Source organism: Rathayibacter sp. AY1D9, from assembly GCF_002932395.1.
Classification (GTDB): domain Bacteria; phylum Actinomycetota; class Actinomycetes; order Actinomycetales; family Microbacteriaceae; genus Rathayibacter.
Map to the genome: position 1 here is coordinate 111987 of NZ_PSVQ01000003.1, position 56453 is coordinate 168439.

Sequence of the window (56453 nt, forward strand, 5' to 3'; positions counted from 1 at the left end):
GCGTCCCGCCTCGTCTCGAGGGGCTCAGCTGCGGAGGTCCTCGTACAGGACGGTCGAGATGTACCGCTCGCCGAAGTCGCAGACGATGGCGACGATGGTCTTCCCCGCGTTCTCGGGGCGCTTCGCGACCTCGAGGGCGGCCCACATGATCGAGCCGGAGGAGATGCCGCCGAGGATCCCCTCCTGCGCGGCCATCTCGCGGGCCACCCGCACGGAGTCGTCGAGCGTCACGTCGATGATCTCGTCGTAGACCTCGCGGTCGAGGATCGCGGGGACGAAGTTGGCGCCGATGCCCTGGATCTTGTGCGGACCGGCGGTGCCCTGGGTGAGGAGCGGGGAGTCGATCGGCTCCACTCCGATGATCTGCACACCGGGCTTGCGCTCCTTGAGCACCTGGCCGACTCCGGTGATGGTGCCGCCGGTGCCGATGCCGGCCACGAAGACGTCGACCTCGCCGTCGGTGTCCTCCCAGACCTCCTCCGCGGTGGTGCGGCGGTGCACCTCGGGGTTGGCGGCGTTCTCGAACTGGCGGGCGAGGATCGCGCCGGGGGTCTCGTCGACGATCGCGCGGGCGCGCTCGACCGCTCCGCGCATGCCCTCGCTGCCGGGGGTGAGCACGATCTCGGCTCCGTAGGCGCGGAGGAGGACCCGGCGCTCGACGGACATCGTCTCGGGCATCGTGAGGACGACCTTGTAGCCGCGGGCGGCGCCCACCATCGCGAGCGCGATGCCGGTGTTGCCGCTCGTGCCCTCGACGATCGTCCCGCCGGGGTGCAGCTCGCCGGAGGCCTCGGCCGCGTCGATGATGGCGACGCCGATGCGGTCCTTCACGCTGTTCGCGGGGTTGTAGAACTCGAGCTTGGCGAGGACCGTCGCCTGGTCGGCGCCCTCCAGCCGGTTGATGCGGACGAGAGGGGTCCTGCCGACGAGCTGGGTCACGTCGTCGTGGATGCGTGCCATGGTGTGCGCTTTCTGCCGGGGCCGGCCGCCCGGGGCCCCGGAGCGGTGGGTGGAACGGGTGCTGCAGCGCCCCTCGGAGCGGCGCTCCCCCCACGATACGGATGCATCGACCCGAGGTCAGCACTCCGGACGCGCCCGCTCCTGCGCATCACCCGCCAGCTCCTCATCTCCACCGGGAGGAGGACGCCCCGCGGGCGCACCCGTCACGTACCATGAACCCGGGGGATCGCGCGACTGCTCGCGAGGCTTCTCGCCACCCTCCCTCACATCTCCGCGGCCCGGCGCCGCGTCGAAAGGACGACCGCTCCATGGCACTTCCCACTGCATCCCGCCGCTCCGTCCGGCCGCTCGGGATGTCGCTGCGGGCGGTCATGGGGTTCATCGGGATGAGCGCCGTGGCGGGCGTCCTGATCACCGTCGGCGTCACGCCGGCCCTCGCGCTGACGGGCCTGGCGACGAGCAACACGATCGGCATGTTCCAGAACCTGCCGGGCTACCTCGACGTGGGCCAGCTGATGCAGCGCACCAACGTCTACGCGAGCGACGGGACGACCCTCCTCGCCTCCGTCTACGACCAGAACCGCGTCGAGGTCGGCTGGGACGACGTCGCGCAGTCCGCGAAGGACGCGGCCGTCGCCGGCGAGGACCCGCGCTTCTACGAGCACGGCGGCATCGACCTCCAGGGCACGCTCCGGGCCATCGCCGTCACGCTCACGGGCGACGACCTGCAGGGCGGGTCGTCGATCACGCAGCAGTACGTGAAGAACGTCCTGGTGCAGAAGGCGGAGTCGATCACCGACGAGGCCGCGCGCGACAAGGCCTACCAGGAGGCGACGGACCCGACCCCCGAGCGCAAGCTCAAGGAGATGCGCCTCGCGATCGGCCTCGAGAAGGAGGCGTCGAAAGACGACATCCTGCTCGGCTACCTCAACATCGCCCTCTTCGGGGGCACCGTCTACGGCATCGAGGCCGCGGCGAACTACTACTACGGCATCCCCGCGAGCCAGCTCTCGACCTCGCAGGCGGCCGCGCTGCTGGCGATCGTGAACAACCCGGCGAAGTTCCGCTTCGACAACCCGGGCGACGAGGCGAACGGCGCCGCCAACGGCTACGCCGCCACCAAGGAGCGCCGCGACTACATCCTCTCGGAGGAGCTCAAGCACGGCCGGATCGACCAGGCCGCGCACGACGCCGCCGTCGCCGAGCCGATCACCCCGAACATCACGGAGCCCTCGACCGGCTGCACCACCGCCGGCAACGCCGCGTACTTCTGCGACTACGTGCTGAACGTCCTCCGCAACGACTCCGTCTTCGGGGCGACCGACGACGAGCGCTATCAGCGCATCCGCCAGGGCGGCTTCGACGTCGTGACGACCCTCGACCTCGACATCCAGCAGGTCTCGCAGGCGGCGCTCAACGCCTACATCCCCTCCGTCGACCCGCGCTTCCAGGTCGGCGCGACGGCCGCCTCCGTCGAGGCGAAGACGGGCCGCGTGCTCTCCATGGTGCAGAACACGCAGTACAGCCAGGACGAGCAGTTCCTCGCCGCGAACCCCGGCTACAGCGCGATCAACCTCAACGTCGACCTCAGCATGGGCGGCGGCTCCGGCGTGCAGACCGGATCGACCTACAAGGTGTTCACGCTGGCGCAGTGGCTGAAGGCGGGGCACACCGTCAACGAGTCGTTCGCCTCCCCCACCTCCGGCTTCAGCTCCTACCCCCAGAAGTGCAACGTCGAGGGCGACGGCGGCTACTACGGCAAGTTCTCGCCTCGCAACGACGACCCGTCGGAGGACGCGAGCTCGATGAGCGCGCTCGGCGCGACCACGAACTCGATCAACACCGGCTTCATGGGAATGGCGCAGCAGCTCGACCTCTGCGACATCCGCACCACCGCCGAGTCGTTCGGGATGCACCGCGCCGACGGCCGCGAGCTCGCCAACGGGCCGGCCTCGGTCCTCGGGACGAACGAGATCGCGCCCCTGACGGTGGCCAACGCCTACGCGGGGATCGCGAACGACGGCACGACCTGCTCGGCGATCGTCATCGACCGGATCACCGACAGCGAGGGCAACGCCGTCGCCGCCCCGGCATCGGCGTGCACGCCCTCCGTGTCGCCCGAGGTCGCCCGAGGGATGCAGTACGCGATGCAGCGGGTGATGACCTCCGGAACGGCCTACGCCTCGAACCCCTTCGACGGGATCGAGCACATCGGCAAGACGGGCACCACCGACGAGGCCGCCGACGTATGGACGGCGGGCGCCAGCAAGGCCGCCTCCCTGGCGGTCTGGGTCGGCAGCATCAACGGCTTCGCCGACAACACCAAGCAGAACCTTCGCTTCATCAGCCTGACGGGCGAGAAGGGCACCATCCGCGCCTCCAACGCCCGGCACGCCATCTGGAAGCCGATCATGACGGCGCTCGACGAGAAGTACGGCGGCGACGACTTCACGGCACCGCCGGCCTCGATGCTTGCGTACTCGCCGCGATCGGCGGCGAACTCCGAGGTCCCCGACGTCACGGGCGAGACGGTCGAGAGCGCCACGGCGATCCTCACCGCCGCCGGTTTCGTCGTCGGGATGCACGAGTCGGTCGACTCCGCGACGATCCCTGAGGGCTCCGTCGTGTCGACGACGCCGAGCGCGGAGGAGACGGCGGTCGCCGGCGGGGTGATCCCCCTCCAGGTGAGCACGGGCAAGGCTCCGGCCAATCCGAACGACATCTCGGACCTGAACGGCGACCTGATCGAGTAGAGGCGTCGCCCGTCCCGTGAAGGGGCCGATCCCTCCGGGGTCGGCCCCTTCTGCTGTCGCAGGCGCCGGGCCTGCGCGGGCGCCGTCGCGCCGACTCCGGGCGGACGGGCGTCCGGCGCGGCCGTGGCGCGCCTCGTCGGGGATGTCGCAGGCCTCGCCTAGGGTGCTGGTGCAGCGAGAGGATCCATCCTGAAGCGACCGAACGTCCCCGTCTTCCAGCCCCGTCGAACCGTCCACGGGGTTCTCGGCGCGCTGTTCGGATTCGTGATCGTCAGCGTCCTGGCGGGTCTGCTCGCCTCGCTCGTGGTCGCCCCCGCCGCCGCGCTCACCGGCGCGGCGACCTCCGGCACCATCTCGGCGTTCCAGTCCCTCCCGAGCTACCTCGAGGTCGGGCGCCTGATGCAGAAGAGCGACGTCTACGCGGGCGACCCGGACGATCCGACGCTGCTGGCCTCCTTCTACGACCAGAACCGGATCGAGGTGCCGGCCGACCGGATCGCCGACTCCGTGAAGGACGCGCTCGTCGCGAGCGAGGACCCGCGCTTCTACGACCACGGCGGGATCGACCTGCAGGGCACCCTCCGCGCCATCGCCAGCACCTACCTCCTCGACGGCGACACCCAGGGCGGCTCGTCGATCACGCAGCAGTACGTGAAGAACGTGCTGGTGCAGAAGGCCGAGTCGATCCCGGACGAGGCGGACCGCGACCGCGCGTACGCGGAGGCGACGGCGACCACGGCCGAGCGCAAGCTCAAGGAGATGCGGCTCGCGATCGGGCTCGAGAAGGTGTCCTCGAAGGACGACATCGTCCTCGGCTACCTCAACATCGCGCTGTTCGGAGGCACCGTCTACGGCATCGAGGCCGCGGCGGAGTACTACTACGGCATCCCGGCGGCCGACCTCTCCCTCGCGCAGTCCGCATCGCTCCTGGCCATCGTGAACAACCCCGAGAAGTTCCGCTTCGACCGTCCGGACGACACGGCCAACGGCGAAGCGAACGGCTACGCGCAGACCCGGGATCGGCGCGACTACATCCTCGACCGGATGCTCGAGACGGGGAGCATCGACCAGGCCGCGCACGACGCCGCGGCCGCCGAGGCGATCACCCCCGACATCACCCCGCCGTCCACCGGCTGCCAGACGGCCGACAGCGCGGCCTACTTCTGCGACTACGTGACCCACGTCCTCCGAGACGACCCGGCGCTCGGAGCGACCGACGACGAGCGCTACGCGGCGATCAAGCAGGGCGGGATCAAGGTCTACACGACGATCGATCTCGATCTGCAGAGGACCGCGCAGGAGCTGATGGACGAGCAGGTCCCCTCCTCCGATCCGCGCTTCGACGTCGGGGCGACGGCGGTCGCCGTCCAGAACGGCACCGGGCGCATCCTCACGATGGTGCAGAACAAGCGCTACAGCCAGGACCCGGACGTGATCGCGAGCGGGCCGGAGTTCTCGGCGATCAACCTCAACGTCGACGCGTCCGCGGGCGGCGGCAACGGCTTCCAGACCGGCTCCGCCTACAAGGTGTTCACGCTCGCCGAGTGGCTCGACCGCGGGCACACCCTGCTCGAGCAGTTCGACTCGAAGCAGAAGAACTGGACCGGCTTCGCCGACAGCTGCGAGGGCACCTGGGACTACGACTCCTACAACCCCAAGAACGCCGGCGACGGCGGCTACACCGACACCCAGACGGCGCTGTACTCGACGATCTACTCGCTGAACACGGGCTTCACCGGGATGTCGCACCTGCTCGACCAGTGCGAGATCCGCAAGCAGGCCGAGGCCTTCGGAGTGCACCGCGCGGACGGGACCGCGCTCGTGCAGTCGCCGGGAGCGGTCCTCGGCACCAACGAGATCGCACCGCTCACCATGGCGACCGCATACTCCGGCATCGCCGCGAACGGCACGACCTGCACCCCCGTCGCGATCACGGCGATCGTCGGAGCGGACGGCCGCGAGATCGAGCCGGTGGAGACGACCTGCAGCCGGGCGGTGTCGTCGAGGGTCGCCTCGGCGATGCAGTACACGATGCTCAAGGTGACCGCCGAGGGCACGGGTGTCGAGGACGATCCGAAGAACGGCATCCAGCACATCACCAAGACGGGCACCACCGACAACTCCGCCGACACCTGGGCCATCGGCGCCTCGACCGAGACCTCCCTCGCGGTCTGGGTCGGCAGCATCTCGGCACGCGCGGACGGCTCGAGGGTGAACCTCGACTCGATCGACTTCGACAGCGGCTGGGCGCCCTCGGCACGCCACCGGATCTGGAAGCCGTTGATGACGGCGATCGACTCCCGCTACGGCGGCTCGGACTTCCCGCAGGCCGACCAGTCGCTCATCGCGGCGCCGCAGGTCACCGTGCCGGACCTGTCGGGCCGGACCAGCGACTCCGCCGCACAGGCGCTGACCGCAGCAGGGCTCACTCCCGGAGCGACGTCGCAGGTCGACTCGACGCAGCCGATGAACACCGTGGCCGGCACCGGTCCGGCCGCGGGCACCCGCGTGGACAAGGGATCGGTGGTGGGCGTGCAGCTGAGCACGGGGAAGGCGCCGCCCGCTCCTGCTCCGGGCGGCTGACACCGCTGGACCGGGATGTCGCCGGTCGGCGAGGATCTGCGGCGGGAACGGGTCAGGGGGAACGGGTCAGGGAAGCCGGCTCAGGGCCCGACGGCTCCGGCGGGGAGGAGCCCGAACTCGACGAGCTCGTCGTCGGTGAGCAGTCGGCTGCGGATCATGAAGCGCTTGCCCTCGGGGGCTTCGACGCTGAATCCGCTGCCCCGCCCGTCGACGAGGTCGACGGTGAGGTGGGTGTGCTTCCAGTACTCGAACTGGGAGCGGGACATCCAGAAGTCGATCGGGTCCAGGCCGTCAAGCCGGAGCGACTCGACGAGCACGTCCGAGGCGCCGGTGCGGAACATCCCGGCGGGGAAGCACATCGGGGAGCTGCCGTCGCAGCATCCGCCCGACTGGTGGAACATGAGCGGCCCGTGCAGCGCCGTCATCCGGCGGAGCATGCTTGCCGCCTCCGCAGTGACGTCGACCCTCGTGGAGGTCATGGGTGGTGCTCCTTCGCTCGTTGTGCGGAATGTCTATATGCGCCCGACCGCTGACGGCGGACGCTCCTCCGGGCGGCATCTCGATACGCCGCAGCGCGGACTACTCGATCAACATGAGGGGGCGCCCCCTCGTCCGATGCCTCGCCCGAAGAGCCGAGCACCGTTCTCCCGCGCGCCGCCAGGTGCCTCACCCGCAGGGCCGAGCACCGTTCTCCCGCGCGTCGCCAGATGCCTCGCCCGAAGGGCCGAGCACCGTTCTCCCGCGCGCCGCCAGGTGCCTCGCCCGCAGGGCCGAGCACCGTCCTTCCGCGCGCCGCCAGGTGCCTCGCCCGAAGGGCCGAGCACCGAACGACGGATCCGCGTGCCAGCGGATCCGTCTCGGTGCGAACGCTCCCCGTTCCTCCCCACCCGGCCACGTCGGCGAGCCGACCGCGGCACGGGCGACGAGGAACGAGGAGCCCGTGCGAACCAGCTCAGAAGAAGCCCATCGGTCCTTCCGCGTAGGAGACGAGGAGGTTCTTCGTCTGCTGGTAGTGGTCGAGCATCACCTTGTGGTTCTCGCGTCCGATGCCCGACTGCTTGTAGCCGCCGAATGCCGCGTGCGCGGGGTACTGGTGGTAGGTGTTCGACCAGACGCGGCCGGCTTCGATGGCCCGGCCGGCGCGGTAGAGCTGGGCGCCGTTGCGGCTCCACACGCCGGCGCCGAGGCCGTAGAGGGTGTCGTTGGCGATGCCGATCGCGTCGTCGAAGTCGTCGAAGGAGGTGAGGGCGAGGACGGGTCCGAAGATCTCCTCCTGGAAGATGCGCATCGAGTTGCGGCCCTCGAACACGGTCGGGTTGACGTAGTAGCCGCCGCTGAGCTCGCCGCCGAGGTCGGCGCGGTCGCCGCCGATGAGCAGCTTCGCTCCCTCCTGCTTGCCGATGTCCATGTAGGAGAGGATCTTCTCGAGCTGGTCGTTCGAGGCCTGGGCGCCGATCATCGTCGCGGTGTCGAGCGGGTTGCCCTGCTTGATCCGCTTGACCCGCTCGAGGCCGTCACCGACGAAGTCGTCGTAGATCGAGCGCTGCACGAGCGCCCGCGACGGGCAGGTGCAGACCTCGCCCTGGTTGAGGGCGAAGAACGAGAAGCCCTCGAGCGCCTTGTCGTAGAAGGAGTCGCGTTCCGCGGCGACGTCGGCGAAGAACACGTTGGGGCTCTTGCCGCCCAGCTCCAGCGTCACCGGGATGAGGTTCTCGCTGGCGTACTGCATGATCAGGCGGCCGGTGGTCGTCTCGCCGGTGAAGGCGATCTTGCGGATGCGCGGGTGGGAGGCGAGCGGGGCGCCCGCTTCGAACCCGAATCCGTTGACGACGTTGAGCACACCGGCGGGGATGAGGTCGCCGATCAGGTCCAGCAGCACGTGGATGGACGCCGGCGTCTGCTCGGCCGGCTTCAGCACCACGCAGTTGCCCGCGGCGAGCGCCGGCGCGAGCTTCCACACGGCCATCAGGATCGGGAAGTTCCAGGGGATGATCTGCCCGACCACGCCCAGCGGCTCGTGGAAGTGGTACGCGATCGTGTCGTGGTCGATCTCGGAGACGCCTCCCTCCTGCGCGCGGATCGCTCCGGCGAAGTAGCGGAAGTGGTCGATGGCGAGGGGGATGTCGGCGGCGAGGGTCTCGCGCACGGGCTTGCCGTTCTCCCACGTCTCGGCGACGGCGAGCAGCTCGAGGTTCGCCTCCATGCGGTCGGCGATCTTCAGGAGCATGTTCGAGCGCTCGGCGGGGCTGGTCTTCCCCCAGCTCGCGAACGCCTTCCAGCCCGCCTCGACGGCACGGTCGACGTCGGCGGCGGTGCCGCGGGCGATCTCGCAGAAGGGCTTCCCGGTGATCGGGGTGATGTTCTCGAAGTACTGGCCGCTCGCGGGGGCGACGTACTCGCCTCCGATGTAGTGGTCGTAGCGCGAGCGGAAGGAGGCGACGGATCCCTCCGTACCTGGATTCGCGTAGACCGTGGAACCCGGCTCCTGCGGTGCCTGCTCGGCGACCTGGTCGGCGTACAGCGTCATGTGGACCTCCATCGACGTCGTTGTCGTGGGCGCGGGGTGGGCGCCCGGTCCTGACGCTACGTCGCGGGGGGTTGCACGACGTTGCACGGGTCGACGCACCGGCGGGAGCGGCGAGGACGGAGACCGGACCGGCCGGGCGGAGACGCGGCCGCCCGAGGAGGAGGGCCCCGCGGCCCGGACCTCAGACGCTCGCGAGCAGGTGCTGGGCGATCCGGCTCATGTAGACGCCGTAGGTCACCGTGGCCGCTGCGGCCCCCGCGCCGACCCAGGACCACACCTGCGGCCAGGCGGAGCCGTCGACGAGGACCACGACGACTCCGATCGCTCCGACCAGCGTCGTCCAGGTGGCGAGCCAGAGGTCGAGGGTCCGGCCGAAGATCCTCGCCATCGGGTAGAAGTGCAGGCCCACGATCACGGCGATGGCCGGCACGAGGAACCGCTCGAGCCCGGTGCCGGTGAGGACGCCCACCGCGACACCGATCAGCACGCCCTCCGCGGCGAAGACCGCCCCGAACAGCAGACCGTTCGGCTTCGCCGCGCGGTCGGCGTCGGTGAGCTCCACCGCCATCCTCCGCCGGGCGACGAGGAGGCGGACGGCCTGCACGGCGAAGACCACGGCCGCGAGCGCGCAGACGGTCACGGCGGTCGTCGCCGCCGGAGCCGGCCAGCCGACCGTGGTGTCGCTCGCCCACCACATCGTGAAGACCGCCATCAGGAGCAGGCCCCCCGCGACTCCGCTCGCGAGGGCCCGGGGAGGTGGTGCGAGGGTGCTCATGCGTCGAGGCTAGCGAGACGGTTCCGCGGCCGGACGGCTCCGGCGGGACTCCCGGGAGCGGACGGGACGGCTCAGCGCTGCTCCGCCTCGATCGTCTCGAGGTGCGCGGCGACACCGGCACGCCGCGGCGAGCGGGGCGGGAGGACGCGCAGGAGCTCCCGCCACACCTCCGCGTCGTCGCGGCCGTCAGGGCCCTCCGCCCAGGCGAGGAGGGTCGCGGGCGCCGCATCGGCGAGGACGCTCGCCCGCACCCGCAGGCGCAGCTCGCCGGCGATCGCCCGGATCCCCGGCGCCTCGGACGAGGGCAGCGGCGCGCCCCGGTACGCGTCCAGGGCGAGGCGGTGGGAGCCGCGGTCGAGCAGGCCCAGCACCTGGCGGGCGTCGAGGTCGACCGGGCTCGCCAGGCGGTAGGGGCGCGAGAGGGGCACCAGGCGCGGGAGGGTCGGCTCGAGCGCGCGGCGCAGCCGCACCATCTCGGCGCGGACGGTGACCACCGCGTCGTCCCGGCCGTGGAGCAGGAGGGCGAGCTGCTCGGCCGAGAGCCCGGCCCGGTGCCAGGCGAGCAGGGTCAGGATCTCGGCGTGCCGGGTGCTCAGCTCGAGCGTCGCTCCGGCGGCCGTCACCAGGCCCGTCTCGCGCCCGAGGACCCGCAGGCTCGGCGCCCGGGCCGCCGCTGTGCTCCGTGCAGCGGGCCGCCGCGGGCGGAGGAGCCGCTGCACCATCAGCTCGCTCTCGACGGCGGCGGCGGTCGCCTCCATCAGCGGGAGGGTCTGCGGGGCGACGACGTCGGCGCCTCCGGTGATGTCGATCACTCCGAGGATCTCGTGCGTCTCGGGGTCGTGCACGGGGACTGCGGTGCAGCTCCACGGGTGCACGAGCGAGGCGAAGTGCTCGGCGCCGTGGATCTGCACGCCGTGATCGAGCACGAGGGCCGTCCCCGGCGCGGACGTCCCGACGTCGGGCTCGGCCCACGCGGCGCCCTCGACGAACGACATCCCCTCGGCGAGGCTCTTGAGGTGCTGGTCCCCGTCGATCCAGAGCAGCCGCCCGAGCGCGTCGCCCACCGCGACCAGCACGCCGCTGTCCTCGTCGGCGTCGCGTACCAGCAGGCGGCGGATGACCGGGAGGACCGAGGCGAGCGGATGCCCGGTGCGGTACTCGCGGAGGTCGTCTCCCGAGAACGAGAGCGGTGCCGTCAGCCGGTCCGGATCGAGGCGCCGCCGCCGTGCGCGCTCCCACGACTCCTCGACCAGCGCGCGCCGCCGACCGCTGCCAGGGCGGGCCAGCCACGGGTTGGTCATGCGCTCCGCCTCGTCGTCGGGTCGGTGGGACTCGACGCTACTCCGCGGAGCGCGCCGGCGCCTCTCTCCGCGCACCGGAACGGCCGCGCCCCCGCACCGCCAGCAGCAGCACCGCCGCCACCAGCACCGCGACGCCCAGGACGGCTCCCGCGGTCAGCCGCTCGCCCAGCACCGCCACGCCGAGGAGGGTCGCGGTCGCCGGCTCCAGGAGGGTGAGCGTCGAGACGGTCGCCGCGGGAAGCGCTCGCAGGCCGCGCGCGAAGAAGGTGTAGGCCACGGCGACCGTCACCACTCCGAGCCAGAGCACGGCCGGGATCGAGCCGGAGAGCCGCGACGGATCGCCCAGCAGCAGGAACGGGAGCGCCAGCAGCGCCGCGGCCCCGAACTGGGCTCCCATGGCGGCGACGGGGCTGAGCCCGCGCTCGAGCAGCAGCTTGCCGCAGACGGCGTAGAGCGCGTAGGAGGCGCCGGCGCCGGCCGAGGCGGCGAGGCCGGGGAGCGTCACGCCGCCGGATCCGCCGCCGCTGAGGAGCACCACGCCGACCGCGGCGAGCGCGGTCGAGGCGAACCAGCGCGGGCCCGGGGTCGTCCGCAGGACGAGCCACTCCAGCAGGCCGGTGAAGGCGGGAGCGGAGCCGAGGGCGACGATCGTACCGACCGCGACGCCGTTCTGCGCGGTGCCGGTGAAGAAGGCGGGCTGGTACGCGGCGACGCCGACCGCTCCGAGCACGACGAGCAGCACGACGGCGCGGGTCGGGCGGGAGCGGCTCCGCCGGCGCAGAGCCTCCACGCCGAGGAGAGCGGCCAGCAGGGCGCCGCCGAGGACGATGCGCGCCGCCCCGAGGAGGAGCGGATCCACGCCCGCCGCTCCGAGGGCCTGGGCGGTCCCCGTCGTGCCGAAGCAGACGGCGGCGAGGAGGACGGCGCCGATCGCCGAGGTCCGGGCCCCGCTCATCCCGCCCTGCTCCCCCGGCCGCCTGATGACCGGCTCCCAGTGTCCCAGGGATGGGCGCGTGCTCTTCCGCCTCTCGCACCGGGGGCCCAGGATGGAGGGACCGGACTAGCGGAGGAGCACGACGTGGGCATCGCGGAACCGTTCGACCTCGAGGACCACCACCGCAGCGCGCACGGCGCCCTGCGCGAGCACTTCTCGGTGCGCGAGTTCGAGGAGGTGCCGCTGGACCGCGAGGCCATCGTCGCTACCGCGTACCTGCGGGCGATCGAGCACGCCACCGTGGCCCGGGTGCTCCCCCTCGCGCGCGCCCACCCCGACGAGCAGGTCCGCGCGTTCGCGTCCGTCTGGGCCGCCGAGCGGCACCGGATCGCCGACGCCCTGGGCGACGTGCTCGCGGCCTCGCCGCAGATCCGCGGCATCGACATCCGCCCGCCGGAGCCGACGGTGAGGTCGCGCCCGCTCCTCGACCGCGCCGCGGCCTCCCTCGCCGGCCCCGTCGCGCTGGCCCTCGCGGTGGACGCCCGGGTCGCGGTGCACGGCTACCGCCGGCTCGCCCGGCTCTCGCTGCACCCCGAGATGGAGCGCCTCGCCGAGACGGTCACGGGCATCCTGGAGCGGCAGGCCGACTTCTTCACGGTGCACGCGGCGGGACGCCTCGGACGCCCGCTGCCGCGCCGGGTGCAGGCGGCCGGCCTGCTCGCCGTGCTGCGCCTCCCGATCGGCGAGGCCGACCTGCCGGAGGCTCTCGCGCGCGAGGGCCGGGAGCTCGTCTTCGGCCGGGACGACGGCGGACTCGACGGGATCGACGCGGGCGTCGTCGCGGCGTTCGCGCTGCCCTGCACGGCGGCCCGGCGGCTCGTGCACCCGTACCGGCCGGTGTCGATCCGTGCCGCGCACCGCCTCGGACGGCTCGCCGCCGACACCCGCGCCGCCGTCACGACCCTGCTGGAGCAGGTGCGCGAGTAGCGGCGGCGCTCAGCCCAGCAGCTCGCGCACGTCCTCGGCGGTGATCCCGCCGGTGGCCGCCGCGCCGTCGTCCGACATGACCGCGGCGAAGAGCGCGGCCTTCGCCTCCTTGAGGGCCATCACCTTCTCCTCGATCGTGTCCTTCGCGACCAGGCGGTAGACCATGACCGAGCGGGTCTGGCCGATGCGGTGCGCGCGGTCGACCGCCTGCGACTCGGTGGCGGGGTTCCACCACGGGTCGAGCAGGATGCAGTAGTCGGCCTCGGTGAGGTTGAGCCCGAAGCCGCCGGCCTTGAGCGAGATCAGGAACACGCCCGCCGCGCCCGAGCGGAACCGCTCGATGACCTCGTCGCGCTTCTTCGTCGCTCCGTCGAGGTAGGCGTACTCGATGCCCGCCGCGTCCAGCCGGCCGCGGACCCGGCCGAGGAACCGCGTGAACTGGCTGAACACCAGCACGCGGTGCCCCTCGCCGAGGGCGTCGCCCAGCAGCTCGTCGAGCAGGTCGAGCTTGGTCGAGGGCACGCTCTCGTGCGCCTCGTCGACCAGTGCCGCGTCGAGCGCGACCTGGCGCAGCACGGTCAGCGCGCGGAAGATCGCGAAGCGGTTCTTCTCGAAGTCGCCGATCAGGCCCAGCACGCGCTGCCGCTCCCGCGCCAGGTACGTGTCGTAGACCTTCCGCTGCTTCGGGCCGAGCTCGACCTCGAGGGTCTGCTCCTGCTTGGGCGGCAGCTCCTTGGCGACGAGCTCCTTGGTGCGCCGCAGCATCAGCGGGCGGATGCGCCGCCGCAGCTGCGAGAGCTTCTCGCTGTCGGCCTCGCGCTCGATCGGCTTCTGGTAGAACTCGACGAACCCGGCGGGCGAGGGGAACAGGCCCGGAGCGACGATCGACAGCAGCGACCAGAGCTCCATCACGTTGTTCTCCATCGGCGTTCCCGTGATGGCCAGCTTGAAGGGCACGTCGAGCCGGCGCGCGAGCTGGTGCGTCGCCGACTGGCGGTTCTTGACGAACTGCGCCTCGTCGAGGAGGAGCCCCGACCACTGGATGCCCGAGTACGACTCGTAGTCGAGCCGGAACAGGGCGTAGGAGGTGACGACCAGCTCGGCCTCGCCGATGACGCTCGAGAGCGCCTTCCGCTTCTTCTTCGACGTCTCGTCGATCCCGACGACGCGGAGGTCCGGGGCGAAGCGCTTGGCCTCGCCGACCCAGTTGGGCACCACGCTGGTGGGCGCGACGACGAGGAACGGGCGCGGCGAGGTGCCCGCCTCCGCGGCCGCGGCGCGCTGCTCCTGCATCACCCGGGTGACCAGGGCGAGGGACTGCACGGTCTTGCCCAGGCCCATGTCGTCGGCGAGCACGCCGCCGAGCTGGTTGTCGTAGAGGAACGAGAGCCAGTCGTAGCCGAGCTGCTGGTAGGGCCGCAGCTCCACGGCGAAGCCCTCGGGCAGGACCCGCGACTCCAGCGCACCGGTCGCGGTGAAGCCGGAGAGCCCCTCCACGGAGCGGCGCCAGGCGGCGGCCTGGGCCTCCACGACGCCCAGCTCGACCAGCTCGTCCCAGAGGGAGGACTGGAACCGGCTGATCCGCAGGGTCTCGCCGGGGTCGTCCGAGAGCTCGCGGGCCTCGGCGATCAGCTCGCGGAGGCGGCCGAACCGCTCGTCGTCGAGGGCGAAGTAGACGCCGCTGGGCAGCACCATGTACTCGTCGCCGCGGGCGAGCGCGAGGAAGATCTCGGCCAGCGGGACCGCCTCGTCGTTGACGGTGACGGAGATCTCGAGGTTGAACCAGTCGCGGCTGTCGGGCTGGGCGACGGTCTGCACGGCGACCACGGGGGCGGTCTGCGCCTCGCGGTACTCGACGCGCTCGCCGATCTCCTCGATCTCGACGGTGCCGAGCTCGCGGAGCCGCTCGACCTCGCCGGTGAGGAAGCCGACGGTCTGCATGCCGCGCAGGTCGAAGGTGGGGCGCAGGCGCCTGCTCGACGGGGACACCAGGGCGGGCGTCGACTCCGGGTCGAGACCCGCTCCCACGAGGGAGTCGAGGATCCGCTGCTCGGCCTCGGGGTCGCGGTAGCCCGCGTCCTCGCCGACCCGCAGCGGGAGCCGCTCGGCGTCCACGCCGCCGCGCGCTCCCTCCACTCCGTAGCGCCACCACCACGAGCCGCGCAGGCCCGCGCCGTCGGTGTGCTCGAGGGTGAGGCCGAGGCGCGGCTCGGGCACCGCCGGCGCCTCGAAGGAGCCGTCACGGGAGACGATGTCGAACAGCCGGTGCAGCCGCTGGTAGTGCTCGGTGAGGAACGCCGACTCCTCGGCCACCGGGATGCGGATGGCCTCGCGGCTCCAGAGGAACGTGCGCGCGGAGGACAGCAGCGGCGCGGCGAACGGGATGAGCGTGACCGGGCGGGCGCGCATCTCGTCGCCGCCCTCCCACGTGTAGAGGCCGACGGCCGGGTCGCCGATGAAGCCGAACTCCTCGGGCGCCGGGTGGTCGCCGATCGCGACGAGCGAGCGCAGCTCGAGGCCGGCGGCGGTGCGCGTGACGTCGATGGAGGCGGTCGCCGTTGTGTCGAGGATCTTCAGCGGCGTCTGGTCGCGGTCGCCCATCACCAGGCCGATGCCCGCGCGGACGGCGCCGTGCAGGGCCGCCCAGATCGCCTCGCTCCGGCACTGGTCGAGGTAGAGCCAGGTGTCGGGCGAGTAGTAGCTGGAGGCGCTGTGCCCGGAGAGCAGGCCCTGCATCTCGCGGATCACGTCGATCTGGCGCTCGTCGTAGTCGTGGCTGTAGTGCAGGTAGCCGAGGTCGCGCCAGCTGGTGCCGGTGCGGACCCAGCGATCGCGGTCGCCCATCCGCACCGGGCGCACGCCCAGGCGCGGGCGCGGCTCGGGCGGCGGCCGGTAGGAGTTGTAGCGGCCGGGCGGGCGACGCACGGGCTCGCCGGGCAGCAGCTCGAACTGCAGGCCGAGCGGGATGCCGGTGTGCGAGCGCTCCGCGCCGGCGAGGAGCGGGGCGAGCGCGCTGCGCCACTCCGGGACGGCGTCGACAGCGGCCTCGCCCGGGAAGGGACCGGCCACTCCGCCCTCGCGCTCGCGGCGCAGGGCCTCGATCAGGACGGCGGCGACGTGCTTGCACTCGTGCTTGACCGGGCAGCTGCAGGCGCCGCCGAGGAGGGTCCAGTGCTCGCCCTCGTCGCGGAGCTGCACGCTCACGGCGTACGGCGAGCGCCCGGATCCGCGGACCTGGCCGAAGAGGCGGGTGCGGCCGCCGAACCACTGCAGCTCGCGCACGCGGCCCTCGTCCGCGTAAGCGGTGCCCTTCTCGACGGCGGCGGTTCCGACGAGGGCGCGGATGTCCTGCTCGGAGAAGGGCTCGTGGCCGGCGGTCACCGGCCCGGGTGCGGCCGACGGCAGCACCTCACCGGGGGGACTCTGGCGGGCCATGGACCTCACGCTCTCCGCGCTCGAACGAGCGCATCCGTCTATTCAACCCGATTCCGGAGGCGCTGCGAGCCGCGGGCCGGGATCCGTGGAGGACGCACGGCCGTCCCTACGATGGAGGGATGCCCCGTCTGGCCGTCGTCTCGGCGCACACCTCCCCGCTCGAGCAGCCGTCGACGGGCGACGCGGGCGGGATGAACGTGTACCTCGCGACGGTGCTCCCGGAGCTGGCTGCGCTCGGCTGGGAGATCGAGGTGCTGACCCGCGGCGAGGGCGTCCGGATGCTCGCGCCGGGTGTGCGAGTGGTCGGCGTGCCGGTGCCGGCGGGCGACAAGTACGCGCTGGCGGCCGCGGCGCCGCAGTTCGCGCGCGCCGCGGAGGGGGCCGACGTCGTGCACTCCCACTACTGGGTGTCGGGCCTCGCGGGGGCGCTCACCGGCAGGCCGCACGTGCACTCGATGCACTCGGGCTCGCTCGCGAAGAACGCCCGGCTCGCCCCGGGCGACGTCGCGGAGCCGCAGCAGCGGATCGACGCGGAGCACTCCGTGCTCGCCTCCGCCGACGCGATCGTGGTGGCGGGCGCCTCGGAGCGGGAGGACGTCGTCAGCGGGTACGGCGCGGATCCGGACCGGGTCGTCGTGGTGCCGCCCGGAGTCGACGCGCGGTTCCGCCCGGGCGGCGGCGAGCGCTCCGGAGTCGTCCTGATCGGCCGGGTGCAGCCGCTCAAGGGGCAGCTGCTGGCGGTCGAGGCGCTCGCGGCGATGGCGCCGGCGGAGCGGCCGGTGCTGCGGCTGGTGGGCGGGGCGGCACCGGGCCGGGAGTCGTACCTCGACGCGGTGCGCGCCGTGGCGGCTCCGCTGGGAGACCGCGTGCTGATCGAGGGGGCCGCCGACCGCGACCGGGTGGCGGAGCGGCTCCGGAGCGCGCAGCTGGCGCTCGTGCCCTCGGCGGCCGAGACCTTCGGGCTGATCGCGCTCGAGGCGGCCGGCAGCGGCACTCCCGTGCTCGCGCGCAGGACGACCGGCCTGGTGGACGCGGTGCGCGACGGCGGGAGCGGAGTGCTGCTCGACTCCGACTCCCCCGCGGCGTGGGCCGAGGCGATCCTGACCATGCTGGGCTCGCCCGGTGAGCTGGCGCGTCTCGGCCGCGGCGGCGTCGACTGGGCGGCCGCCCACTCCTGGCCGGCCGCCGCCGCCCGGCTGGACGCCGTCTACCGCGGCCTGTCGGCCCGCTGAGGGAACGGCGGACCCTCGATGAACCCAGCGCCTTCGGAATGCCACGACGGGTCGGGATTCCCTCGGTGCAGGGACGGGTGTCAATCGGCGATGGCGGGGGCCCCGGGGTCGAGGCGGGCGCCGCGGGTGGAGCGGTACCAGGGCGCGAGGCGGTCGGGCGAGACGGCGACCATCGCGGCGCCCGTGAATCCGGCGTCGTTGCCGAAGCGGGCGGGGACGATCTCGGTGCCGATGTCGAGGAAGCGGGCGAACTCGTCGAAGACGTGCGCCGCCGCGCCGCCGATCACGAACAGCTGCGGCGAGAGCAGCATCTCGAGGTGCCGGTAGTAGACGCTGAGGCGACCCGCCCACTCCTCGAGGGTGATGCCCTCGCGCCGGACGGCCGAGAAGCCGACCTTCGGCTCGAAGTCGGGACCGTCGATGTGCAGGTGACCGAGCTCGGAGTTGGGGATCACCACGCCCTCGTGGACGAGCGCCGTCCCGATGCCGGTGCCGAGGGTGGTCAGCAGGAGGAGGCCCTCGCGTCCGCGCATGGCCCCGAACTCGCGCTCGGCGACTCCTGCCGCGTCCGCGTCGTTGACGACGACGACGTCGACCCCGGTCGCCTCCGAGAGGAGGGCCTGCGCGTCGAGCCCGACCCAGCGCTGCGAGACGTGGGTGGTCTGGCGGACGACGCCGCCGCGGACGATCCCGGGGAAGCCGACGCCCACGGGCGTGCCCGCGATCGGCGAGACGTCCCGGACGATGCCGGCGATCGCCTCGGCGAAGTCCTCGGGCTCCTTGCCCAGCGGGTTCGCGACCGCGAAGCGCCGAGCCGCCCGCTCGCCGGTGGTGACGTCGACGAGGGACGCCTTGATCGACGTCCCCCCGATGTCGACGCCGACGGCGAAGCGCGGGAGGAGGCCGTCGTGGGGCTGGGTCACGGATGCTCCGTCTGCAGTGGTGGGCGAGCGCGGGGACTCGCGAAAACGGTCGGCCCGTCGGATCCGGGATCGCGACGAGCCGAAGGCGATTCTACGAGCCGTCAGGTGCGCGCGGGCTCCGAGAGGGCGCGGAGGACGAAGTCGATCACCGGCTCGTAGAGATGGACGGCCAGCCCGTCGTCGATCGGGACGACCACCTCGATCGAGCCCTGCGCCTCGGCGACGAACACCGCCGGGTCGTTGCAGTCGGCGATCGCGATGACCGGCAGCCCCCGCCGGCCGGCCGCGCCCGCGAAGCCGTGGTCGGCGACGACCAGGTCGGGGCGGATGCCGAGCTCGTCGAGGCGGTCCAGCAGCGCGTCCATCGGCTCCGGCGAGTGCGTGTGCTGCAGCCCTCCCCCGCGGTAGACGCAGGTGACCCCGCCGGTGCACCACAGGGCCTGGTGCTCGTCCGCGAGAGGAACGCGGATCCTGTCGGGGGCGGCGAACGGGAGCGCGTTCACGTCGATCACGCGAGCGCCCCGCTCCGTCGCGGCAGCAGCGAAGCGGCGGTAGACGTCCATCAGGGTCGCGGGGTGCGCGGTGGCGAACAGGAGGAGCGCCCCCTCGCGGACAGCGGCGGCGAACCGGTCGCGGTAGCGGGCGAGCCCCGCGACCGTCAAGCGGGCGTCGATCCGGTCCTGCCCGCTCTCGAAGGAGGGGTCGGTGCTGATCCCCACGCGCTCCCCCATCAGCGCGAGCAGTCTCTCGAGCGTCCAGTCCTCGGCCACGTCCACCCCGTAGAGGTGCGCGGGCTCGCGGGCGGCGAGGCCGCGGAGGTTGCCGAGGTTGCTCGCGCGGCCGGTGAGGACGTCCCCGGCGAGGAGGGAGGAGTCGAGGTACGCCTCGAGCTCGGAGTCGGGAAGCGGCATGCGGGACCTCTCGATCGACGGGGAGCTCCCAGGCTACGGGCAATTCAGGTGTTGACATCCGATCCTTCACCGATATATCGTTACTGCATCGCCGACAGATCGGAAGCAGCCGCTCCCGACGGGCGACCGGATCCGATCGAAAGGGATCCCCTCACGACAGAGAGCAGCACACCCATGAACTCCAGGACCTTCTTCTCCGACGACCGCCGCGACTCGTGCGACGGCGACCACTCCTCCCGCCACGAGCACCCCGGCCGCGGACAGCGCCGCGGACCCGGCGGTCACGGCCGCGGCTTCGGGCCCGGCTTCGGCTTCGGCCCGGGCTTCGGCCCCGGCTTCGGCCCCGGCTTCGGCGGCCCCTTCGGCCGCGGCGGAGGACGCGCCCGACGCGGTGACGTCCGCGCGGCCCTCCTCTCCCTCCTCTCCGAGAAGTCCTCGAACGGCTACGGCCTGATCAAGGCCATCGCCGAGAAGACGAACGGATCGTGGCGTCCCAGCCCCGGCTCCGTCTACCCCACCCTCCAGCAGCTCGTCGACGAGGGCCTCATCACGGCCGTCGGCGAGGGCCGCGGCACCGAGTACCAGCTCACGGACGCGGGCGGCACCTACGTGCGCGAGCACGCCGACGAGCTCGACGCGGCCTGGGAGGCCACCCCCGGCGCGAGCGACGCCGATCGCGCCTTCATGGAGAACGTCGGCAAGCTGATGGGCGTCGTGCAGCAGTTCCGCGGAGCGACCGAGGCGCAGCGCGCCGCCGCGTCCGCCAAGCTCGACGAGACCCGTCGCGCGCTGTACCTCATCCTCGCCGACTGACCTCGGCTCCCCTCCCGCGATCCGTCGCGGGAGCCCCGGACGGACGGGACCCCCTCGCCTCGGCGACAGGGTCCCGTCCGTTCCTCTGTCTCGGGAGCCGGCGCCTCAGCGGGCAGCGGACAGACGGGCCAGTCCCTCGTCGAGGGTGACCGACGGGCTCCACTGCAGATCGGCGCGCGTGCGGCGCTGGTCGAACCAGTGCGCGGTCGAGAGCTGCTCGGCGAGGAAGCGGGTCATCGGCGGCTCGTCGGCGCCGGGCCGCACGGCCCACACGCGCTCGACGAGCGAGCCCGTGGCGCGGGCGACGGAGGCGGGGACGGACCAGCGCGGCGGCTCGACGCCCGAGGCGCGGCAGATCCCGGCGAGCAGCTCGGCGACCGGGCGCGGCTCGCCGTTGGTGACGACGTAGGAGCGGCCGTGCACCTCCTCCGCCCGCCCGAGAGCGGCGACGATCGCCGAGGCGGCGTTGTCGATGTAGGTGGAGTCGATCAGCGCCTGGCCGTGCCCGAGGAGCGGCAGCCGGCCGGCGCGCGCCCGCTCGACGATGCGGGCGACGAGCTGGGTGTCGCCCGGACCCCAGACCAGGTGCGGGCGCACGGCGACCACCGCGAAGCCGGGGGCGTCGGCAGCGAGGGCCAGCAGCTCGGCGCGGGCCTTGGTGCGCGCGTAGTCGCCGCGGGCCCGGTCCGGATCGGCGGGCTCGGCGTCGTCGCCGGTGATCGAGGAGCCGGAGTGGGCGACGGAGGGCGACGAGATCTGGACGAAGCGGCTCACGCCGGCGCGGGCGGCGGCGGCGAGCAGACGCCGGGTGCCGTCGATGTTCACGCGGTCGAAGTCGCCAGGATCGCCGGCGAGCGAGACCTTCGCGGCGAGGTGCACGACGCCCTCGGCCGCGTCGACGGCCTCCTCGACCGCGCGCGGATCCGCCAGCGAGCCCCGCGCCTCCTCGACGCCCGCGACCCCGGAGGGCCGACGCTGGAAGGTGCGGACCTCGTGCCCCTGGGCGACGAGGCCCGCGGCCACCGCACCGCCGAGCAGGCCGCTCGCGCCGGTGACCAGGACCCTCACGGCGCCACCATCCGGCCGCCGGCGAGCACGCCCTCGGCCCAGCGCGAGAGCGCGGCCCGGTCGATCTTGGAGTTGTGGCGGATGTCGGTGGGCAGCGCCGGGACGACGAGAACCGCGGCGACGGGCCGGGCGACGGCCGCGCGCACCTCGGCGGCGAGGGCCTCCTCGGCCAGCACCACGCGGCGCGCCCCCGAGCGCAGCTCGACCACGGCGACCAGCTGCGCGACTCCGCGCGGGCCGGCTCCGACGATCGCGGCGCGGGCGACCGAGGCCACGCGCGCCTCGATCCGCTGCTCCGGTCCGACCGGCGTGACCACGCCGTCGGGAGTGACGACGACGTGCGGCATGCGGCCCTCGACCCAGAGGCGGCCGGCGGAGTCGATCCGCCCGACGTCCCCGGTGCGGTGCCAGCGCTCGCCCGGGACGGCGCCGACGCGGGCGGCACGGTCGGTGAGCCAGAGGCGCTCGTAGTGGTCCTCGACGTGACCGGCCGAGACGACGATCTCGCCGGTCGTGCCGGTGATCTCCTCCGGCTCGTCCGCGGCGCGGCCGTCGGCGTCGAGCGGGGCGATCCGCAGCCGGACGCCCGCGGCGGGTACGCCCACGCAGACGCCTCCGCGCGGATCGTCATCGGCGGCGGCCTCGCGGATGCCCTCCAGCGACGCGTCGGTGAGCAGCAGCCCCTCGGTCATGCCGTAGGGAGTGCGGGCGGAGGCGTTCGGCATGAGCGCCTGCGCCTCGCCGAGCAGTCCCGCCGAGACGGGGGCCCCGGCCGAGAGGAAGGTGCGCACGCCGGCGAGGGCGCGGTGGTCGTCGGCGTCGAGCGCGCCGGCGGTGGCCACGACGTTGGCCAGTGCGGCCGGCGAGAGGAACAGCACGGTCGCGTCGACCCGGGCGGCGGCCGAGGCGACGGCGGCCGCGGTGAGCGTCCGGGGCGCGGTGACGTCCATGTCCGGAGTGGCGGAGCGCGTGCCCAGCGCGGGACCGAGCAGGGCGAACGGCGCGAAGCCCGCGACGAGGCCGGTGCCCGGTCCGATCCCGTACTGGCGGGCGAGCGCGTCGCGGACGCCGGCGAGCTGGCGGTGCGTGTAGACGACGCCCTTGGCGGGGCCGGTCGAGCCGGAGGTGAACAGGATCGCGGCCACGGCGTCGGCGGCGGGCGCCTCGCCCAGCGCCTCCGGGTCGGCGGCCAGCTCGGCGCGGCCGAGCTCGATCAGCTGCCCGAGCGAGGTGTCGACCCCGAGGGCCGAGGCGGAGGCGCGGGGCAGGGTCTGCGTCGAGACCCGGCCGCCGGGCCAGCGGAGGGCCCGCGCGACGGTGAGGCCGGGCAGGGCGCCGACCACCAGATCCGGCCAGGCGCCGCGGACCGCGCGGGTGAGACCGCGCAGGCCCAGGCCCGCGTCGGCGACGACCACGACGGCTCCGATGCGCAGGCACGCGTAGAGCAGCGCCGTCAGGTCGGCGCCGGGCGGCACGAGGAGCGAGACGCGGTCGCCCGAGGAAACGCCGGAGGCGCGGAGCCCGGCGGCGAGCTCGCGGACCCGCTGCGAGAGCAGGCGCCACGAGACCGAGCGGGGCCCGCCGCCTCCGGGAGGCGCCATCTCGACCAGGGCGAGCGAGTCCTCCTGCGCGTTGCGGTCGAGGTGCGCCCACAGCGGCTCGACCGGCGCGGTCGGGCGGCGGACGTCGGGGGCGGGGTCGCCGCCGAACGGCTCCTCGGCGTCGGAGAGGTCGCCCAGCCAGGTGAGGACGGCGGACGAGTAGTCGACGTCCTCGGCCACCAGGTGGCCCGCCCCCTCGTAGCGGTGGACCTGCGCGTGCGGGAGGCGGTCGACGAGGTCGTCGAGGTAGCGGTCGGAGAAGATCGGGTCCAGCGGGCCCCAGAGCATCAGGGCCGGCGTCGTCAGGGCACTGACGCCCTCGGCGATGCGCTGCAGCTCCGGCTCGCTCGGGTGCGCGGAGTCGACCGGGATGTCGGCGACGAAGCCGCCCACTCCGCCGCGGCGCGACGCGGACCGGTAGGGCGCGCGGTACCCCTCCTTCACCGCGGAGGGCAGCGCCGGGTGCCCCAGCGCGAGGGTCGTCTCGAGGAAGGCCGGCGTGCCGACCGTCGAGGCGCCGAGCACGCCCGAGGCGAGCGCGAGCCGGAGCGGGGCCGGGATCGGCTCGTCGGCGCTCTGGTGGATCGCGGTGTTCAGGAGCATCGTGGCGCGCAGCTGCTCCGGGTGGTCGACCGCCCAGCCCAGCGAGACGACTCCGCCCCAGTCGTGGCCGAGGGTGACCACGTCGTCGAGGCCGAGCACGTCAGTGAGGCTGGAGAGCTCGCGCACGCGGTCGGCGAGCGTGTGCAGGGTGCCGGTCCGCTCGGAGAAGCCCATCTCGAGCTGGTCGACAGCGACCACCCGCCAGGCGGGGCCTCCCCGGCGGGCGGACTCGAGCGTGGCGGCCGCGAGCCGGCGCCAGAGGTAGGACCAGGTGGGGTTGCCGTGCACGCAGAGGACGGTGCCGACGGGCTCCGTGCCGAGGGCCTCACCCGTGTCGAGCAGGTGCCAGCGGCGCGGCACGCCCTGGGCGTCCGGAGCGTCGACGAGGCGCGACCACGCGGGATCGAGCCCGTCGAGCCCGGCCGGGGGCAGCTGCGCCGCGGCCGTGGAGCCGAGCGCTCCGCGGATCCGCTCGGCCGGGTGGGGCGCGCTCACCAGGCGATCTCGAGCATCGCGGTGTTGATGCCCGAGCCCACTCCGATGAGCAGCACCCGGTTGCCCGGCTGCAGGGTCTCGGCCTCCTGGGCCAGGGTGATGGGGATCGACGCCGGGCCGACGTTGCCGAGGGTGGGGTAGGTCGTGGGGACGCGGCTGCGGTCGATGCCGACCGCCTTCACCAGGGCGTCGGTGTGCACGTCCGACACCTGGTGCGTGATGTAGCGGTCCATCCCGCTCCAGTTCCAGTCGCGGGTGGCCTCCTTCCACGCCGAGAGGACGAGCTCCATGCCGCCCTTGAGCAGCGCCTTCGCGTCCGTGAACATGCCGTCGACGCTGCCGACGCAGAGCTCGTTGAACTGCGTGGCCGCGCGGGTGATGCCGCCGAGGATGCGGTGGCCCTTGGGGTGCTCGTCGGCCGGGCCGAGGACGGCCGCCGCGGCGCCGGAGCCGAGAGTCAGGCTCGCGAACTCGCTCATGAAGTCCTTGCGCTTGACGCCCTCGCGGCTCAGGCGCTCGATGGTGTTGACCTGGATCTCGTCGGCGTCCTCGCCGTCGATGATGAGCGCGTAGCGGATCTGGCCGGAGTCGATCAGCTGCGCGGCGAGGGTCATGCCGTTGACGAAGCCGAGGCACGCGTTCGCGATGTCGAAGTTGATGGCCGACGAGGGCAGGCCGAGCCCGTGGTGCAGGCGCACGGCGACCGAGGGCTCGAGGTGCTTGCGGGTCACCGACGTGTTGATGATCAGGCCGATCTGGTCGGCGCGGACGCCGGCCTCGGCGAGAGCGCGCTTGCCCGCGTCGATCGCCGCTCCGTCGAAGCCCTGCTCGGAGCCCCAGTTGCGGCGCTCGTGCACTCCGGCGACGCGCTGGAGGAGCCCGGTGGGGAGCCGCAGGCGCTTGAGCGCCGGAGCGAGCCGCGCCTCGATCTCGGCCGAGGTGGTCACGCGCGGAGCCAGCGTGGTCGCGACGGACAGCAATGCGACGTTGCGGTGCGTGGTCGTTGCGTTTCCGTCCAACGGAACTCCCTGTCGAGTTGTCGATCCTGGCATGTGCCTCCGTGATTTTACGCTGTCGTTCAGGCTGCGCTTCCTGGACGCCCGCTGGGCGGTCGCGGAACGCGTCCTCGGCGGCCGGGCGGGGGCTCCTCCCCCGGAACGACGGGCGAGGAGCCGCCGAGGCCACACGCGACGCGCGGTGTCAACCCACCCGCCGGGGCGTCAGGTCCCCATCGCCCACGGCTCGCGATCGCCGCGGAGGCGGGCGGCGAGCGCCATCGCCTGCTCGTCGGTCAGGGTCGCGACGTAGTCGACCACACCGCGCCCCCGGCCGAGCCGCTGCAGCGCGGCCGGGTCGGAGGTCGGCCGGCCGCGCTCGTCCGCCGGGAGCCAGTCGGGGTGGTCGGCGCGCAGGCGGAAGTAGCCGTCGGTCGCGAGCTCGATCAGGTCGAGCAGCTTCTGCGGAGCCCGCGAGCCGTCGCGCGGATCCTCCAGCCAGGCGTCGAGGTGGGTCACCAGCGTCTCGAGCACCTGCGACTGGCCGCGCTGGTAGGTGGCGAAGTCCGGCCGGTCGATCACGAAGCGGGTGTGCACGAACTTCAGCACGGCCACGTCGTGCCAGGCGTCGGGGAGGAGGGAGAGGTGGCCCGAGCGGACGTTCGGCTCGGCGAGCACCACCACGGAGCGCTGCAGGCGGCCGATCCAGGAGGAGACGAAGGCCTCGATCGCGCGCTCGGTGCGCGTCGATCCGTCGAAGGGGAGCGCGAGGAGCCCCTCGACCAGCTCGGTCGACACCCGCTCCACGGAGGCGCGGAAGTGCTCGTCGCTCGCGATCCACGGGTCACGGGCCACGAGCCTCCGGCGGAGCATCTCGAGCGAGTGCCCGGGGGCGCGCGCCCACAGCTCCTCGGCGTCGAGGGCGGCGAGCGCGTTCTGCTCGCGGAGGAAGGCGCGGAACTCCACGGCGACGGCCGCCTGCTGCAGCACTCCCGCGCGGTAGAAGTCGTCGAGGTCGTGCAGCGAGTAGGCGATGTCGTCGGCGACGTCCATCACCGAGCACTCGAGGGTCTGCTGCCAGGGGGCGATCGCGGCGAAGCCGGAGCGGGCGTCGAGCAGGTCGTCGAGGTCGAGCGTGTACGCCGAGAACTTCGGCGGTGCGGTCTCCCACCGGCTGGCGGTCGAGCCGCGGGGCAGCTCGGTCGGGTCGGCGGAGTCGATGCCGGGGCGGTGGACCGTCCGCCCCCACGGGTACTTGAGCACGGCGGCTCGGGAGGCGGCGGTGAGGTTCAGCCCCACCTCCACCGTCTCGCAGACGTCGAGCTCGGAGAGGATCCGGAACGACTGCGCGTTGCCCTCGAAGCCCTCCGCGAGCCCCAGCCGCTCGCGCGCGAGGCGGTCGAGCGCCTGCTCGCCGAGGTGGCCGAACGGAGGGTGGCCGAGGTCGTGCGCGCTGGCCGCGGCCTGCACGACCACCGGGTCGCAGCCGCCGAGCCGCTCGACCAGCTCGCGCTGGGCGGGATCGGTGGTGGTCAGCTGCATCGCGATCGCGCGGGCGACCGCGGTGACCTTGATCGAGTGCGTGAGCCGGTTGTGCACGACCTGGCCGACGCCCGAGGGCGAGATGACCTGGGTCACCGCGGAGAGGCGGGCGAAGTAGGGCGAGAAGCGGATCCGCTCCAGGTCGACGCGGTACTCGGGGTACTCCTCGCCGGTGGCGAACCGGTCGACGGGCTCGGGGATGCGCCGGTCGCGGCGGTGGTCGTGCGGGGCCGAGGCCCGCGGGGCCGTCGTCTCGGGGAGTGCCGGCTCGCTCATGGCTTCACCCTAATCAGGGGCGCGGGGGCGGAGGGACCGCGCCGCTCCGGCGGCCGGCGTCGCTCCTCCGGTCGGCGTCGCTCCTGCGGCGAGACACCGCGTCCGCCGGCGAGGCACCGCGGGGACGGCGGCGCCTCGGGGAGCGCACGAACACCTCGGCGGTCCGGTGGGCGAGGCCGGCGCCTCGGCGGACGCCGGGACGCCCCGCGGCAGCCCGGCCGGCGGGCGAACAGGAGACGCCGGGCGCGGACTCCCGTCAGGCGGACTGCTCGCGCGGGGCGACGGCGAGGTGCACGGCCGCGGCGACGACCGTGCCGAGGACGTAGGCCGCGATGTCGAGCCAGGAGAAGGTGGTGCCGACGACGAGGCGGAGCGGCGCCCACAGCTCGACCAGGCGCGCCGCGACTCCGATCGCCTGCAGCTGCTCCATCGCGATCGACCAGGCCAGCGCGATCCCGGCAGCCGTCACGCCCGGGATGCGCGGCAGGAGCACCGCGATCAGCAGCGCCACCAGCACGACGTAGGCCACTCCGCCGGCGAGGTCGGCGAGCAGCCCCGTGAGCACGAACCGCAGCGCCAGGCCCAGGCCGAGCACGGCGACGGCCGCGAGGGCGAAGCGGAACCGCGCCTTCACCGGTCACGCTCCTCGAGGGCGCGCTGGAGGCGGTCGAGAGCGAGGAGGAACGTGCGGTCGTCGGCCACGCGCCAGCCGAGGGCGGCCGGGGCGGCGACGACCAGGGGCACGAGGACGGTGCGCGGGCGCCGCCTCGCCGCACGCAGGACGGCGGAGGCGGGCGGCGGGGCGAGGACCGCCAGGACCAGCGCGCGGACCCGGTGGGCACCCGAGGGCGAGGTGCCGACGCCCACCGACACGATCCGATCCCACTCGGCGATGCGCAGGGCGTCTGCGCGCTCGGCGGCGAGCTCGAGTCCGTCGCGGCCGACGGCCAGCACCGCGGCGGCGGCGGCCGGAGCGGCGGAGGCGGGTGCCGCGATCCGGCGCAGCGCCCGGGCGAGCTCGGGAGTGCGCAGGACGGCGAACCCCTCGGTGACGGCGGCGAGCGCCGCCAGCCGGCGCTGCCGCTCCGGGGCGGCCTGACGGACCCGGGCCCGGACGGCGGCCGGGGCGGGCAGGGGCGCGGCGAGCAGCGCGGTCGGCTCGAACCGCGTGCGCGGGGGCAGCGGGACCGCCGGCGGCGTGCGCGGCGGGGGCTCGCCCCAGTACGGCGTCGATGCGGGATCCATGCGCCCCTCCCTCCTCGCGCGGCTCCGAGCCGCCCCTGAGATCATCCCTCCTCCGCCCTCCCGCCTTGCCGAGAGGGCTCGGCGGGCTTACCATGGAGTACCCCCCGGGGGTATGCCGCGACCGGCGTGCCGACCGGACGCCCACCGGGCCGATCGACCGGATCGGACCGGATGCACGACACAGGAGGACCCATGAGCACCAGGATCGACCTCGGCCTGACCGCGAGCGGATCGACGGGAGGCTGCGGCTGCGGCGGAGGCGGCGCCTGCGCGTGCGGCGGCCACGGCGACGCCGGCCGCTCCGACGCCGGCCACGCGGCGCAGGGCTCCCTGTCGGCCGCGTCCGTGCAGAGCTTCGGCGTCGCGGGCATGACCTGCGAGCACTGCGTCCGCAGCGTCACCGAGGAGCTCGCCGCCTACCCCGAGGTCTCGGCGGTCGACGTGTCCCTCGCCCCCGACGGGGTCTCGACCGTCACGGTCGGCTCCTCCCGGCCGCTCGGCCGCGAGGAGATCGCCGCCGCCGTCGCCGACGCGGGCTACCGCCTCGCTCCCCTGAGCTGACGTGGCCGAGACCACCGGCACCCCGCTCGAGCTCGCCATCGGAGGGATGACCTGCGCCTCCTGCGTCGCGCGGGTCGAGAAGCGCCTCGACGCGCTCCCCGGCGTCCACGCGACCGTCAACCTCGCCCTCGAGCGCGCGACGCTGACCCTCCCGCCCGGCACGACTCCGGCCGACGCGATCGCCGCCGTCGAGGCCGCGGGCTACAGCGCGACGGTCCCCTCCACCGGCGAGGCGGCTCCCGCGGAGGAGCAGGAGGAGCAGAGCGACGACGACCGCGAGCGGCGCGCCCTGCGCACCCGGCTCCGCGTCTCCGCCCTGCTCGCCGTGCCGGTGGTCTTGCTCTCGATGATCCCGCCGCTGCAGTTCGCGAACTGGCAGTGGCTGTGCCTCGCCCTCGCCTCACCGGTCGCGGTCTGGGGCGCGCTCCCCTTCCACCGCAACGCCTGGCGGGCGCTGCGGCACGGCTCCACCACCATGGACACCCTGATCAGCCTCGGTGTCAGCGCCTCCTTCGCCTGGTCGGTCTGGGCTCTGTTCCTCGGCGACGCCGGGCGGCCCGGCATGAGCATGCCGTTCGAGCTGCTGGGCAGCCGCTCCGGCCACGACGAGATCTACCTCGAGGTCGCCGCCGCCGTCCCCGTCCTCGTGCTGGCCGGCCGCTACCTGGAGGCGCGGTCGAAGCGCGACGCCGGTGCGGCGCTCCGGGCGCTCCTCCGCCTCGGCGCGAAGGACGCCGTGCGCGTCGCCGCCGACGGGCAGGAGGAGCGCGTGCCCGCGTCCTCGCTCGCCGTCGGCGACCTCCTCCGCGTGCGCCCCGGCGAGACCGTCGCCGCCGACGGCACCGTGCTCGAGGGCTCGAGCGCGATCGACGCGAGCATGCTCACCGGCGAGAGCGTGCCGGTCGAGGTCGGCCCGGGCTCGACCGTGACCGGCGGAGTGCTCAACGCGCACGGCTTGCTCACCGTCCGCGTCGACCGCGTCGGCTCCGAGACCACGCTCGCGCGGATGGGCCGCCTCGTCTCGGACGCGCAGGCCGGCAAGGCGCGCGTCCAGCGGCTCGCCGACAGCGTCTCCTCCGTCTTCGTGCCGGTCGTGGTGGTGCTCGCCCTGGCCACCCTCGCCGGCTGGCTGATCGCCGGCGCCGACCTCGCCGCCGCCGTCTCTCCCGCCGTCGCCGTCCTCGTCGTCGCCTGCCCGTGCGCGCTGGGCCTGGCCACCCCGACCGCCGTCCTCGTCGGCACCGGCCGCGGCTCCCAGCTCGGGATCCTCCTCCGCGGGCCGGAGGTGCTCGAGGCCGGGCGCCGGATCGACACGGTCGTGCTCGACAAGACCGGCACGCTCACCACCGGCGCCTTCCAGGTCGTCGAGTCCAGCGACGACGAGAGCCTGCGGATGCTCGCCGCCGTCGAGCGCGGGTCGGAGCATCCGCTCGCCGCAGCGATCGTGGCCGGGGCCGCGCACCTCGACGTCCCCGAGGCGACCGGATTCCGCTCCAGCGCCGGGTTCGGCGTGCGCGCCCGGGTCGAGGGCCGCCTGGTCGTCGCCGGCCGGCTGCGCTGGCTGGAGGAGCAGTGGGGCTTCGCGCCGGGCGGTCTCGCCGAGCGCGCCGAGCGAGCGACCGCCGAGGGCGGCACCGTCGTCGGCGTCGGCTGGGAGGGGGCGCTGCGCGGCTTCGCGGTCCTCCGCGACGAGCCGAGGCCGGAGGCGTCCCGCACCGTCCGCGCCCTGCGCGAGCGGGGCCTGCGGGTGATGGTGCTGACCGGCGACAACCCGCGGGCGGCGCAGGCCGTCGCCTCGGCCGCCGGCATCGACGAGGTCGTCGCCGAGGTGCTGCCGGAGGAGAAGCTCGCCGTGATCGAGCGCCTCCGTGCGGAGGGCCGCCACGTCGCCTTCGTCGGCGACGGTGTGAACGACGCCGCCGCGCTGGCCGCCGCGGACGTGGGGATCGCGATGGGCGCCGGATCGGACGCGGCGATCGAGGCGAGCGACATCACCCTCGTCGGCGACGACCTCGGCCGGGTGCCCGACGCCCTGCGCCTCGGGCGCCGCACCCTCGCGGTCATCCGGGGCAACCTCTTCTGGGCCTTCGCCTACAACGTGGCCGCGATCCCGCTCGCGGTGGCCGGACTCCTGGGGCCGCTCGTGGCCGGCGCCGCGATGGCGTTCTCGAGCGTCTTCGTCGTGCTGAACAGCCTGCGGCTGCGGTCGTTCCGCTGAGTCCCGGCGGGCCGTCCGGAGTTCCCTCGCGGAGCTCTTGACGGCCCGCCCGCGGATGGCGAGGGTGAGCGCATGAGCCTCTTCATCACCTGCCCGGTCGACGACGTCGAGCGCGCCACCGCCTTCTACACCGCGCTCGGCTGGACCCTGAACACCGAGATGTCCCGCGAGGACGTCTCCTGCTTCGCGATCGGTCCCGACACGTCCGTCATGCTGGCGAGCCGCGCCATGTACGAGAGCGTCGGCGCCACCGAGGAGCTGATCGGCGCCCCCGGCACCCCCTCGAAGGTGACCGTCTCGTTCGACCTCGACAGCCGCGCGGCCGTCGACGAGCTCGTCGAGCGGGCCGCCGCCGCGGGAGGCCGGATCGGCGACACCGACGACTACCCCTTCATGTACCAGCGCCAGTTCGACGACCTCGACGGCTACCACTACTCCCCGTTCTCGATGAAGCCGGGCGGCGACGCGGCGGAGTGACGGGGCCGCGCGGACTCACTCCGCGTGCCGCAGGCGGTGCCGCCGGACCGCGGCCCGGTTCGCGCAGCGGACGGAGCAGTACCGCTGCCGGCCGTTCCGCGTCACGTCGACGACGACGTTCCGGCAGTGGTCGCCCGGCGCCCGACCGGCCTCGCACCGCAGGAGGCGGCTCATCCCCCGGGTCGTCAGGTGCAGCGCCGTGCCCACCGCGATGACGGCGTGGAGGACGTGCGCCAGGGACTGGTCCTGGTCGCGGTAGTGCAGGTGCCAGCCCTCGTCGTCGTGGTCGGTCAGGCGCGGATACGCGGCGATCGCGGCCATCTGGCGGTTCAGCGACGTCGCCCGGTCGCTCGGAGTCGGCGCGTCGACCACTTCCAGCCACTCGTCGATCACGTCGCGCGTCCGGGCGTGGTCGTCCGGGCCGGACTCGAAGGCCATCGTCATGCCGTATTCGCGCGTTCGAGCCTCGATGCCCTCGCGGTCGGACGGCCAGTCGTTCGCGAGGGAGGCGGCGAGCAGGACCGCGTACTCGCCGTAAGGGTTGAGCTGCATAAGACCATGACAGCACAGTGGCTCCCATGCGCACCTCCACACCCTCCCCGCACCCCTCCGAGCCGCTCGCCCCCGCCGTCGATCCGCACGAGCACGGCTGGACGACCGAGTCGGCCCACCGGACCAGCGAGGGCGTCGTCGTGTACGTCCGCTGCGCCGGCTGCGGCACGCGGCGCGTGGACGTGCGGACCGGGCACCAGGATCCCCCTGCCGCTCTCAGCCGCGTCCTGCCCGCCTCCGACCACCGCTCGCGGGGTGGAGCAGCGAGCGGCCGCGGGAGGATGAGGGCATGATCGCCGACCTGACCCTCCCCTGCGACGCCGGCCCCGAGGAGAGGAGCCTCCTCCTCCGCCGCGCGGTGCTCGACGACCTCCCCGCGCTCGTCCGGCTCCTCTCCGACGACCCGATCAGCGCCGGGCGCGGAGACGTCGCCGCCGAGGAGGACGGGGCCGCCTACGAGTCCGCCTTCCGGAGCATCGCGCAGGACCCGGGCAACGATCTCGTGGTCGCGATCGACCGCACCGGAGCCGTGGTGGGCACGCTGCAGCTGACCGTGATCCCCGGGATGGCGCGCCGCGGCAGCTCCCGCCTGCTCGTCGAAGCGGTCCGGGTGGCGAGCGCCGAGCGGTCGGCCGGGATCGGCACGGCCCTGATGCGCTGGGTGCTGGACATCGCTGCGATCGAGCTCCGCACGCCGCTCGTCCAGCTGACCTCGGACGCCGCCCGCACCGACGCCCACCGCTTCTACCTGCGCCTGGGCTTCGTCGACTCGCACGTGGGCTTCAAGCGCCGCGTCGAGCTGCCGGGCTCGTAGCGGCGGTGCGGGCCGCCCGTCCGGACGCCCGATCGGCTGTCCCCGCGAGCACGGCCGGCCCAGGAATGGACGATCCGAGCGGAGGCCCGGACGGCACTGCTCGCCTCTCCCCGGCCGACGTGATTGGCTGGCCCGATGAGAACCGAGACCCGTCAGGGCGTCCCCCTCCTGCTCGTCGACGACGACGGAGGCGCGCTCTCGACCCCGGACGACGCGATCGCGCTGATCGGCGAGACCTACGGCGGCGACGTCGAGACGATCGTGGTGCCCGTCGGCCGGCTCGACCCCGAGTTCCTCCGCCTGCGCTCCGGCATCGCCGGCGAGTTCGTGCAGAAGTTCGTCTCGTACGGCAAGCGGCTGGTGATCCTCGGCGACGTCAGCGGGCCGGTGGCGGAGTCGAGCGCGCTGCAGGCCTTCGTCATCGAGTCGAACCGCGGCGACCACCTCTGGTTCGCCGCCGACCTCGAGGCGCTCGACGCCCGCCTCCGCAGCTCCGGCACCGCGACCGAGCCCGGCGCCGACGGCGGAGTGGAGCCGACGCCCGGCCCCGCCCGCTGATGCCCCTGCTCCAGCCCGGCCCCGACGGCTCTCCACCCGAGGTCGACGGTCCGGTCCGCCTCCTCCTGCTCGCCGACACGCACCTCCCGAAGCGGGCGAAGGCCCTCCCGGACGAGGTGTGGCGCGCGGTCGACGAGGCCGACCTGGTCGTGCACGCGGGCGACTGGGTCGACGAGGCGACGCTGGACGCGCTGGAGGAGCGGGCGGCGCTCCTGCTGGCCGCGTGGGGCAACAACGATCCGGAGCCGCTGCGCGCCCGCCTGCCCGAGGTCGCGCGCGCCCGCGTCGCCGGCCTCGACGTCCGCGTGGTGCACGAGACCGGAGCGGCGACCGGCCGCGAGACCCGCGCCGACGCCGCCCATCCGGGTGCCGACGTGCTCGTCTTCGGGCACAGCCACATCCCCTGGGACACCATCTCCCCGGCGGGTCTCCGCCTGCTCAACCCGGGCTCCCCGACGGATCGGAGGCGCCAGCCGGCCTGCACCTTCCTGACGGCCATCGCCGACGACGGAGTGCTCCGCGACGTGCACCTGACCGCCCTGCCGCTCCGGGCACGAACCATTCCCGGCGGCGGCGCAAGGGGGTCACAGAGCATTTAGGTCGGCCTAAGCTCACCTGGATGAGCAGCTCACACGACCACCCCGACTCCGCGCACCTGCGCCCGGAGGGTCTCGACGACGCCACCGTGGCGGCGCTCGGGAAGCTCTCGGAGGCGCTCGAGACGGTCGAGCACGCCCGCGGTCTGCTCTACGGCTTCCACCGGCTCACCGGCGCGGCCGACCTCGCTCTGGGCGAGGCCGTCGACGCGCTGCGCGAGGCCGGCCACGCCGCGACCGCCGAGCGGATCGAGGCCGAGCTCGTCGGCCGCAACGTCATCGAGGGGCGCTGGACCTTCCAGATCGTCGAGGACTACGACGACACCTACTACGCCGCGTTCCGGGAGCAGGAGCGCGCCGCGCGCGACGAGCTCGCAGGCGGACGCCGCCACCTCTTCGAGTCCGAGATGAAGGAGGACCGCCGCTCCGGCGGCCGCCGCCACCACGAGTCGCGCCCGGAGGCGGGCTCGTGAACGCCGTCATCCGGATGCACGCCTCGTCGCTGCGGGTCAAGGCGGTCACGCCGGGCCGCGGCGGACGCGGCACGCCTCCCGAGCCCGAGGCGACGATGCGGCGCACCACGCTCAGCATCGACGGCCGCCGCTTCCTCCTCGCCGTCTCCCTCGACACCGAGGAGCTCGAGAAGCGCCTGGTCGAGGCCGTGCGCAACCGCGGCGACATGGTGAGCTTCACGGTCGCCGGCGAGCGCGAGGTCTGCGTGCTGGTCTCCCCGGGCGTCGCGGTCATCCTCGAGCACGAGGACGTCCCGGTCGAGGATCCGGACGCCGAGGACGCGCCGATCCTGTACGACGACGTCGAGTACCTGACCTGATCCGTCGGCGGCCGGTCCCGGCCGCCGGTCCGGGCGCGGCCTCTCGACTCGGGTCGTCCGTCCGCTCAGACCGCCCCGGTGCTCGCCCACAGGTGGAACGCCGCGTGCGCCCGGTGCGGCCGCCATGCCTGCGACGCCGCCTCCGCCTCCGCCGTGCTCACCCGGCCGAGCGCCTTCCGCAGCACCAGGTCGCCGGCGGGAAAGGCGTCCGGATCGCCGAGGAACCGGAGCGCGAGGTAGTCGGCCGTCCACGGCCCGATGCCCGGGATCGCGAGGAGCGCGCGCCGCTGCTCCGGCAGGTCGCCCGCGCGGTCGAGCACGGGTCCGGCGGCGAAGGCCTCGGCGACGGCCCGGACCGTCCGCGCCCGGGCGTTGGTGATCCCGATCGCCGAGCGCAGCGCCTCGAACTCCGGCGCGAGCAGGGCGGCGGGTTCGGGGAACGCCAGCAGACCGCGCTCCCCCGGGGCGCCGAAGGCCGCGGCGGTCCGTCCGCCGAAGGTCCGGGCCGCGGCGACGGACACCTGCTGGCCGAGGACCGCCATCACCGCCGCCTCGAACGCCTCCGGGTACTGCGTCGCGCGCAGCCCCGGTCGGGCCGCGACGGAGCGGGCGAGCAGCGGGTCCCGCGAGAGCTCGGCGCCGATCGCCACGACGTCGGAGTCGAGGTCGAACCAGGCACGGACGACCGCGGCCGCCGGCGTCAGCACGTCCGGCTCCGCCTCCACCCGCAGCCCGGTCTCCGTCACCTCGAGCGCGATCGGCCGCGGCGCCCCGTCGAGGGCGAGCAGGCGCTCCAGGCGCCGGCCGTCGGCCGAGACCCGCTCCACTCCGGGGAGGGCGTGGTTGCGGAGGAGGCTCGCGGCGCCGGCGGAGTCGAAGGGCCCGAGGGCCGGCAGGTCGAGGGAGGACGTCTCGTTCAGGGGAGCAGGACCGTCTTGCCGCGCGCGCGGCCCGACTCGACGAGGGCGAGCGCGGTGGCCGCCTCGGTCAGCGGGAAGGAGGGCCCGAGCACGACCTCGAGCTCCCCGCGACCGGCGCGGTCGAGCAGGCCCGGCCGGGCGGCGTCGCGGAGCGCGGTGCCGGGATCGGCTCCCGGTCCGCCGCCGAGCATCAGGATCCCGCCGAGGCGGGCGGCGTGCTCGAAGCCGGCGACGGTGGCGATGCGCGAGCGGTCGGCGACCAGAGCCACCGAGGCGTCCAGCGCCTCGTCGGTGCCCGCCGTGTCCAGCGCGACGTCGACGCCGCCGGGGGCCAGGAGGCGCACGCGCTCCTCCAGCCCGGCGCCGTAGCGGACCGGCTCCGCGCCGAAGCGGCGGACGACCTCCTCGCCGCGCTCGCTCGTGGTGCCCAGCACCCGTGCTCCGCGGGCGACCGCGAGCTGCACCGCGAGCGAGCCGACGGCTCCGCTCGCCCCGTGCACCAGGACGGTGTCCCCGGAGGAGACGCGGGTGGCCTCGACGAGGTGCTCGGCGGTCGTCCCGGCCAGCAGCAGGCCCGCGGCCGCCGCCCAGCCGAGCCCGGCGGGCTTGGGCAGGACCGCGCTCGCGGGCGCGACCAGCTCGGCGGAGTAGCCGCCGGAGACCCGGAACGCCACGACCTCGTCGCCCACGCGGATCTGGCCGAGCGGCCCCTCGGCCCCCACTCCGACCGCGGTCACGACTCCGGAGACCTCGCTGCCCGGCCGGACCGGCACCCGACCGCGCCCGAACATCCCGCGCAGGAGCTTCGCATCGGCCGGGTTCACGCCCGCGGCGCGCACCGCGATCCGCACCCTGCCGGGCGTCGGCTCCCCCGGATCGACCTCGACGGCGCGCAGCGCCTCCGGCCCGTCGAATCCCTCGGCCTGCATCGCGACGACCATGCGTCCGCCTCCCGTCCCCGGGCGCCTGCGCACCCGAGCGCGACGCTAGCAGCAGCGTCCGATCCCCGGACCCCCTGCGGAGAGCGCGGCAGCCGACCGAGAACGCCCGTTCTGGTAGCGCCTACCATGGAGGGATGTCCCCGATCCTCGACGAGCGCCCTCCCCGCGAGGCGATCCTCGCGGCCGCCGACCGGCTCTACTACGAGCGCGGCATCCAGTCCGTGGGGATGGACGAGCTCCGCACGGCCGCGGGCGTCTCGCTGAAGCGCCTCTACTCGGAGTTCCCGAGCAAGGAGTCGGTGGTGGTCGCCGTCCTGCACGGCCGGCACGAGCAGTGGACCCTCGGCGTGACCACCCGGGTCGCCGCGGCGGACGGACCTCGCGGCAAGCTGCTCGCGATCTACGACTTCCTCTTCGACTGGTTCTCCGAGGACTCGTTCCGCGGCTGCGGCTTCATCAACGCCTTCGGGGAGCTCGGCTCGTCGAACCCGATGGTCGCCGAGATGGCGCGCGACCACAAGGAGACGTTCCAGCGCTTCCTCGCGACCCTCGCCGAGGAGGCGGGAGGCGGCGCCGAGCTCGCCGCGCAGCTCGCGATCCTCGCCGAGGGCGCCCAGACCACCGCGGCCATCGCCGGAACCCCGGAGGCCGCCCTGCACGCGCGTCGCGCCGCCGAGATCCTCATCGACGCGGAGACGCGCCCCGTCTGAGGCACGCCGCGCGCGGGATCAGGCCTCGCCGCCCCCGGGCGGGCCGACCACCAGCAGCGCCGCGAAGACGACGGCGACCAGAGCCAGGACCAGCGCCCCGGCGAGCACGGGCCGCGCGAGCGCCCAGCGGAGGAGCCGGCTCGTCACGCGCCGGTCGCGCGGGTCGTCCGTGGCGTGCGTCCGCCACGGGCCCTCCAGCAGGCCGCGGCGCTCGAAGCCGCGCTCCAGCGGGACCGTCGCATAGGGCACGACCGCGCTGACGACCGCGAGCGCCGTCGCGCCCGCCGACCACCGCTGGTTCACCGCGAGCACCAGGGCCGCGGCTCCGTAGGCGAGGAACGCGAACCCGTGGATCGGCCCGGCGACGCTCACCGGCCAGTCGCCGGCTCCGGCCGCGTACTTCAGCAGCATCCCCACGATCAGGAGAGTCCAGGTCACCGCCTCGACGATCGACAGCAGGCGGAAGAGGCGGCGCGGGCTCATGGGATCGGCTCCGTTCGGTCCGCGGCGAGGCGGCTCGGGGTCGGTCGAGGGTCGCCCGGAGCCTACGGGAGCACGCTCACGAGGAACCTGAGCGGACGAGGACCGCTCGGGGCGCTCAGCCCAGCCAGCCGGTGAGCGAGAGGGCCGTCACCGCGCCGACCAGGCCCGCGGCGACGAGGGCGACCGTGCCCGTGACTCCGCTGCGGGAGGGGGCTGCGGCGGGGCCGCCGGCCAGGCGCGCCCAGAGCCGGCGTGCCACCTCCTCGGCGGAGGGGCGGTCGGCCGGATCGAGAGCGGTCATCGCGGTCAGCAGCTCGCGCCACTCCGCCGGGACCGTCTCCGGGACGACGGGCGCGTGGTGGAGGCGCTGGATCGAGATCTCGAGCGTCGTGCCGGTGTAGGCCCTGCGGCCCGAGACGGCCTCGAGGAGGACCAGACCGAGCGAGTAGACGTCGGACTCCGGTCCGACCGGGCCGGAGCCGAGGCTCTCGGGGCTGAGGTACGCGGCGGTGCCCACCAGCACGTCGGAGCGGGTGAGCCGGGCGTCGTCGACCGAGCGGGCGATCCCGAAGTCGCTGAGCTTGGCCTCGTGCGCGGAGAAGCCGGATGCGGTGGCGCGCGAGCGGACGAGGACGTTCTCGGGCTTCACGTCGCGGTGGAGGACGCCCTGCGCGTGCAGGTGCGCGAGAGCATCGGCCACCTGGGCGCCGACCTCCGCGATGAGTCGCTGGTCGCCGGAGGCGAACCAGTCGGCCGCCGGGTCGCTGCGGTCGAAGTACTCGAGGACGAGGAACGCGAGGTCGCCCTCCTCGCCGGGGATCTCGCCCTGGTCGAGGACGTCCACCACGGAGGCATGGCGCGAGTCGATCAGGAAGCGGATCTCGCGCTCGCGACGCGCCCGCTCGTTGGGGGTGTCCGGGACGTCGCGGTGGACCTTGACCGCGACCTGGCGGGCGAGGCGGAGGTCGCGGGCGCGGTAGACGACAGCGCTGCCACCCTCCCCCACCCGCTCGAGCACGAGGTAGCGACCGGCCAGGGTGGATCCGACCAGCGGATCCACGACGTCGGAGGGGAGCAGCTGCAGGCGGTCGAGTTCGTCCAGCACGGGCAGCTCCCTTCGCGAATGAGTCACTAGCTCGTCTAACTAGTAGTCCCTTCGTAGTGGTCGCCGCCCTTTCGGGCAAGCACCTCGGGGGAGGTTGGCTTGTCTAGATGTTCTTGCTACGAGACTGTCTAGACTGTTCGGCATGGATGAGGTCACGCTGAAGCGACCCGGGGCCTTCTGGTTCTCGGGTGAGGCGACCGAGCCCGGAGCGGTGGAGGTCCTCGCCGCAATGCGCGCCTTCCGGACGGCGGAGGCCGCGATGCGCCGCCGGACCCGCGGATCCATGGGCATGGGCGAGAACGACCTGCTGGCCGTGCAGTTCCTCATGCGCCGCCAGCAGAAGGGCGTGCACGTCAGCCCGAAGGACCTGGCCTCCTACCTCGGCATCTCCTCCGCCTCCACGACCGTGCTGATCGACCGGCTGGTCAAGAGCGGGCACGTGGTCCGGGAGCCGCACCCGAGCGACCGCCGGGCCATCCGCATCGTCGCCACCCCCACCTCCCACCGCGAGGTGCGCGAGACGCTCGACGAGATGCACCGCCGCATGCTCGAGGCGGCCGAGACGCTCAACCCCTCCGAGGCCGGGACCGTCATCCGCTTCCTGCAGACGATGCGCGACATCGTCGAGCGCCCGGCCGACTCCGAGACGGTCGACGCCGCCCAGGAGCTCGCGGGCGAGCCGATCGGCGAGTACGCCGACGGCGTGCTGGAGCAGCGCCGCGCCTGACGCGCGTCCACGCGGCCGTGGCCGTGCGTCCCCGAGAGTTCACTCCGAGGGACTTCTGCCGCGCCCCGGGTCCGTCGGAGAATCGAGGCGACCGGCGGCGATGGACAGAAAACGCAGTCCGCGACGTAAGTAGCTAGCTCAACTAGTAGGAAGTCTTTCTAGCGATATAGAGTGACGGACGTCAGCCACTCGCACGTCAGATCGGAGCACACCATGGGCAACATCCTGTACGGCACTCCCCCCGCCGCCATCGAGGTCGAGGACCGCGCCCTCGCCCACCTCCAGATCGTCATCATCAACAAGTTCCGCCGCGACGAGCGCTTCCTGCTCACCCTCGACGCGAGCCCCCAGGCCGGCACCGGCCGCCGCGGCGTGTGGATGCACCCGACCATCCCGATCCAGTTCGAGTTCAAGGGCAGCCGCCAGCCCACGATCAACCCGGAGTGGGTCGAGGCCCTCATGGAGCGCGCGAACAGCGGCGCCGGCCTCCGCATCGTGCCCGAGCCGACGAGCAACGCCGCCGTCCCGCTGCGCCGCGCCGAGCCCGCCGCCTGACCCTCCGCGCCGGAGCCGCTCCCGATCAGGCTCCGCCGCCGCACACCGACACGACCCGCCTTCCCGCCCGGGAGGCGGGTTCCGTCGTCTCCGGGACTGAGAACCCCGGGAGCGCGCTCGCAAGTGGTTGACATTCCGCGCCACGGTCAGGGTCGCAGTCCTACACTGCTCCTGCGGCACGGGGTCGTTCCGGCGGGCTCGTCCCTGCTGTCGCACGCATGACCGGCCGCCGGCCGCTCGGGCCCCCCTCTCGAGCGACCGGCGGACGGCTGCGCGGCGCACCCGAAGCGCCGTCCGCGAGGTCCGCCGGAACCAGGAGCGGCCAGATGACCCACGGAACGAACAGCCTCACCACCACCGTCGACGAGGTGCGCCCGGGCGACCTCTTCTGCGCCGTCGTCGCCCACGAGACCGAGCAGTGGCGCGTCGTCGCCGTCCTCGGCATCCGCGTCCTCGCCGAGCGGGTCGCCGGAGGAGACCGCCGCAGCTTCACCCTCCGCTTCGTGCGCCACCAGCTCTCGCCGGACGTGCTCATCGCGAGGGGTGCCGCAGCGACGGCCTCTCCGGACTCCCGCCGCTAGAGCGCCGCCGTCGCCACGGCGGGCCGCGCCAGGCGGGCGAAGAGGCGGTCGAACACGACCCGCCGATCGAACTGCAGGGCGTACTCCCGGGCGGCCGCCGCTCGGCGTGCGCGATCGTCGGCGCTGAGCTCGAGGACGGCGTGATCGAGGAGCGCGGCGATCGTGTCCGGGCTGTCGACCGGGGTCACGAAGGCGTGCTCGCCGATCGCCTCGCCGATGCCGCCGGTCAGCGTGGTGATGATCGGCCCGCCCCCGGCGAGCATCTTCTCGGCCAGCGCGATGCCGAAGGTCTCGACGAACTCGGGCCGCGGCTTGCTCGGGAGCACGAACGCCGCGCAGCCCGCCATCAGGAAGGGCTTCTCCGCGTCGCCGACGTCGTCGAGGAAGCGGATGCGGTGCGCCAGCGGCGACGCCGCCGCGATCCGGCGCAGCTCCGCCTCCTGCGGACCGCGACCCGCGATGACGAGCTCGTGGCGCTCGTGGACGGCACTGCGCTCGTAACCCGTGATGAGGTCCTCCACGCCCTTCGCCTCGGTCAGGCGCGAGAGGAAGAGGACGTAGCCGTCGGTCCGGAGTCCGCGGGCCCGCACGACCTCCTCGACGACGCCGGGGTCGAGGTCGAGGTAGGCGTCCGCGTCGATCGCCGGGTAGGACACGGCGATGCGCTCCCGGCACTGCGGAGCGAAGCGCGTCCCGTGCGCGGCGTCGACGCGCTCCGCCTCCTCGATGATCAGGTCGCGCGTGTACTCCGACACCGCGACGCAGTGGTCCTGCGAGAGGTAGGAGGAGAGGATGTGGGCGGCGGCGCCCAGCCGGCCCTCCTCCACCGCCCGGCGAACCACGTTGGTGACGTCGGAGCCGACGGCCTCGGCGATCGTGGTGACCTCGACGGGGAGGCCTGTGCTCCAGGCGGCGCGGAGGGCGTCGGCCACGACGAGCGTGTGCGGGCTCAGGTAGAGCGAGAGGCAGACGGTCGGGACGCCGTCGGTGAACAGCTCGATCAGGCGTCCGGTCATCCCGGCCAGCCAGCGGCCGTCCGGGACCTTGTAGTCACCCACTGGTCCCGGCCGCTCCACGACGATGCCGTCGCTGTAGGGCAGCACGGCGTCGAGCGGCTTGAGCGGGAGGCCCGCGGCCTCGAGCCGGTCGATCGGCCAGGTGACGATCCGGACCTCGTCGAACCCGCGCTCCCGGGCGGTCTCGGCGAGATTGCGCGCTTCGACGGAGTGCCCGCAGATCACCGGATCGGCGCGGACGACGATGACGAGTCTGTTCTGCACGGTGTTCGCGTGCGTGCTCTGGTCCATGGGTCTCCTTCAGGGGTCGTCGGTCGGGTGCGGCGGCGGAGGCCGGACGCGCGGGGTCGGTGGTGGCGGGGGTGACAGCGAGCGGGGGTCAGTGCCGGCGCGCCGGCCACGAGGGCGGCCGGTGCTCGGGCAGGGTCCCCCAGTCGGAGGGCTCCGGACCGAGGTGCAGGAGCAGCTCGCCGCCGAGATGGAGGGCGGCCGCGGTCAGGACGCTCGTCAGGAGGGGCGCGCCGTCGAACTCGGCCGACTGCACGTACTGGACCGGCCCACCCGGCTCGGGCTCGACGAAGCCGGTGGTCCGGATCTCGAGGTCGGCCCCTCCGATCGCCACCGACGCGCGCGCGAAGCTCGGCGCGTTGACCAGCACCAGGCCCTGCCCGGCGACGGGGAACAGCCCGAGGCTCGCCCACACGTACCAGGAGCTGAGGCCGCCGGAGTCGTCGTTCCCCGGCAGGCCTCCCCGGCCCGCTCCGAACCGCTGGTGCAGCACGCCGTGCACGATCTCGGCGGTCCGGTCGGGCCGTCCCGCGTAGTGGTACGCCCACGGCGAGTCCATGTCGGGCTCGTTGTTGAGCCCCTCGAAGCGTCCGAGCTCGGCTCCCGCGAGCATCTCGCTCCGCTCGGGGCGCAGCCCGGGCTGGACGACCGGCTCGGCTCCGTAGCCGAAGAACTCGTCCAGCTGGGCGACGAAGCCCTCGTCCCCTCCGCTGAGGGTGATGCGCCCGGCCATGTCGTGCAGCAGGCGGAACGAGTAGTTGTGGCGGGTGCCCTCGTAGTACGTCGAGTCCTTGAGCAGGCCGGAGCGGAGGTCGAACGCGTTCACCCACTGCGCGGCGCGCTCCTCGAGCTGCTCGGCGAGCTCGAGATCGCCGACGTGGCGGGCCACGACCGCTGTGCACCAGTAGCCGTGCGCCAGGTCGAGCGTGTGGCTGATCGGGTGAGCCTCCCCCGCGGCGAGGAACTCCTCGCCGTACATCCGCTTGAGGTCCTCGCTCATGTGCACGAGAGCGGCGTCCCAGTCGACCCCGGGCAGCCCCAGCCGGCAGAGGTCGGCGAGGAAGGTGTGCGCGAGGGCACTGCCCTGGCGCGAGAACCGGTCGCTGCCCTTGGCCATCCGGTAGCCGATCGGGAAGTTGCCCTCCTCCTCGCAGATGGTGAGGAGCGCAGCCGCGATCTCGACCGCCCGCTCGGGCAGCAGCATCGTGAGCAGCGGGAGCTGAGTGCGGTAGATGTCCCACATCGTGCTGATGTCGAAGACGAAGGGTCCGTCCGTCGGCCAGAACGGGCTCTCGGAGGGAGCGAGGCACGGCTTGATCAGCGAGTGGTAGAGCGCGGTCGAGAAGACCGTCTCGCGCTCGGCGGACGGGGTGTCGACGGCGATCGTGCGCAGGCGCTTCCGCCACGTCTTGCGGGTGCGATCACGGCGCTGGTCGAACCCGGTGCCCGCAGGAGGGACGTCGCGATGCAGGTTCTCGCGGGCGCGGTCGGTGCCCCGCAGCGAGAAGCCCATCCGGAGCTCGACGGTCTGCCCGGCCGTGCTGGGTCCCGCCCACATCAGCCCGAAGGGGCGCAGCGTGGTGGGACGGATGTGGTCGAAGTCGAGCCGGGTCCCGCCGGGCATCAGCCGGCGGTCGTACCAGAGCATCTGCCGCCACTGCAGGGCGTCGCACTCCAGGTGCACCGCGAGCGGCGCCCCCTCCATCACGACCTCGCCGGCCGCGACGCCGGGCGAGATCGAATGCAGCTGCGCGCGCAGCGGCACCGTCGCTCCGCTCGGGATCGCCAGACCCCCGAGGGAGAGGTCGACCACCACGCGGGCGCTGCGGTGCTCGGGGAAGGTGTAGCGGTGCACCACGGAGGCGGGCCCGACGGTGAGCTCGGCCCGCACGCCGGAGGAGAGGGTCGCCGCGTAGTAGCCGGGCTCCGCCACCTCGTCCTCGAGGGCCCAGCTGCGCCCGAGCTCGTCGAGCGGCTCGAGCATCGGCGTGACCCGCAGGTAGTTGTAGTACTTGCGGATCGCGCCGGTGCCCGACTGCTGGAAGTGGGTGAATCCGCTCGCCTCGAGGCCGTCGTGGAGCGTCGGCGGGACCCCCTCGAGCGCGAGGTCGTAGCGGCCGTAGCCCGTCGGATAGGCGCCGGAGTAGGAGCACGCGGACACCATGCCGAGGGGGTAGGTGGCTCCGGGGTGCGTGTTCCCGATCTGCGGCTTCGGCGACCACCACGTCGCTGCGAGCCCCGTCGGCTCCGCGAGCGCGGTCGCCTCCGTGCCCAGGAACGGGTCCACCCGCTCGATCATCCGCTCGCCGCCATGCCGTGACGCTAGGCACGGCGGGGAGACGAGGGGTGTCGACGGGGTGTCCGGCGGACGACGGAGCGGCGACGGATGAGGGCCGACGGGCTAGGGGATCAGGCGCTCCGCGCGGTAGCGGTCGAAGAGCGCCCTGAACGAGTCGACCGTCCGGTGGAACGCCGTGAAGCCGGCGAGGCGGGACTTGCCGATGTCGGTGACGACCTCGAGGTTCCGGCCGAGGTCGGCGTCCGTGTGCCACCAGGAGGCGACGCGGGAGAGGTCGGGCTCGATCAGCCCGTGCTCGTCGACGAGACGCCGCCAGACGGGCTCGGCATCGGCCATCTGCTGCTCGAGCGGCTGCGGCTCCTCCCCCGGGCCGACCGGCTCGACGCCGAAGTGCTCAGCGATCCGGGTCCACATCCAGCGCCAGCGGAAGACGTCGCCGTTGACCACGTTGAAGGCCTGGTCGCGGCCCGCCGCCGACGTCGACGCCCAGAGCATCTGCTCGGCGAGGATCGTCGCGTCGGTCATGTCGGTGAGTCCGTTCCACTGCGTGAGCGAGCCGGGGAACACGAACGGGGTGCCCTCGGCACGGTGGATCGACGCCGCGACCGCGAGGGTCAGCCCCATGTTCATCGCGTTGCCGACGGCGTGCCCGATGACCGTGTGCGAGCGGTGCACCGACCAGGTGAACCCGGCGCGCCCGGCCGCGGCGAAGAGCTCGTCCTCCTGCGCGTAGTAGAAGTTCGGGGCGTCGAGGCGCTCCTCCTCCTCGTGGAACGGGGTGTCGGGCATCGTGCCCTGCCCGTACGCCTCGAACGGGCCCAGGTAGTGCTTGAGGCCGGTCACCAGCGCGACGTGCTCGACGGGAGCGTGCGCGAGCGCGGCGAGGAGGTCGCGGACCATGCCGCCGTTGACCGCGATGTTCTCCTCCTCCGTCGCCTGGCGCGACCAGGCGGTGAAGAAGATGTGCGTGGGGCGCTGGTCGGCGAGCACGCGGGCCAGGTCCTCGGCGGAGCGCAGGTCGGCGGCGAGCGGAGTGACGCCGGGGCGCGCGTCGATCGGGCGGCGCGAGAGCGCGGTCACCGGCCAGCCCTGCTCGGTGAGCAGGTCGACGAGGGCGGAGCCGCCGATGCCGGTCGCACCGACGACGAGGGCGCTGCGGGGGTCGGACGGGGGGACGGGAGTGGTGGAGGACATCCCCTGGGCCAACAGCCCCGGGGGCGAGGCATTCCCCGATCCGGGCGTCACGGAGGGACACCGGAGGTCACGGAGGGACACCGGGCGTCACGGGCGGACCGCGGACCGGGCTCCTCCCCTACCGTCGAGCACGAGCCGCCCGGGGTGGGCGCAGCGGAACAGGAGCCGACGATGACCGCGACCGATCTGCGGGCCGTGCCCGAGGTGGACTACGAGGAGCTGGCGGGGCGGTTCCGGCCGCTGTTCGCCGAGATCGCGGCGGGAGCGGCGGCGCGGGAGAGCGCACGCGAGCTGCCGGTCGCGCAGATCCGAGCGCTGGCGGACGCCGGGTTCGGCGCGGTGCGCGTGCCGCTGGAGTCCGGCGGGGCCGGCGCGAGCCTCCCCCAGCTGTTCCGCCTGCTGACGGAGCTGGCCGCCGCCGACTCCAACCTGCCCCAGGCGCTCCGCGGCCACTTCGCCCTGGTCGAGGACCGGCTGCTCGCGACCGACGGGACCCGCGAGCGCTGGCTCCGGCGCTTCACCGACGGCGAGCTCGGCGGCAACGCCTGGACCGAGGTCGGCACGGTCGCGATCGGCGACGTGCAGACGAAGGTCGCTCCGGTCGAGGGCGACCCGACGCGGTTCACGGTGACCGGCACGAAGTACTACTCCACCGGCAGCGTCTTCGCCGACTGGATCGACACCTTCGCCCAGCGCACCGACACCGGGCAGAAGGTGATCGCGATCGTCGACGCTCGCCAGGCGGGCGTCGAGCACGCCGACGACTGGGACGGCTTCGGCCAGCGCACCACCGGCTCGGGGACGAGCACCTTCACGGAGGCGGTGGTCGCGGCCGAGGACGTGATCGACTTCGAGACCCGGTTCCGCTACCAGACCGCGTTCTACCAGGCGGTGCTGCTGGCCGTGCTGGCGGGCTCGATCGCGGGGGCCGAGCGCGAGATCGCGGCCGAAGTGCGAGCGCGGACGCGGATCTTCTCGCACGGGAACGCCGAGTCGTTCGCGGCGGATCCGCAGATCCTGCAGGTGGTGGGGCAGGTCTCGGCCGCCGCCTACGCGGGAGCGGCGATCGTGGAGCGCGCGGCGGTCGCGCTGCAGCGGGCGCACGACGCGGCCCTCGACGGCGACCCGCTCGAGGACGAGCGGCAGAACGACCTCGCCGAGCTCGAGACGGCGCAGGCCCAGATCGTCCTGACGCAACTGGCCACCCGGGCGACCTCCGACCTCTTCGACGCGCTGGGCGCCTCCGGGGTGAGCACCCGCAAGAACCTCGACCGGCACTGGCGCAACGCGCGCACGGCAGCGAGCCACAATCCGTGGGTGTTCAAGGCGCGGATCGTCGGCGACCACGCGGTCAACGGCACCGTGCCGCCGCGGGTCTGGGCGATCGGCGCGGGGCCGAAGCGGTAGTCGCCTCTGCGCCGGCCGGGGGCGGTGGACAGCCGGCGAGGGCGGAGGAGAGGATCGAGGGGGCGGCGATGCGGCCGCCGCGGACGAGGGGGCTCGCGATGATCCGGACGACGACCGCGAGGGGCGCCGGTGCGCTGCTCGCCTGCGCGGCGGGGCTGCTCGCGCTGAGCGGCTGCACGGGAAGCGCCGAGGGGGGGACGGCCCCGACGACAGCTCCACCGCTGATCTCGAGCGCTCCGACGCCGAGCAGTGCCGTGCCGACCGCGAGCGCCGGCAGCGCGACTCCGCTGCCCACCGCGACCCCGGCCACCGCCCTGCTCCCCTGCGAGGACCTGCTCACGGCCGAGGAGGAGGCGTCGCTCGCCGAGAACGGCCTCGCCCTCTCGCCCGAGGCGACGGTCTACGACGTCGACTACCCCGTCGTGCAGGAGATCGCCGAGGACGGGGTGCTCTGCCGGTGGAGCGGCCAGGGCGACGTGTCGGTCGTGGTCGGGCAGCTGGCGGTCCCGGACGCGGAGTGGCCGGATCGGAGCGCCGCGCTCCTCGCGGATGGGTTCACCGCCGACGACACCGCGGCTCCGGGCTTCCTCGACGGGCCCGACGGACCGGACGAGAGCTACCCCGGCCGCGGCGTCCTCCACCGCGACGGCGTCCTCTACTACGTGAGCTACTCCGGGATCGTCGGCTCGATCGTGCCGCTCTCCGACTGAGGCGGCGGATCGACGACCCAGGGCGGGCGCCCGTGGTCGGCGCTGCTCCCCGTCGTCAGCTGCTCGCCGTGGTGGTCGAACGACAGCGGGACTCCCGCCTCGGCGCACTCACGGCCGATCAGGTCCATGGCGTTCCAGAAGTACTCGCTCGCTCGTCGATCCCCGGAGATCGCGGAGAGCAGATTGCTCGTGGCGAGACGAGCAGCGTCGGACGCGATCGAGTTCGAGGAGCTCTCGTCGAAGCCCTCGAGGGCTTCGCGAAACGGTGGACGCAGAACGGGATCGAGTTCCGGCGCGTAGTCGTTCCACGTGCGCTCGAGCGGGACACAGGGAGCGGCCTCCTGATCGCCTCCCGGCTCGGTGCAGCCCACGAGGAGCAGCACGGATACGAGTACCGCCGATGAGGCGGTCGTGCGGTCCACCATCGTTCATCGCTCGATGTGCATCGTCCCCGTCGTGACCCAGACCGCGCAGGCCTTCTCGCGATATTCCGGGGCACTGGTCTCGACGATGTGATCGCAGGTCGAGACGCCGGTGTACCACTTCACGCACCCCCCTTGAAACTCGTACTCGCAGTTCTTGTTCGGCTGAATCGGAGCGGCCGAGGCCACCTACGCCACGAGAACCGACGTCAGCGCCAGCGCGACGACAGCGAGACCGGACCCGAACCACATAGGACTCTTCATGACGTCTCCTCATTCGCCGGCAGATCCGCCGGGTCCTGGGACCGTATCCATCGCGGAGAGGGTGTCGGACGGTCGGCGCGAACTCGACACATCGAGGCGCGGGCCGGGCCCTCGAGAAGGGGTAGCGTCGACAGGTGCGATTCCCGTGGCGTTCCCGAGACAGCGAGCGACTGCCGCGGGACGTGCTCGTGCTGGGGGTCGTCGCCTTCTTCGTGATGCTGGGGTTCGGCGTCGTCGTGCCGGTGCTGCCGACCTACGTGCGCAGCTTCGGCGTCGACTACACGGCGGTCGGCGCGGTCGTCTCGGCGTTCGCGCTGATGCGGCTGGTCGCGAATCCGTTCGTGGGGCCGCTCGTCGACCGGTTCGGCGAGCGGGTCGTGCTCGCAATCGGCATCGGCATCGTCGCGCTCTCCTCGGCGCTGGTCGGCTTCGCCTCCGACTACCCGCACCTCCTCCTGCTGCGCGGAGTCGGCGGCATCGGCTCCGCGATGTTCTCCGTCGCGGCGATGACGCTCCTCCTGCGCACCGCGAGCCCGGAGCGGCGCGGCCGCTCGATCGGCTTCTACCAGGGCGGTTTCCTGCTCGGCGGCATGGCGGGCCCCGCGGTGGGCGGCGTGCTCACGGCGATCTCGCTCACCGCCCCCTTCTTCTTCTACGCCGGCACGCTCGCGATCGCGGGGCTCGTCGGGCTGATCCTGCTGCAGCGGCCGGAGCGCGACGCGGCACCGTCCGCCGCGGCGAGGACGAAGCCGCTGCGCGAGGTCGCCCGCGACCGCCGGTACCAGAGCGCGGTGCTGGCGAACTTCGCCCTCGGCTGGTCGGCGATGGGAGTCCGCGCGACGCTCGTCCCCGTGCTCGTCGTCGAGGGGCTCGGCGGGCAGCCCGCCTGGACCGGCATCGCGTTCGCGATCGCCGCGGTGGTGCAGACGATCGCGCTAGCGCCCGCCGGCCGCTTCGTCGACACGGTCGGCCGGCGCCCGGCGCTGATCGGCGGATTCTCCGTCGCGGCGGTGGCGATGCTGGCGATGCCGTTCGTCTCGGAGCTGTGGCTGCTCGTCGTGCTGCTCTGCGTCTACGGAGCGGCGGCCGCCTTCATGGGCACGGCCCCGGGTGCGCTGGTCGGTGACGCCGCGGGCGAGCGCGGCGGCAAGCCGGTCTCGGTGTTCCAGGCCGCGTCCGACCTGGGCGGCGTGATCGGGCCGCTGCTCGCAGGCGCTCTCGCCGACGCCGCATCGCCGACCGCGGCCTTCGCCTCCGCCTTCGTGCTGCTGGCGGCGAGCGCGCTGCTCGGCCTGCGGATCCCGCGCTCGCGGATCGCCTAGCTGTTCCGCCCGCGGGCGTCGACGGGCCAGACGGCGCCGCCGCCGTCGCGGAGGAGGACGCGGTACTCGTCGGCCAGGTTCACCGCGACGCAGACGTGGTTCGGCGCGATCCGCACCCGCGTCCCCACGGGCAGGTCGACACCGGTGATCGTCGCATGGTGCTCCGAGAGCACCGGGATGCGCGCCTCCGGGTGCTCCGGGAGGCGGCCGAAGCCGCTCGAGGCCGCGCCACGATCGGAGGAGAGCACCTTGCTGCCCGCGTCGGCGATCAGGTGGTCGCCGCGGCGGGACACGATCGTGGCGAGGACGGTGACGGCGATGTCCTCGGGCGTCATCGTGCCGATCTCCCACTGCTGGGCGTCGCCGAGGGCCGAGACCCCGGGGCGCAGCTCCGTGAGCACCGAGGAGTCGGCGAACGCGGCCGAGGGGGTCGAGCCTCCGCTGACCACGCGGGCCTCGACTCCGGACGCCGCGAGCGACGCGACCGCCTCGGCGAGCGCGCGCGCCTCGTCGCGGGCGGCCGCCGCTCCGTTTCCGGCCGCGTAGCTGTGGCCGGGGAAGGTGAAGACGCCGGCGACGTCGAGCCCGGCCGAGACGGCGGCCGCGGCGATCGCGCCGGCCTCGGCGGGGAGCACGCCGCTGCGGTGGTGGCCGGAGTCGATCTCGACGACGACCTCGAGCCCCTCGCGCTCGGGCAGGGCCGCGGCCAGGCGCTCGGCCGACTCCGCCGAGTCGACGCCGACCCGCACACGGGCGCTCGCGAGGACGTGGCGGAGCCGCCCGGCGCGCTCGGCGTCGACCCAGAGCGGGTAGGCGATGAAGAGGTCGCGGATCCCTCCCGCGGCGAAGACCTCGGCCTCCGAGACGGTCGCGACGGTGAGGCCGACGGCCCCCGCGGCGAGCTGGCGCCGGGCGATCTCGAGCGACTTGTGCGTCTTCGCGTGGGGGCGGAGCGCCAGGCCCCGCTCGCGGGAAGCCGCGGCGACGGCGGCGATGTCGCGGTCGAGTACCGCCTCGTCGAGCACCAGCGCCGGAGTGGCGAGAGCGTCGAGCACGGCGGAGCGGGCGGAGGAGTCGGCGGCGGCGGTATCGACGGTCACGCGCCGAGCCTAGGCCGCACCACCGGCCCGCGTCCGGCCGTCAGGGCGGCCTCGCGCCGGTCCGCCGCCGGTCATCGCGCCCCGAGGAAGGCCCCGCGGAGGGATCCCGTCGAGCACGACACCGCGTCGACCTCGGAGGCGGCCGCGCCGCACCGACACCGTCTTCCGGATCGCCCACCTCTCCGCCGGGACGCTCGCGACGACGCTCCTGGGCTTCGGCGTCGTCGGGCAGAGCCCTCTCGTCCACTGACCGTTCATCCGCCGCGGGATGCGGGGAGGACCCCGGCGCTGCCAGGCTGAGCGGATGACTCCGCAGTCCTCCCGCCTCCGGCCCTTCGGCCCGTCCGGCGCCACCGTCACCCGGCTGACCCTCGGCACCTCCTGGCGCCCCGAGCGCGTCGCCGACCTCGACCGGGTGCCGGCCCTCGAGCGCGTCCTCGACTCCGACGCCGCCACCCGCGCCGTCTCCGTCGTCGACACGTCCAACGAGTACGCCGGCGGCCACAGCGAGCGCCTGATCGGCGAGGCCCTGCTGGCCCGCGGCGGCGTCCCCGAGGGGATCACCGTGGTCACCAAGCTCGACCGCGACCCGAGCACCGGCAGCTACTCGGCCGAGCGGATGCGCCGCAGCCTCGACGAGAGCCGCGAGCGCCTCGGTATGGACGTCCTCCCCCTGCTCTACCTGCACGACCCGGAGCGCATCTCGTACGACGAGGCCTTCGCCGAGGACGGCCCGGTCCGCGCGCTCGTCGCGATGAAGGAGGCGGGCGTCGCCCTCTCGATCGGGATCTCGGGCGGACCCGCGCCGATGCTGCGCCACTACGTCGACACCGGCCTGTTCGACGCCGTGATCACCCACAACCGCTTCACGCTCGTCGACCGCTCCTCCGAGGAGCTGATCGACGCGTCCGTCGACCGCGGCGTGATCGTCGTCAACGCGGCGGTCTACGGCGGAGGCGCCCTCGCACGCTGGCCGGAGCCGGTCGCCTCCTACGCCTACCAGCCGGCGCCGCGCGAGATCGTCGACGCCGTCGCGGCGATGGGAGCGGCCTGCGACCGGGCGGGCGTGCCGCTCGCCGCCGCCGCGCTGCAGTTCTCGACGCGCGACCCCCGCGTGACGACGACGGTCGTCGGCGCCACCTCCGCCGAGCACTACGACTCCTTCGTGGCCGACGACGCGCTCGAGATCCCCGACGCGTTGTTCGAGGAGCTGGAGTCGCTCGCTCCGCCGAGCACCGTCTGGCAGGACGCGCCCGGGGCGACCTGGCCGCGCTGATCCGGGCATAGCCGGGCTCTTCTCCCGGTTGGAGCACGTGACCCCCTCCGCGAGATGCCGCCGCCGTACGCCCTCACCGGCGTATCGCGTACCGAAGCGGCGTTCCGCGGAGAAGCACGACAGGAGAGACATGACCGACACCGCCTTGTTCCAGCCGCTGACGCTCCGCTCGAGGACCGCGCGCAACCGCCTCTGGGCGGCACCGATGTGCCAGTACTCGGTGGAGGCGCAGGACGGTGTGCCCACCTCGTGGCACCTCGTGCACCTCGGCGGGCTCGCGCGCGGCGGATCGGGCGTCGTCATCGCGGAGGCCACCGCCGTCGTCCCCGAGGGGCGGATCAGCCCCTGGGACACGGGGCTGTGGAACGACGAGCAGCGCGACGCCTGGGCTCCGATCGTCGATTTCGTGCACGGACAGGGCGCGCTCGCGGGCGTGCAGCTCGCCCACGCGGGCCGGAAGGCGTCGACCTACCGCGAGTGGAGCGGACGCGGATCCGTGCCGCTGGAGGACGGCGGCTGGCCGACCGTCGCTCCCTCGGCCGTCGCGTTCGAGGGCTACGCGGAGCCGCGCGAGCTGGCCGCGGAGGAGCTGCCCGGCCTCGTCGAGGCGTTCCGCGCCTCCGCCCGCCGCGCCGCGGACGCCGGCTTCGACGTGATCGAGCTGCACGCCGCGCACGGGTACCTGCTCCATCAGTTCCTGTCGCCGCTCTCGAACACCCGCGAGGACTCCTACGGCGGCTCGCTCGAGAACCGGGCGCGCCTGCTGCTCGAGGTCGTCCGCGCGGTCCGCGCCGAGATCGGGGAGCTCGTGCTGCTGGTCCGCTTCTCCGCGACCGACTGGGCCGAGGGCGGCTGGACGCTGGAGGAGACGATCACCGTCTCGGAGTGGGCGCGCGCCGAGGGCGTGGACCTCTTCGACGTGTCGACCGGCGGACTCGTGCACGCCAGCATCCCGGTGGCGCCGCTCTACCAGGTGCCGTTCGCGCGCGACCTGCGGAAGGCGACCGGTGCGCTGGTCGGCGCCGTGGGACTCATCACCACGGCGGAGCAGGCGGAGGGCGTGGTCGCGAACGGCGATGCCGACGTCGTGCTGCTCGCCCGCGAGCTGCTGCGCGACCCGAACGCTCCGGTGCGGATGGCGCACGAGCTCGGCGCGGACCTGCCGGTGCCCCCGCAGTACACCCGGGCCTGGCGCTGAGCCTTCAACCGCGAGATGCCACCTGTGCGCACGCCTCGCGGCGTGTCATGTGCACAAGTGGCATCTCGCGGAGGAGAGCGGTCGGGCTCCCCGGAGGAGAACGTCAGCTCTCGGAGGGCTCCTCGGGAGCGTCCTCCTCGGGGTTGAAGTGCGAGTCTCCGGAGACCCCCACCGCCAGCCCGTCCTCGGAGTGCGGGATGGTCTCGTCGTCGCCGAGACCGTTCGCCTTCTTCTCGCCCTCGGACGAGGTGGCTGCGTCGGTCACGGCTCAGGCCTCGACGTCGCCGCGCCAGGCACCGTCGGGGGTGCCCTGCTTCTCGATGTACTCCTTGAAGTTGTTCAGGTCCTTCTTCACAGCGTGGCTGCCGGCGCCGACGAGCGAGCCGAGCGTCTCGAGGAAGCCCTTCGGCTCCCAGTCGAGCTGCACGGTGACGCGGGTCTCGGTGTCGGAGAGCTTGTGGAAGGTGACGACGCCCGCGTGGTCGGTCTCGCCGCCGGTGCTGTTCCACGCGACGCGCTCGTCGGGGTGCTGCTCGGTGATGTTCGCCTCGAACTCGCGCTCGACGGGGCCGACCTTCACCTTCCAGACGGTGAGGGTGTCGGTGACCTGCTGGATCGACTCGACCTCGTCGAGGAAGCGCGGGAACTCCTCGAACTGGGTCCACTGGTTGTAGGCGACGGACACGGGGACGTTGACGTCGACGGTCTCGATGATCTGCGGCACGGTGGTGCTCCTTGCTGTCTCACTCGGTGTGCGGCGTTCCGCTGCTGCGGTCGTCACGCTCGACGTTAGGCGGGAGCCGCCTGGGAGCGCACCGGGTTGCGGACTGCCCCGAACGTGGTAAGCGAGGGCGGTGCTCCGACGTGCGTGCCGAGACGGCTCCGGCCGGCGCCGAGCCCCTGCCGTGCGCGCTGGGACGGCCGCGGAAGGGCGGCGTCCGGACGGCACGGCGGCGTCTCGGAGCGGCAGGACGGAGCAGGCCGTGGTCAGCGGTCCTGCGGGTCCCCGCCGAGCTGGCCGATGGCGGGGAGGGGGCCGCCGTCGTCGGCGCCGGTGCGGCGCCAGCGGGCGATGGCGTTGCCCAGGTGGTAGATCACGAGGGCGGCGCCGGCGCCGAGGACGATGCCGCCGAGCTCGAAGCCGCCGGAGGAGAACGAGAAGCCGGCGATCGCGATCACGAGGGAGACCGCGGCGGTGTACTGGTTGACCGGGCGCGAGAAGTCGACGCGGTTGTCGATCCAGATCTTGATGCCGATCACGCCGATCAGGCCGTAGAGCGCGGTGGTGGCGCCGCCCAGGACTCCGGCCGGGATCGAGTTGAAGACGGCGCCGACCTTGGGCGAGAGGCTGAGCAGGATCGCGGTGACGCCGGCGACCCAGTAGGCGGCCGTCGAGTACACGCGCGTGGCCGCCATCACTCCGATGTTCTCGCCGTAGGTCGTGGTGCCGGAGCCGCCGAAGGCGCCGGAGAGGGTGGTCGCCACACCGTCCGCGATCAGGGCCCGGCCGGTGCTGGCGTTGGCGGAGGCGTCGGTCATCGTCGCGACGCCTCGGACGTGTCCGACGTTCTCGGCGATGAGGACGAGCACGACCGGCAGGAACATCGCGATGCCCGACCACGTGGATCCGGAGGCGAAGTCGGGGAAGGTGAACGGCGGCAGCCCGAACCAGTCGGCCGCACCGACCGCGGAGTAGTCGATCTCGTTCCGCAGCAGGGCGACGACGTAGCCGATGACCACGCCGAGGAAGATCGAGACGCGGCCGAGGAAGCCGCGGAGGAACACGCTCGACAGGATGATCGCGGCGAGCGTGATCGTCCCGGTGATCGGCGCCTGCTTGAAGCTGAGGTACGCGGTCGGAGCCAGGTTGAACCCGATCAGGGCGACGATCGCGCCGGCGACGACCGGGGGCATCAGCCTGTCGATCCAGCCCAGGCCGACGACCTGCACGAGGACGCCGACGGCAGCCAGGAGGAGGCCCACGGCGACGACTCCGGCGAGCGCCGACCCCGTCCCTCCGACGGTGGTCGCGGCCGTGACGGGCGCGATGAACGCGAAGCTCGAGCCGAGGTAGCTGGGGAGCCGGTTGCGCGTGATCAGGAGGAACAGCAGCGTCCCGACTCCGGAGAAGAGCAGGGTCGTGGCGACCGGGAACCCGGTGAGCACGGGCACGAGGAACGTCGCACCGAACATGGCGACGACGTGCTGGATGCCGATGGCGATCGTGGCCGGCCAGGCGAGCCGCTCGCCGGGGGCGACGACGGCGCCGGGCTCGACGGTGCGGCCGTCTCCGTGCAGGGTCCAGATGGGCATGGGGCTCCTCGGCGGGGAAGGGAGGCGGGGGTCGACGTTCACAGTAGCGAGGGGTCTGGCCGTGCCGCGGCACCCGACCTACGATCGGGCCATGGACGGAGCGCGGCGTCTCGGCGAGGAGGAGTTCTCCGCGCACCTCGCCGAGCGGGTCGCGCGGATCCGCGGGTCGTTCGGCGACCTCCCGCTCTGGGCGGTCTCGGGCTGGAGCGGTCCGCGGCTGCTGGCGGAGTGGACGCTGACGGGTGGCCCCCGGGGGCTCTCGTTCCTCGCCGACGAGGCGGTCCCGGGCGGGCCGGGGCCCTCCGTCGAGATCCGCACGACCCTCGGCGATCCGCGGCACGACGTCGCGCTGCTCTGCTGCCGGGAGGAGGCGCCCGTCTCGTTCGTGCAGCCGGAGGCGCTGCCCGCCCCCACGCGGATCGCGGAGATCCCGGTCGACGGGGCTCCGGAGCCCTTCGAGGTCTGGGAGGGAGCCGGGGCCGTGCGCGCGGCCGCCTGGGTGCGCGGGCACGTCCTCACGCTGGAGTGCCGCGGAGTCGATCTGGACGCTCTCGCGCTGGACGAGGTGGACGACATCGAGCCGTTCGTGGCCGGCTGGCTGGAGTTCGTCGGCGCCTCGCGGCGTTGAGCGCCGACCCGCGCTCCCGCGCTGCTGGGAGAGCGCGGAGTCCCGCCCGGCGCGCCGGTGAAAGATGTGCGCCGATCCCGGACAGGAGGGAGCATGAGGCACATGCCAGCTCCCCTCGCGGGTCCCGACCGGTTCGCCGCGGTCGCCGCCGCGGTCGCCGATCCCGTCCGCCGCTACCTCTGGCGGCGCACCGACTCCGCCACCGCCGACGACGTGCTCGCCGCGACGCTCTCGGTGCTCTGGCGCCGCAGCGCCGACGTGCCCGAGGACGACCCGGTGCCGTGGGCGATCGGCGTCGCCCGGCTCCAGCTGCAGAACGCCCGGCGGATGCAGCGCCGCCAGGTCATGCTCGCCCAGCGGATCGCGGTCGTCGATCCGCCCCAGGTGCAGATCGACGAGGGCGAGGCGTCGGGCGCGGAGGAGACCG

Annotated in this window: 53 protein-coding genes (1 of these 53 only partly in view); 25 read left to right on the forward strand and 28 right to left on the reverse strand. The window is 73.6% G+C overall.

The features are described 5' to 3' along the window. Positions 1-24: 24 nt before the first annotated feature. The gene (cysK, locus tag C5C50_RS03065) at positions 25-960 is read right to left on the reverse strand and encodes a cysteine synthase A (RefSeq protein WP_104237779.1); all 936 of its coding nucleotides are present in this window, start codon (positions 958-960) and stop codon (positions 25-27) included. A 308-nt stretch (positions 961-1268) separates the two neighbouring features. Between cysK and C5C50_RS03070 the strand changes: the two genes are divergently transcribed. Further along, positions 1269-3713: a penicillin-binding protein gene (locus C5C50_RS03070; RefSeq protein ID WP_159939720.1), complete on the forward strand. Its 2445-nt coding sequence runs from the start codon at positions 1269-1271 to the stop codon at positions 3711-3713. Between the two features lie 264 nt (positions 3714-3977). Beyond that, positions 3978-6296, forward strand: a complete 2319-nt coding sequence (locus C5C50_RS03075) for a transglycosylase domain-containing protein (RefSeq protein ID WP_104272801.1) — start codon at positions 3978-3980, stop codon at positions 6294-6296. An 80-nt stretch (positions 6297-6376) separates the two neighbouring features. On the opposite strand, the gene C5C50_RS03080 is transcribed toward C5C50_RS03075, so the two are convergent. From C5C50_RS03080 to C5C50_RS03100, 5 genes are all read right to left on the reverse strand, one after another. Continuing rightward, complete coding sequence (locus tag C5C50_RS03080; protein WP_104233437.1) at positions 6377-6775, reverse strand: DUF779 domain-containing protein; 399 nt, start codon at positions 6773-6775, stop codon at positions 6377-6379. 473 nt (positions 6776-7248) lie between these two features. After that, complete coding sequence (locus C5C50_RS03085; RefSeq protein ID WP_104233506.1) at positions 7249-8823, reverse strand: aldehyde dehydrogenase family protein; 1575 nt, start codon at positions 8821-8823, stop codon at positions 7249-7251. Positions 8824-9004: 181 nt separating this feature from the next. Continuing rightward, entirely contained in the window at positions 9005-9598 is a 594-nt protein-coding gene (locus tag C5C50_RS03090; protein ID WP_104247016.1) for a hypothetical protein, read from the reverse strand. Positions 9599-9669: 71 nt separating this feature from the next. Further along, positions 9670-10899 carry a GAF domain-containing protein gene (locus tag C5C50_RS03095; protein ID WP_104224191.1) on the reverse strand — a complete coding sequence of 410 codons (1230 nt, stop codon included), beginning with the start codon at positions 10897-10899 and terminating at the stop codon, positions 9670-9672. 37 nt (positions 10900-10936) lie between these two features. Next, on the reverse strand, positions 10937-11854 hold the full coding sequence (locus tag C5C50_RS03100; protein WP_104247015.1) for an EamA family transporter: 918 nt from the start codon (positions 11852-11854) through the stop codon (positions 10937-10939). A gap of 123 nt (positions 11855-11977) precedes the next feature. On the opposite strand from C5C50_RS03100, the gene C5C50_RS03105 reads away from it, so the two are divergent. Then, positions 11978-12820, forward strand: a complete 843-nt coding sequence (locus C5C50_RS03105) for a hypothetical protein (protein WP_104225933.1) — start codon at positions 11978-11980, stop codon at positions 12818-12820. A gap of 9 nt (positions 12821-12829) precedes the next feature. On the opposite strand, the gene C5C50_RS03110 is transcribed toward C5C50_RS03105, so the two are convergent. Beyond that, positions 12830-16255, reverse strand: coding sequence for a DEAD/DEAH box helicase (locus C5C50_RS03110; protein WP_104224188.1), 3426 nt, complete (start codon positions 16253-16255; stop codon positions 12830-12832). A 119-nt stretch (positions 16256-16374) separates the two neighbouring features. On the opposite strand from C5C50_RS03110, the gene C5C50_RS03115 reads away from it, so the two are divergent. Continuing rightward, complete coding sequence (locus C5C50_RS03115) at positions 16375-17487, forward strand: glycosyltransferase (RefSeq protein ID WP_104272802.1); 1113 nt, start codon at positions 16375-16377, stop codon at positions 17485-17487. 80 nt (positions 17488-17567) lie between these two features. Here C5C50_RS03115 and C5C50_RS03120 read toward each other — a convergent pair whose 3' ends face one another. Continuing rightward, a complete protein-coding gene (locus tag C5C50_RS03120; RefSeq protein WP_258061252.1) occupies positions 17568-18410 on the reverse strand; it encodes an ROK family protein in 843 nt (280 codons plus the stop codon). A 101-nt stretch (positions 18411-18511) separates the two neighbouring features. Continuing rightward, positions 18512-19321, reverse strand: coding sequence for a phosphatase (locus C5C50_RS03125; RefSeq protein ID WP_104272803.1), 810 nt, complete (start codon positions 19319-19321; stop codon positions 18512-18514). Between the two features lie 174 nt (positions 19322-19495). On the opposite strand from C5C50_RS03125, the gene C5C50_RS03130 reads away from it, so the two are divergent. Beyond that, positions 19496-20134 carry a PadR family transcriptional regulator gene (locus tag C5C50_RS03130; RefSeq protein WP_104272804.1) on the forward strand — a complete coding sequence of 213 codons (639 nt, stop codon included), beginning with the start codon at positions 19496-19498 and terminating at the stop codon, positions 20132-20134. Positions 20135-20239: 105 nt separating this feature from the next. On the opposite strand, the gene C5C50_RS03135 is transcribed toward C5C50_RS03130, so the two are convergent. The 6 genes from C5C50_RS03135 to C5C50_RS03160 form a co-directional block, all read right to left on the reverse strand. Further along, entirely contained in the window at positions 20240-21202 is a 963-nt protein-coding gene (locus tag C5C50_RS03135; protein ID WP_104272805.1) for an NAD(P)-dependent oxidoreductase, read from the reverse strand. Further along, entirely contained in the window at positions 21199-23901 is a 2703-nt protein-coding gene (locus C5C50_RS03140; RefSeq protein WP_258067616.1) for an alpha/beta fold hydrolase, read from the reverse strand. The genes C5C50_RS03135 and C5C50_RS03140 overlap by 4 nt, the downstream gene beginning before the upstream one ends. Further along, positions 23898-24953 carry a 3-oxoacyl-ACP synthase III gene (locus C5C50_RS03145; protein ID WP_104224183.1) on the reverse strand — a complete coding sequence of 352 codons (1056 nt, stop codon included), beginning with the start codon at positions 24951-24953 and terminating at the stop codon, positions 23898-23900. The genes C5C50_RS03140 and C5C50_RS03145 overlap by 4 nt, the downstream gene beginning before the upstream one ends. Before the next feature lie 168 nt (positions 24954-25121). Next, positions 25122-26714 (reverse strand): deoxyguanosinetriphosphate triphosphohydrolase family protein, encoded by a 1593-nt coding sequence (locus C5C50_RS03150; protein ID WP_104233447.1) that lies wholly within the window; start codon positions 26712-26714, stop codon positions 25122-25124. 256 nt (positions 26715-26970) lie between these two features. Beyond that, on the reverse strand, positions 26971-27348 hold the full coding sequence (locus C5C50_RS03155) for a DUF2809 domain-containing protein (RefSeq protein WP_104272806.1): 378 nt from the start codon (positions 27346-27348) through the stop codon (positions 26971-26973). Beyond that, a complete protein-coding gene (locus C5C50_RS03160) occupies positions 27345-27959 on the reverse strand; it encodes a hypothetical protein (protein ID WP_104272807.1) in 615 nt (204 codons plus the stop codon). The genes C5C50_RS03155 and C5C50_RS03160 overlap by 4 nt, the downstream gene beginning before the upstream one ends. 192 nt (positions 27960-28151) lie before the next feature. On the opposite strand from C5C50_RS03160, the gene C5C50_RS17225 reads away from it, so the two are divergent. From C5C50_RS17225 to C5C50_RS03175, 3 genes are all read left to right on the forward strand, one after another. Then, positions 28152-28520, forward strand: coding sequence for a heavy-metal-associated domain-containing protein (locus C5C50_RS17225; protein WP_104224180.1), 369 nt, complete (start codon positions 28152-28154; stop codon positions 28518-28520). 1 nt (position 28521) lies between these two features. Next, positions 28522-30738, forward strand: a complete 2217-nt coding sequence (locus tag C5C50_RS03170) for a cation-translocating P-type ATPase (RefSeq protein WP_258067617.1) — start codon at positions 28522-28524, stop codon at positions 30736-30738. Positions 30739-30810: 72 nt separating this feature from the next. Continuing rightward, positions 30811-31215 (forward strand): VOC family protein, encoded by a 405-nt coding sequence (locus tag C5C50_RS03175; RefSeq protein WP_104247008.1) that lies wholly within the window; start codon positions 30811-30813, stop codon positions 31213-31215. Positions 31216-31230: 15 nt separating this feature from the next. Here C5C50_RS03175 and C5C50_RS03180 read toward each other — a convergent pair whose 3' ends face one another. Beyond that, positions 31231-31767 (reverse strand): CGNR zinc finger domain-containing protein, encoded by a 537-nt coding sequence (locus tag C5C50_RS03180; protein WP_104262385.1) that lies wholly within the window; start codon positions 31765-31767, stop codon positions 31231-31233. 26 nt (positions 31768-31793) lie between these two features. On the opposite strand from C5C50_RS03180, the gene C5C50_RS03185 reads away from it, so the two are divergent. The 6 genes from C5C50_RS03185 (at position 31794) to C5C50_RS03210 (ending at position 34567) form a co-directional block, all read left to right on the forward strand. Next, positions 31794-32060, forward strand: coding sequence for a hypothetical protein (locus tag C5C50_RS03185; RefSeq protein ID WP_104272808.1), 267 nt, complete (start codon positions 31794-31796; stop codon positions 32058-32060). Further along, on the forward strand, positions 32057-32581 hold the full coding sequence (locus C5C50_RS03190; RefSeq protein ID WP_104272809.1) for a GNAT family N-acetyltransferase: 525 nt from the start codon (positions 32057-32059) through the stop codon (positions 32579-32581). The genes C5C50_RS03185 and C5C50_RS03190 overlap by 4 nt, the downstream gene beginning before the upstream one ends. A gap of 135 nt (positions 32582-32716) precedes the next feature. Beyond that, complete coding sequence (locus C5C50_RS03195; protein ID WP_104225944.1) at positions 32717-33139, forward strand: DUF4180 domain-containing protein; 423 nt, start codon at positions 32717-32719, stop codon at positions 33137-33139. Then, on the forward strand, positions 33139-33738 hold the full coding sequence (locus tag C5C50_RS03200; RefSeq protein ID WP_104272810.1) for a metallophosphoesterase: 600 nt from the start codon (positions 33139-33141) through the stop codon (positions 33736-33738). Before C5C50_RS03195 ends, C5C50_RS03200 begins: the two co-directional genes overlap by 1 nt. 20 nt (positions 33739-33758) lie before the next feature. Beyond that, entirely contained in the window at positions 33759-34208 is a 450-nt protein-coding gene (locus tag C5C50_RS03205) for a hypothetical protein (protein ID WP_104224173.1), read from the forward strand. After that, entirely contained in the window at positions 34205-34567 is a 363-nt protein-coding gene (locus C5C50_RS03210) for a hypothetical protein (RefSeq protein ID WP_104224172.1), read from the forward strand. Before C5C50_RS03205 ends, C5C50_RS03210 begins: the two co-directional genes overlap by 4 nt. Positions 34568-34632: 65 nt before the next feature. Here C5C50_RS03210 and C5C50_RS03215 read toward each other — a convergent pair whose 3' ends face one another. Together C5C50_RS03215 and C5C50_RS03220 are read right to left on the reverse strand one after the other, a co-directional pair. Next, entirely contained in the window at positions 34633-35487 is an 855-nt protein-coding gene (locus tag C5C50_RS03215; RefSeq protein WP_308471829.1) for an AlkA N-terminal domain-containing protein, read from the reverse strand. Continuing rightward, entirely contained in the window at positions 35484-36428 is a 945-nt protein-coding gene (locus tag C5C50_RS03220) for an NADP-dependent oxidoreductase (protein WP_258067619.1), read from the reverse strand. The genes C5C50_RS03215 and C5C50_RS03220 overlap by 4 nt, the downstream gene beginning before the upstream one ends. A gap of 134 nt (positions 36429-36562) precedes the next feature. Between C5C50_RS03220 and C5C50_RS03225 the strand changes: the two genes are divergently transcribed. Beyond that, complete coding sequence (locus C5C50_RS03225; RefSeq protein ID WP_104224170.1) at positions 36563-37138, forward strand: TetR/AcrR family transcriptional regulator; 576 nt, start codon at positions 36563-36565, stop codon at positions 37136-37138. 18 nt (positions 37139-37156) lie between these two features. On the opposite strand, the gene C5C50_RS03230 is transcribed toward C5C50_RS03225, so the two are convergent. Then, a complete protein-coding gene (locus C5C50_RS03230) occupies positions 37157-37621 on the reverse strand; it encodes a DUF3817 domain-containing protein (protein ID WP_104225947.1) in 465 nt (154 codons plus the stop codon). Between the two features lie 115 nt (positions 37622-37736). Beyond that, the gene (locus C5C50_RS03235; RefSeq protein ID WP_181133880.1) at positions 37737-38726 is read right to left on the reverse strand and encodes a serine/threonine-protein kinase; all 990 of its coding nucleotides are present in this window, start codon (positions 38724-38726) and stop codon (positions 37737-37739) included. Positions 38727-38868: 142 nt separating this feature from the next. Here C5C50_RS03235 and C5C50_RS03240 point away from each other — a divergent pair, with 142 nt between their 5' ends. The 3 genes from C5C50_RS03240 (at position 38869) to C5C50_RS03250 (ending at position 40589) form a co-directional block, all read left to right on the forward strand. Beyond that, positions 38869-39453 (forward strand): MarR family winged helix-turn-helix transcriptional regulator, encoded by a 585-nt coding sequence (locus tag C5C50_RS03240; RefSeq protein ID WP_104224167.1) that lies wholly within the window; start codon positions 38869-38871, stop codon positions 39451-39453. 213 nt (positions 39454-39666) lie between these two features. Then, on the forward strand, positions 39667-40008 hold the full coding sequence (locus C5C50_RS03245; RefSeq protein ID WP_104224199.1) for an ATP-dependent DNA ligase: 342 nt from the start codon (positions 39667-39669) through the stop codon (positions 40006-40008). A 326-nt stretch (positions 40009-40334) separates the two neighbouring features. Continuing rightward, on the forward strand, positions 40335-40589 hold the full coding sequence (locus C5C50_RS03250) for a hypothetical protein (protein WP_104249747.1): 255 nt from the start codon (positions 40335-40337) through the stop codon (positions 40587-40589). Here C5C50_RS03250 and C5C50_RS03255 read toward each other — a convergent pair. The 3 genes from C5C50_RS03255 to C5C50_RS03265 form a co-directional block, all read right to left on the reverse strand. Beyond that, positions 40586-41896 carry a glycosyltransferase gene (locus tag C5C50_RS03255; RefSeq protein WP_104249746.1) on the reverse strand — a complete coding sequence of 437 codons (1311 nt, stop codon included), beginning with the start codon at positions 41894-41896 and terminating at the stop codon, positions 40586-40588. The two genes, C5C50_RS03250 and C5C50_RS03255, sit on opposite strands and share 4 nt — an antisense overlap. A gap of 88 nt (positions 41897-41984) precedes the next feature. Further along, a complete protein-coding gene (locus C5C50_RS03260; protein ID WP_258067621.1) occupies positions 41985-44180 on the reverse strand; it encodes a glycoside hydrolase domain-containing protein in 2196 nt (731 codons plus the stop codon). A 114-nt stretch (positions 44181-44294) separates the two neighbouring features. Beyond that, positions 44295-45386, reverse strand: coding sequence for an SDR family oxidoreductase (locus C5C50_RS03265; RefSeq protein WP_104272814.1), 1092 nt, complete (start codon positions 45384-45386; stop codon positions 44295-44297). 171 nt (positions 45387-45557) lie between these two features. On the opposite strand from C5C50_RS03265, the gene C5C50_RS03270 reads away from it, so the two are divergent. Together C5C50_RS03270 and C5C50_RS03275 are read left to right on the forward strand one after the other, a co-directional pair. Then, a complete protein-coding gene (locus C5C50_RS03270; protein ID WP_104225950.1) occupies positions 45558-46793 on the forward strand; it encodes an acyl-CoA dehydrogenase family protein in 1236 nt (411 codons plus the stop codon). A 98-nt stretch (positions 46794-46891) separates the two neighbouring features. After that, the gene (locus C5C50_RS03275) at positions 46892-47503 is read left to right on the forward strand and encodes a hypothetical protein (protein ID WP_104272815.1); all 612 of its coding nucleotides are present in this window, start codon (positions 46892-46894) and stop codon (positions 47501-47503) included. Here the strand turns inward: C5C50_RS03275 and C5C50_RS03280 are convergent. Continuing rightward, the gene (locus C5C50_RS03280) at positions 47461-47928 is read right to left on the reverse strand and encodes a hypothetical protein (RefSeq protein WP_104272816.1); all 468 of its coding nucleotides are present in this window, start codon (positions 47926-47928) and stop codon (positions 47461-47463) included. The genes C5C50_RS03275 and C5C50_RS03280 overlap by 43 nt on opposite strands. A gap of 395 nt (positions 47929-48323) precedes the next feature. On the opposite strand from C5C50_RS03280, the gene C5C50_RS03285 reads away from it, so the two are divergent. Continuing rightward, entirely contained in the window at positions 48324-49511 is a 1188-nt protein-coding gene (locus C5C50_RS03285; RefSeq protein WP_258063596.1) for an MFS transporter, read from the forward strand. Here C5C50_RS03285 and C5C50_RS03290 read toward each other — a convergent pair. After that, positions 49508-50611 carry an alanine racemase gene (locus tag C5C50_RS03290; protein WP_258065966.1) on the reverse strand — a complete coding sequence of 368 codons (1104 nt, stop codon included), beginning with the start codon at positions 50609-50611 and terminating at the stop codon, positions 49508-49510. The two genes, C5C50_RS03285 and C5C50_RS03290, sit on opposite strands and share 4 nt — an antisense overlap. A 304-nt stretch (positions 50612-50915) precedes the next feature. On the opposite strand from C5C50_RS03290, the gene C5C50_RS03295 reads away from it, so the two are divergent. Next, a complete protein-coding gene (locus C5C50_RS03295) occupies positions 50916-51887 on the forward strand; it encodes an aldo/keto reductase (RefSeq protein WP_104224159.1) in 972 nt (323 codons plus the stop codon). A gap of 130 nt (positions 51888-52017) precedes the next feature. After that, entirely contained in the window at positions 52018-53085 is a 1068-nt protein-coding gene (locus tag C5C50_RS03300; protein ID WP_104254884.1) for an NADH:flavin oxidoreductase/NADH oxidase, read from the forward strand. Positions 53086-53188: 103 nt separating this feature from the next. Here C5C50_RS03300 and C5C50_RS16835 read toward each other — a convergent pair whose 3' ends face one another. From C5C50_RS16835 to C5C50_RS03310, 3 genes are all read right to left on the reverse strand, one after another. Then, positions 53189-53350, reverse strand: a complete 162-nt coding sequence (locus C5C50_RS16835; protein ID WP_167299017.1) for a hypothetical protein — start codon at positions 53348-53350, stop codon at positions 53189-53191. A gap of 3 nt (positions 53351-53353) precedes the next feature. Then, entirely contained in the window at positions 53354-53809 is a 456-nt protein-coding gene (locus C5C50_RS03305) for an SRPBCC family protein (RefSeq protein ID WP_104224157.1), read from the reverse strand. 263 nt (positions 53810-54072) lie between these two features. Further along, positions 54073-55398, reverse strand: a complete 1326-nt coding sequence (locus C5C50_RS03310; RefSeq protein WP_104246990.1) for a uracil-xanthine permease family protein — start codon at positions 55396-55398, stop codon at positions 54073-54075. A gap of 91 nt (positions 55399-55489) precedes the next feature. On the opposite strand from C5C50_RS03310, the gene C5C50_RS03315 reads away from it, so the two are divergent. After that, on the forward strand, positions 55490-56026 hold the full coding sequence (locus C5C50_RS03315) for a hypothetical protein (protein ID WP_104225957.1): 537 nt from the start codon (positions 55490-55492) through the stop codon (positions 56024-56026). Between the two features lie 102 nt (positions 56027-56128). Continuing rightward, positions 56129-56453 carry the 5' portion of an RNA polymerase sigma factor gene (locus tag C5C50_RS03320; protein WP_160033683.1) on the forward strand. It continues 206 nt past the right edge of the window, so 325 of the gene's 531 nt are visible here — the first part of the coding sequence; the start codon lies at positions 56129-56131; the stop codon falls past the right edge of the window.

Coding starts and splice junctions, on each gene's coding strand:
- C5C50_RS03115 (WP_104272802.1), top strand. CDS start 16,375: ATGCCCCGTCTGGCCGTCGTCTCGGCGCACACCTCCCCGCTCGAGCAG.
- C5C50_RS03240 (WP_104224167.1), top strand. CDS start 38,869: ATGGATGAGGTCACGCTGAAGCGACCCGGGGCCTTCTGGTTCTCGGGT.
- C5C50_RS03085 (WP_104233506.1), bottom strand. CDS start 8,823: ATGACGCTGTACGCCGACCAGGTCGCCGAGCAGGCACCGCAGGAGCCG.
- C5C50_RS03310 (WP_104246990.1), bottom strand. CDS start 55,398: ATGCCCATCTGGACCCTGCACGGAGACGGCCGCACCGTCGAGCCCGGC.
- C5C50_RS03225 (WP_104224170.1), top strand. CDS start 36,563: ATGTCCCCGATCCTCGACGAGCGCCCTCCCCGCGAGGCGATCCTCGCG.
- C5C50_RS03160 (WP_104272807.1), bottom strand. CDS start 27,959: ATGGATCCCGCATCGACGCCGTACTGGGGCGAGCCCCCGCCGCGCACG.
- C5C50_RS03220 (WP_258067619.1), bottom strand. CDS start 36,428: ATGGTCGTCGCGATGCAGGCCGAGGGATTCGACGGGCCGGAGGCGCTG.
- C5C50_RS17225 (WP_104224180.1), top strand. CDS start 28,152: ATGAGCACCAGGATCGACCTCGGCCTGACCGCGAGCGGATCGACGGGA.
- C5C50_RS03230 (WP_104225947.1), bottom strand. CDS start 37,621: ATGAGCCCGCGCCGCCTCTTCCGCCTGCTGTCGATCGTCGAGGCGGTG.
- C5C50_RS03250 (WP_104249747.1), top strand. CDS start 40,335: ATGACCCACGGAACGAACAGCCTCACCACCACCGTCGACGAGGTGCGC.
- C5C50_RS03195 (WP_104225944.1), top strand. CDS start 32,717: ATGAGAACCGAGACCCGTCAGGGCGTCCCCCTCCTGCTCGTCGACGAC.
- C5C50_RS03205 (WP_104224173.1), top strand. CDS start 33,759: ATGAGCAGCTCACACGACCACCCCGACTCCGCGCACCTGCGCCCGGAG.
- C5C50_RS03125 (WP_104272803.1), bottom strand. CDS start 19,321: ATGCCGCTTCCCGACTCCGAGCTCGAGGCGTACCTCGACTCCTCCCTC.
- C5C50_RS03175 (WP_104247008.1), top strand. CDS start 30,811: ATGAGCCTCTTCATCACCTGCCCGGTCGACGACGTCGAGCGCGCCACC.
- C5C50_RS03145 (WP_104224183.1), bottom strand. CDS start 24,953: ATGCCAGGATCGACAACTCGACAGGGAGTTCCGTTGGACGGAAACGCA.
- C5C50_RS03185 (WP_104272808.1), top strand. CDS start 31,794: ATGCGCACCTCCACACCCTCCCCGCACCCCTCCGAGCCGCTCGCCCCC.
- C5C50_RS03080 (WP_104233437.1), bottom strand. CDS start 6,775: ATGACCTCCACGAGGGTCGACGTCACTGCGGAGGCGGCAAGCATGCTC.
- C5C50_RS03200 (WP_104272810.1), top strand. CDS start 33,139: ATGCCCCTGCTCCAGCCCGGCCCCGACGGCTCTCCACCCGAGGTCGAC.
- C5C50_RS03270 (WP_104225950.1), top strand. CDS start 45,558: ATGACCGCGACCGATCTGCGGGCCGTGCCCGAGGTGGACTACGAGGAG.
- C5C50_RS03100 (WP_104247015.1), bottom strand. CDS start 11,854: ATGAGCGGGGCCCGGACCTCGGCGATCGGCGCCGTCCTCCTCGCCGCC.
- C5C50_RS03150 (WP_104233447.1), bottom strand. CDS start 26,714: ATGAGCGAGCCGGCACTCCCCGAGACGACGGCCCCGCGGGCCTCGGCC.
- C5C50_RS03130 (WP_104272804.1), top strand. CDS start 19,496: ATGAACTCCAGGACCTTCTTCTCCGACGACCGCCGCGACTCGTGCGAC.
- C5C50_RS03070 (WP_159939720.1), top strand. CDS start 1,269: ATGGCACTTCCCACTGCATCCCGCCGCTCCGTCCGGCCGCTCGGGATG.
- C5C50_RS03280 (WP_104272816.1), bottom strand. CDS start 47,928: ATGGTGGACCGCACGACCGCCTCATCGGCGGTACTCGTATCCGTGCTG.
- cysK (WP_104237779.1), bottom strand. CDS start 960: ATGGCACGCATCCACGACGACGTGACCCAGCTCGTCGGCAGGACCCCT.
- C5C50_RS03255 (WP_104249746.1), bottom strand. CDS start 41,896: ATGGACCAGAGCACGCACGCGAACACCGTGCAGAACAGACTCGTCATC.
- C5C50_RS03295 (WP_104224159.1), top strand. CDS start 50,916: ATGACTCCGCAGTCCTCCCGCCTCCGGCCCTTCGGCCCGTCCGGCGCC.
- C5C50_RS03180 (WP_104262385.1), bottom strand. CDS start 31,767: ATGCAGCTCAACCCTTACGGCGAGTACGCGGTCCTGCTCGCCGCCTCC.
- C5C50_RS03315 (WP_104225957.1), top strand. CDS start 55,490: ATGGACGGAGCGCGGCGTCTCGGCGAGGAGGAGTTCTCCGCGCACCTC.
- C5C50_RS03300 (WP_104254884.1), top strand. CDS start 52,018: ATGACCGACACCGCCTTGTTCCAGCCGCTGACGCTCCGCTCGAGGACC.
- C5C50_RS03090 (WP_104247016.1), bottom strand. CDS start 9,598: ATGAGCACCCTCGCACCACCTCCCCGGGCCCTCGCGAGCGGAGTCGCG.
- C5C50_RS03265 (WP_104272814.1), bottom strand. CDS start 45,386: ATGTCCTCCACCACTCCCGTCCCCCCGTCCGACCCCCGCAGCGCCCTC.
- C5C50_RS03245 (WP_104224199.1), top strand. CDS start 39,667: ATGGGCAACATCCTGTACGGCACTCCCCCCGCCGCCATCGAGGTCGAG.
- C5C50_RS03190 (WP_104272809.1), top strand. CDS start 32,057: ATGATCGCCGACCTGACCCTCCCCTGCGACGCCGGCCCCGAGGAGAGG.
- C5C50_RS03275 (WP_104272815.1), top strand. CDS start 46,892: ATGATCCGGACGACGACCGCGAGGGGCGCCGGTGCGCTGCTCGCCTGC.
- C5C50_RS03110 (WP_104224188.1), bottom strand. CDS start 16,255: ATGGCCCGCCAGAGTCCCCCCGGTGAGGTGCTGCCGTCGGCCGCACCC.
- C5C50_RS03095 (WP_104224191.1), bottom strand. CDS start 10,899: ATGACCAACCCGTGGCTGGCCCGCCCTGGCAGCGGTCGGCGGCGCGCG.